The organism is Acinetobacter sp. 1424608, assembly GCF_000588255.1.
Classification (GTDB): Bacteria; Pseudomonadota; Gammaproteobacteria; order Pseudomonadales; family Moraxellaceae; genus Acinetobacter; species Acinetobacter nosocomialis.
This window is the reverse complement of the sequence record NZ_JFXL01000005.1, coordinates 57,672-115,342: the sequence shown is the minus strand read 5'-3', so window position 1 is coordinate 115,342 and position 57,671 is coordinate 57,672. Positions and strand designations below refer to the sequence as shown.

Annotated in this window: 55 protein-coding genes, 6 tRNA genes, 1 other RNA gene, 2 pseudogenes and 1 riboswitch (1 of these 65 only partly in view); of the genes and pseudogenes, 31 read left to right on the top strand and 33 right to left on the bottom strand. The window is 38.7% G+C overall.

What is annotated here, in order from left to right:
• The 7 genes from J678_RS11315 to J678_RS11285 all read right to left on the bottom strand — a co-directional run.
• Nucleotides 1–203 carry the 5' end (the start) of a class II glutamine amidotransferase gene (locus tag J678_RS11315; RefSeq protein ID WP_009505210.1) on the bottom strand. It extends 646 nt beyond the left edge of the window, so 203 of the gene's 849 nt are visible here — the first part of the coding sequence; it begins with the start codon at nt 201–203; its stop codon lies off the left edge, out of view.
• A gap of 108 nt (nt 204–311) precedes the next feature.
• On the bottom strand, nt 312–1,094 hold the full coding sequence (locus J678_RS11310) for a GNAT family N-acetyltransferase (protein WP_004710230.1): 783 nt from the start codon (nt 1,092–1,094) through the stop codon (nt 312–314).
• 118 nt (nt 1,095–1,212) lie between these two features.
• Nucleotides 1,213–2,121 carry an acetylglutamate kinase gene (argB, locus tag J678_RS11305; protein WP_002052003.1) on the bottom strand — a complete coding sequence of 303 codons (909 nt, stop codon included), beginning with the start codon at nt 2,119–2,121 and terminating at the stop codon, nt 1,213–1,215.
• A gap of 14 nt (nt 2,122–2,135) precedes the next feature.
• The gene (locus J678_RS11300; protein WP_017393603.1) at nt 2,136–3,554 is read right to left on the bottom strand and encodes a phosphomannomutase/phosphoglucomutase; all 1,419 of its coding nucleotides are present in this window, start codon (nt 3,552–3,554) and stop codon (nt 2,136–2,138) included.
• Nucleotides 3,555–3,742: 188 nt separating this feature from the next.
• Entirely contained in the window at nt 3,743–4,195 is a 453-nt protein-coding gene (gene dut / locus J678_RS11295) for a dUTP diphosphatase (RefSeq protein WP_002121799.1), read from the bottom strand.
• 24 nt (nt 4,196–4,219) lie between these two features.
• Nucleotides 4,220–6,259: a UvrD-helicase domain-containing protein gene (locus tag J678_RS11290; protein ID WP_031955816.1), complete on the bottom strand. Its 2,040-nt coding sequence runs from the start codon at nt 6,257–6,259 to the stop codon at nt 4,220–4,222.
• A gap of 193 nt (nt 6,260–6,452) precedes the next feature.
• Nucleotides 6,453–7,106, bottom strand: coding sequence for an OmpA family protein (locus tag J678_RS11285; protein WP_002052040.1), 654 nt, complete (start codon nt 7,104–7,106; stop codon nt 6,453–6,455).
• Between the two features lie 245 nt (nt 7,107–7,351).
• Here J678_RS11285 and J678_RS11280 point away from each other — a divergent pair, with 245 nt between their 5' ends.
• The 6 genes from J678_RS11280 (at nt 7,352) to J678_RS11255 (ending at nt 11,712) form a co-directional block, all read left to right on the top strand.
• Nucleotides 7,352–8,278: an acyltransferase gene (locus J678_RS11280; protein WP_002051994.1), complete on the top strand. Its 927-nt coding sequence runs from the start codon at nt 7,352–7,354 to the stop codon at nt 8,276–8,278.
• Between the two features lie 14 nt (nt 8,279–8,292).
• Nucleotides 8,293–9,339 (top strand): hypothetical protein, encoded by a 1,047-nt coding sequence (locus tag J678_RS11275; RefSeq protein WP_004710238.1) that lies wholly within the window; start codon nt 8,293–8,295, stop codon nt 9,337–9,339.
• A 121-nt stretch (nt 9,340–9,460) separates the two neighbouring features.
• Entirely contained in the window at nt 9,461–10,183 is a 723-nt protein-coding gene (gene minC, locus J678_RS11270; RefSeq protein ID WP_002052013.1) for a septum site-determining protein MinC, read from the top strand.
• Nucleotides 10,184–10,253: 70 nt separating this feature from the next.
• Nucleotides 10,254–11,066 carry a septum site-determining protein MinD gene (gene minD, locus J678_RS11265; protein WP_001074362.1) on the top strand — a complete coding sequence of 271 codons (813 nt, stop codon included), beginning with the start codon at nt 10,254–10,256 and terminating at the stop codon, nt 11,064–11,066.
• A 2-nt stretch (nt 11,067–11,068) separates the two neighbouring features.
• Complete coding sequence (gene minE, locus J678_RS11260; RefSeq protein WP_000896934.1) at nt 11,069–11,341, top strand: cell division topological specificity factor MinE; 273 nt, start codon at nt 11,069–11,071, stop codon at nt 11,339–11,341.
• Between the two features lie 83 nt (nt 11,342–11,424).
• Nucleotides 11,425–11,712, top strand: a complete 288-nt coding sequence (locus tag J678_RS11255) for a PA4642 family protein (RefSeq protein ID WP_001218560.1) — start codon at nt 11,425–11,427, stop codon at nt 11,710–11,712.
• Between the two features lie 50 nt (nt 11,713–11,762).
• Here the strand turns inward: J678_RS11255 and rhtC are convergent, their stop codons facing one another.
• Together rhtC and J678_RS11245 are read right to left on the bottom strand one after the other, a co-directional pair.
• Nucleotides 11,763–12,383 carry a threonine export protein RhtC gene (gene rhtC, locus J678_RS11250; RefSeq protein WP_032027310.1) on the bottom strand — a complete coding sequence of 207 codons (621 nt, stop codon included), beginning with the start codon at nt 12,381–12,383 and terminating at the stop codon, nt 11,763–11,765.
• A gap of 149 nt (nt 12,384–12,532) precedes the next feature.
• Entirely contained in the window at nt 12,533–15,565 is a 3,033-nt protein-coding gene (locus J678_RS11245) for a DNA translocase FtsK (RefSeq protein ID WP_004710242.1), read from the bottom strand.
• A gap of 269 nt (nt 15,566–15,834) precedes the next feature.
• On the opposite strand from J678_RS11245, the gene trxB reads away from it, so the two are divergent.
• From trxB to J678_RS11230, 3 genes are all read left to right on the top strand, one after another.
• The gene (trxB, locus tag J678_RS11240) at nt 15,835–16,782 is read left to right on the top strand and encodes a thioredoxin-disulfide reductase (protein WP_002052068.1); all 948 of its coding nucleotides are present in this window, start codon (nt 15,835–15,837) and stop codon (nt 16,780–16,782) included.
• Nucleotides 16,783–16,901: 119 nt separating this feature from the next.
• Nucleotides 16,902–17,633, top strand: coding sequence for a leucyl/phenylalanyl-tRNA--protein transferase (gene aat, locus J678_RS11235; protein WP_017393601.1), 732 nt, complete (start codon nt 16,902–16,904; stop codon nt 17,631–17,633).
• Between the two features lie 18 nt (nt 17,634–17,651).
• Nucleotides 17,652–18,467, top strand: a complete 816-nt coding sequence (locus J678_RS11230; RefSeq protein WP_017393600.1) for an arginyltransferase — start codon at nt 17,652–17,654, stop codon at nt 18,465–18,467.
• A gap of 40 nt (nt 18,468–18,507) precedes the next feature.
• Here the strand turns inward: J678_RS11230 and rimI are convergent, their stop codons facing one another.
• From rimI to J678_RS11190, 8 genes are all read right to left on the bottom strand, one after another.
• Nucleotides 18,508–18,963 carry a ribosomal protein S18-alanine N-acetyltransferase gene (gene rimI / locus J678_RS11225; RefSeq protein WP_002052080.1) on the bottom strand — a complete coding sequence of 152 codons (456 nt, stop codon included), beginning with the start codon at nt 18,961–18,963 and terminating at the stop codon, nt 18,508–18,510.
• Nucleotides 18,964–19,073: 110 nt separating this feature from the next.
• On the bottom strand, nt 19,074–19,949 hold the full coding sequence (locus tag J678_RS11220; RefSeq protein WP_016805376.1) for a metal-dependent hydrolase: 876 nt from the start codon (nt 19,947–19,949) through the stop codon (nt 19,074–19,076).
• A gap of 239 nt (nt 19,950–20,188) precedes the next feature.
• Nucleotides 20,189–21,070: a metal-dependent hydrolase gene (locus J678_RS11215; protein ID WP_004710249.1), complete on the bottom strand. Its 882-nt coding sequence runs from the start codon at nt 21,068–21,070 to the stop codon at nt 20,189–20,191.
• A 203-nt stretch (nt 21,071–21,273) separates the two neighbouring features.
• The gene (gene tuf / locus J678_RS11210) at nt 21,274–22,464 is read right to left on the bottom strand and encodes an elongation factor Tu (RefSeq protein ID WP_002157016.1); all 1,191 of its coding nucleotides are present in this window, start codon (nt 22,462–22,464) and stop codon (nt 21,274–21,276) included.
• A 94-nt stretch (nt 22,465–22,558) separates the two neighbouring features.
• Nucleotides 22,559–24,697 carry an elongation factor G gene (gene fusA, locus J678_RS11205; RefSeq protein WP_002050327.1) on the bottom strand — a complete coding sequence of 713 codons (2,139 nt, stop codon included), beginning with the start codon at nt 24,695–24,697 and terminating at the stop codon, nt 22,559–22,561.
• A gap of 178 nt (nt 24,698–24,875) precedes the next feature.
• The gene (gene rpsG / locus J678_RS11200; RefSeq protein ID WP_001138055.1) at nt 24,876–25,346 is read right to left on the bottom strand and encodes a 30S ribosomal protein S7; all 471 of its coding nucleotides are present in this window, start codon (nt 25,344–25,346) and stop codon (nt 24,876–24,878) included.
• A 159-nt stretch (nt 25,347–25,505) separates the two neighbouring features.
• Nucleotides 25,506–25,880 (bottom strand): 30S ribosomal protein S12, encoded by a 375-nt coding sequence (gene rpsL, locus J678_RS11195; RefSeq protein WP_002050319.1) that lies wholly within the window; start codon nt 25,878–25,880, stop codon nt 25,506–25,508.
• Nucleotides 25,881–26,080: 200 nt separating this feature from the next.
• A complete protein-coding gene (locus J678_RS11190) occupies nt 26,081–27,397 on the bottom strand; it encodes an EcsC family protein (RefSeq protein WP_017393379.1) in 1,317 nt (438 codons plus the stop codon).
• A 296-nt stretch (nt 27,398–27,693) separates the two neighbouring features.
• Between J678_RS11190 and J678_RS11185 the strand changes: the two genes are divergently transcribed.
• The 6 genes from J678_RS11185 to J678_RS11160 all read left to right on the top strand — a co-directional run bounded on the left by J678_RS11185 (nt 27,694) and on the right by J678_RS11160 (nt 34,111).
• A complete protein-coding gene (locus tag J678_RS11185; protein ID WP_002050356.1) occupies nt 27,694–28,923 on the top strand; it encodes a beta-ketoacyl-ACP synthase II in 1,230 nt (409 codons plus the stop codon).
• 18 nt (nt 28,924–28,941) lie between these two features.
• Nucleotides 28,942–29,394, top strand: a complete 453-nt coding sequence (gene hemJ / locus J678_RS11180; protein ID WP_002050435.1) for a protoporphyrinogen oxidase HemJ — start codon at nt 28,942–28,944, stop codon at nt 29,392–29,394.
• A 171-nt stretch (nt 29,395–29,565) separates the two neighbouring features.
• A complete protein-coding gene (locus J678_RS11175) occupies nt 29,566–30,426 on the top strand; it encodes a pirin family protein (RefSeq protein WP_017393378.1) in 861 nt (286 codons plus the stop codon).
• 92 nt (nt 30,427–30,518) lie between these two features.
• Nucleotides 30,519–31,079: a hypothetical protein gene (locus tag J678_RS11170; RefSeq protein ID WP_017393377.1), complete on the top strand. Its 561-nt coding sequence runs from the start codon at nt 30,519–30,521 to the stop codon at nt 31,077–31,079.
• Between the two features lie 385 nt (nt 31,080–31,464).
• Nucleotides 31,465–33,090, top strand: a complete 1,626-nt coding sequence (locus J678_RS11165) for an NAD+ synthase (protein ID WP_017393376.1) — start codon at nt 31,465–31,467, stop codon at nt 33,088–33,090.
• Nucleotides 33,083–34,111: a hypothetical protein gene (locus J678_RS11160; RefSeq protein WP_017393375.1), complete on the top strand. Its 1,029-nt coding sequence runs from the start codon at nt 33,083–33,085 to the stop codon at nt 34,109–34,111. Before J678_RS11165 ends, J678_RS11160 begins: the two co-directional genes overlap by 8 nt.
• A gap of 43 nt (nt 34,112–34,154) precedes the next feature.
• On the opposite strand, the gene J678_RS11155 is transcribed toward J678_RS11160, so the two are convergent.
• The 6 genes and pseudogenes from J678_RS11155 to coaD all read right to left on the bottom strand — a co-directional run bounded on the left by J678_RS11155 (nt 34,155) and on the right by coaD (nt 36,251).
• A tRNA-Met gene (locus J678_RS11155) sits at nt 34,155–34,231 on the bottom strand.
• Between the two features lie 157 nt (nt 34,232–34,388).
• Nucleotides 34,389–34,901 (bottom strand): annotated as a pseudogene (gene cntB, locus J678_RS11150) (carnitine monooxygenase, reductase subunit CntB); the annotation flags it as partial.
• A 70-nt stretch (nt 34,902–34,971) separates the two neighbouring features.
• Nucleotides 34,972–35,048 (bottom strand) — tRNA-Met (locus J678_RS11145).
• Nucleotides 35,049–35,112: 64 nt separating this feature from the next.
• Nucleotides 35,113–35,467, bottom strand: an RNA gene (rnpB, locus tag J678_RS11910) — RNase P RNA component class A.
• A gap of 27 nt (nt 35,468–35,494) precedes the next feature.
• Nucleotides 35,495–35,758 carry a YfhL family 4Fe-4S dicluster ferredoxin gene (locus J678_RS0104125; protein WP_031966937.1) on the bottom strand — a complete coding sequence of 88 codons (264 nt, stop codon included), beginning with the start codon at nt 35,756–35,758 and terminating at the stop codon, nt 35,495–35,497.
• Nucleotide 35,759: 1 nt separating this feature from the next.
• Nucleotides 35,760–36,251: a pantetheine-phosphate adenylyltransferase gene (coaD, locus tag J678_RS11140; protein WP_000047853.1), complete on the bottom strand. Its 492-nt coding sequence runs from the start codon at nt 36,249–36,251 to the stop codon at nt 35,760–35,762.
• A 135-nt stretch (nt 36,252–36,386) separates the two neighbouring features.
• Between coaD and smpB the strand changes: the two genes are divergently transcribed.
• On the top strand, nt 36,387–36,863 hold the full coding sequence (gene smpB / locus J678_RS11135) for an SsrA-binding protein SmpB (protein ID WP_001029798.1): 477 nt from the start codon (nt 36,387–36,389) through the stop codon (nt 36,861–36,863).
• Between the two features lie 51 nt (nt 36,864–36,914).
• Here smpB and J678_RS0104120 read toward each other — a convergent pair.
• The 4 genes and pseudogenes from J678_RS0104120 to rluD form a co-directional block, all read right to left on the bottom strand.
• Nucleotides 36,915–38,185, bottom strand: a pseudogene (locus tag J678_RS0104120) (hypothetical protein).
• Nucleotides 38,186–38,338: 153 nt separating this feature from the next.
• A complete protein-coding gene (locus J678_RS11130) occupies nt 38,339–38,890 on the bottom strand; it encodes a flavodoxin family protein (protein ID WP_016805313.1) in 552 nt (183 codons plus the stop codon).
• 222 nt (nt 38,891–39,112) lie between these two features.
• Nucleotides 39,113–39,850 (bottom strand): peptidoglycan editing factor PgeF, encoded by a 738-nt coding sequence (pgeF, locus tag J678_RS11125; protein ID WP_017394211.1) that lies wholly within the window; start codon nt 39,848–39,850, stop codon nt 39,113–39,115.
• 10 nt (nt 39,851–39,860) lie between these two features.
• The gene (gene rluD, locus J678_RS11120; protein ID WP_002050385.1) at nt 39,861–40,913 is read right to left on the bottom strand and encodes a 23S rRNA pseudouridine(1911/1915/1917) synthase RluD; all 1,053 of its coding nucleotides are present in this window, start codon (nt 40,911–40,913) and stop codon (nt 39,861–39,863) included.
• Between the two features lie 71 nt (nt 40,914–40,984).
• Between rluD and J678_RS11115 the strand changes: the two genes are divergently transcribed.
• Entirely contained in the window at nt 40,985–42,106 is a 1,122-nt protein-coding gene (locus tag J678_RS11115; protein WP_017394210.1) for an outer membrane protein assembly factor BamD, read from the top strand.
• Nucleotides 42,107–42,264: 158 nt separating this feature from the next.
• Nucleotides 42,265–44,130: a DNA primase gene (locus J678_RS11110; RefSeq protein WP_004888490.1), complete on the top strand. Its 1,866-nt coding sequence runs from the start codon at nt 42,265–42,267 to the stop codon at nt 44,128–44,130.
• Here J678_RS11110 and hemA read toward each other — a convergent pair.
• Nucleotides 44,127–45,410: a glutamyl-tRNA reductase gene (hemA, locus tag J678_RS11105; protein WP_002123737.1), complete on the bottom strand. Its 1,284-nt coding sequence runs from the start codon at nt 45,408–45,410 to the stop codon at nt 44,127–44,129. The two genes, J678_RS11110 and hemA, sit on opposite strands and share 4 nt — an antisense overlap.
• 88 nt (nt 45,411–45,498) lie before the next feature.
• On the opposite strand from hemA, the gene J678_RS11100 reads away from it, so the two are divergent.
• The 11 genes from J678_RS11100 (at nt 45,499) to panD (ending at nt 51,574) form a co-directional block, all read left to right on the top strand.
• Entirely contained in the window at nt 45,499–47,208 is a 1,710-nt protein-coding gene (locus J678_RS11100; RefSeq protein WP_017394209.1) for a tetratricopeptide repeat protein, read from the top strand.
• A gap of 4 nt (nt 47,209–47,212) precedes the next feature.
• The gene (gene lolB, locus J678_RS11095) at nt 47,213–47,791 is read left to right on the top strand and encodes a lipoprotein insertase outer membrane protein LolB (protein ID WP_002050400.1); all 579 of its coding nucleotides are present in this window, start codon (nt 47,213–47,215) and stop codon (nt 47,789–47,791) included.
• 18 nt (nt 47,792–47,809) lie between these two features.
• Nucleotides 47,810–48,643, top strand: coding sequence for a 4-(cytidine 5'-diphospho)-2-C-methyl-D-erythritol kinase (ispE, locus tag J678_RS11090; protein WP_025466192.1), 834 nt, complete (start codon nt 47,810–47,812; stop codon nt 48,641–48,643).
• Nucleotides 48,642–48,716, top strand: a tRNA-Gln gene (locus tag J678_RS0104115). Before ispE ends, J678_RS0104115 begins: the two co-directional genes overlap by 2 nt.
• A 26-nt stretch (nt 48,717–48,742) precedes the next feature.
• Nucleotides 48,743–48,817 (top strand) — tRNA-Gln (locus tag J678_RS11085).
• Between the two features lie 20 nt (nt 48,818–48,837).
• A tRNA-Gln gene (locus tag J678_RS11080) sits at nt 48,838–48,912 on the top strand.
• 92 nt (nt 48,913–49,004) lie between these two features.
• Nucleotides 49,005–49,079 (top strand) — tRNA-Gln (locus J678_RS11075).
• 36 nt (nt 49,080–49,115) lie between these two features.
• A complete protein-coding gene (locus J678_RS11070) occupies nt 49,116–50,066 on the top strand; it encodes a ribose-phosphate pyrophosphokinase (RefSeq protein WP_002050293.1) in 951 nt (316 codons plus the stop codon).
• Nucleotides 50,067–50,164: 98 nt separating this feature from the next.
• Nucleotides 50,165–50,461, top strand: coding sequence for a 50S ribosomal protein L25 (gene rplY / locus J678_RS11065; protein WP_002050375.1), 297 nt, complete (start codon nt 50,165–50,167; stop codon nt 50,459–50,461).
• Between the two features lie 20 nt (nt 50,462–50,481).
• The gene (pth, locus tag J678_RS11060) at nt 50,482–51,063 is read left to right on the top strand and encodes an aminoacyl-tRNA hydrolase (protein WP_004888501.1); all 582 of its coding nucleotides are present in this window, start codon (nt 50,482–50,484) and stop codon (nt 51,061–51,063) included.
• 130 nt (nt 51,064–51,193) lie between these two features.
• Complete coding sequence (panD, locus tag J678_RS11055; protein WP_000952664.1) at nt 51,194–51,574, top strand: aspartate 1-decarboxylase; 381 nt, start codon at nt 51,194–51,196, stop codon at nt 51,572–51,574.
• Nucleotides 51,575–51,625: 51 nt separating this feature from the next.
• Here panD and J678_RS11050 read toward each other — a convergent pair whose 3' ends face one another.
• Together J678_RS11050 and J678_RS11045 are read right to left on the bottom strand one after the other, a co-directional pair.
• Nucleotides 51,626–52,186 carry a GDYXXLXY domain-containing protein gene (locus J678_RS11050; RefSeq protein WP_017394208.1) on the bottom strand — a complete coding sequence of 187 codons (561 nt, stop codon included), beginning with the start codon at nt 52,184–52,186 and terminating at the stop codon, nt 51,626–51,628.
• Nucleotides 52,186–53,967 carry a DUF2157 domain-containing protein gene (locus J678_RS11045; RefSeq protein ID WP_017394207.1) on the bottom strand — a complete coding sequence of 594 codons (1,782 nt, stop codon included), beginning with the start codon at nt 53,965–53,967 and terminating at the stop codon, nt 52,186–52,188. Before J678_RS11045 ends, J678_RS11050 begins: the two co-directional genes overlap by 1 nt.
• A 177-nt stretch (nt 53,968–54,144) precedes the next feature.
• Nucleotides 54,145–54,295, top strand: a riboswitch (FMN riboswitch).
• 90 nt (nt 54,296–54,385) lie between these two features.
• Here J678_RS11045 and ribB point away from each other — a divergent pair.
• Nucleotides 54,386–55,045, top strand: a complete 660-nt coding sequence (gene ribB, locus J678_RS11040) for a 3,4-dihydroxy-2-butanone-4-phosphate synthase (RefSeq protein ID WP_017394206.1) — start codon at nt 54,386–54,388, stop codon at nt 55,043–55,045.
• A 63-nt stretch (nt 55,046–55,108) separates the two neighbouring features.
• Here the strand turns inward: ribB and J678_RS11035 are convergent, their stop codons facing one another.
• Nucleotides 55,109–55,783: an HAD-IA family hydrolase gene (locus tag J678_RS11035; protein WP_017394205.1), complete on the bottom strand. Its 675-nt coding sequence runs from the start codon at nt 55,781–55,783 to the stop codon at nt 55,109–55,111.
• A 97-nt stretch (nt 55,784–55,880) separates the two neighbouring features.
• Between J678_RS11035 and J678_RS11030 the strand changes: the two genes are divergently transcribed.
• Nucleotides 55,881–56,648: a hydroxymethylpyrimidine/phosphomethylpyrimidine kinase gene (locus J678_RS11030; RefSeq protein WP_017394204.1), complete on the top strand. Its 768-nt coding sequence runs from the start codon at nt 55,881–55,883 to the stop codon at nt 56,646–56,648.
• 45 nt (nt 56,649–56,693) lie between these two features.
• Here J678_RS11030 and lysM read toward each other — a convergent pair whose 3' ends face one another.
• On the bottom strand, nt 56,694–57,167 hold the full coding sequence (gene lysM / locus J678_RS11025) for a peptidoglycan-binding protein LysM (protein WP_017394203.1): 474 nt from the start codon (nt 57,165–57,167) through the stop codon (nt 56,694–56,696).
• 188 nt (nt 57,168–57,355) lie between these two features.
• Complete coding sequence (gene acpP / locus J678_RS11020) at nt 57,356–57,592, bottom strand: acyl carrier protein (RefSeq protein ID WP_001279871.1); 237 nt, start codon at nt 57,590–57,592, stop codon at nt 57,356–57,358.
• Nucleotides 57,593–57,671: the final 79 nt, after the last annotated feature.

Genomic DNA, 57,671 nt, shown 5'->3' with positions numbered 1-57,671 from the left:
GGATAATTACGTATAAGATCAGCAATTGGTGATTCAACTGCAGACTGGTTGTCTACAAATAATCGGCATGCCTTATCTTCAAAAAAGGCTATACCAAAACCATCACTATGGTCAGAGGTAATTCCTGCGCGCTGTGAAAAACCACGGAAAGAAAAAGTGATATCCGTTGGTGTTGCACAATTCATTCCTAATAGCTGGCACATATTGTTTTAAACTTTTCGCTTCATTACCTCATACATACTATTGTGCATGAGAGTAAAATAGCTTGTAAATCCCAATATGCGCTCGCTATTACAAAATATAAGATATCTTTATCGCTGAGCCATTTTGTTCATTACAAAAGAAGTTGCGATTTTATTCACTTCTAAAAATACAAAGTAATCGAGACAGTTAAATTCAGCATCAAAAAAGGCATCTTTAGATAGTTTAGACTGCATACTCAAATACATTTGAAACAGTTTTGGCATGCGCTCATCTTGAGGAAAGCTAAACTCAGGATATTCAGGTTCATAAATTTTTTTAGAACGAATATCGATGGTTTTACTGTCTGGTAATTGCTGAATCTGACGGTGCGTATAGTACGCTCTGGCCAAGTTATCTTGCAGATGAATACTGACACAGCCCATTAAATATTTAGCGCGCATTGACCACAACACTTTAGGTGCAAGATTCAACCATAATGTTGAAAGGGCCTTTCCATTACGGAAACGCGGATGTACACAGGTACGCCCTATTTCTAATACATTTGGCAAATGTGATAAGTGGGGAACAATATCAAATTCATGAGCACTATAGCTTTGTGCAATTTCATGGCCCTGAAAGAGTTTGAGACGTGTATAAGCTACAATCTCTCCCGTCCATTTCTCACGTAATACTGCATGCTCACAGCTAAAGTCGTAAATATCTTGATCTAAGTTATCTTCAAAATGAATACCGAATTGTTTACTAAATTGTTGTGCACGAAACCGTTGTACATCTTGTAATTCTTTTAAATTATCAACCCATTCAAAGCGAAATTGTGTTTGATTCGTAGCCTTATGGCGATTTAGAGGTAAAGTCCACGTTTGGCGATATTGATTAAATTTTTCCAGCATAATGAACGCTCCTAGTGACACCCCCTACACTAGTCAAAGCTCATGACAAAAAAATGACTAAAATTAAATGGCATAAAAAAAGACCACTTAGCGTGATCTTTTAATGAAAATAATAATATTAGTGGGCTGAATGAGTACGGTTAGAAATAAGCGTACCTACACCATGATCTGTAAAGATTTCAAGCAATGTCGCGTGCGGTACACGGCCATCAACAATATGAGCGCTCACGACACCGCCTTTTACAGCGTCTAGTGCACAACCTACTTTAGGAATCATTCCACCGTAAATCACACCTGTCTCAATTAAACGGTCAACTTCTTGTGTTGTTAATCCGGTTAAGAGATTTTTGTTTTCATCTAATACACCGGTAATATTCGTAAGCAGAATTAATTTTTCTGCACCCAGTGCTTCAGCAACCTTGCCAGCTACTAAGTCAGCATTAATGTTGTAAGTATTACCTTTTTCATCAACGCCTAAAGGAGCAATAACAGGAATAAAGTCACTTTGAGTAAACATCTCCAATACGTCTGTTTTTACCCCAGTCACTTCACCCACCATACCTAAGTCGATATGTTTGATAGAACCGTCTTCTTCGTGCTTTTCCATTAATAATTTACGGGCACGTAAAAGATTGCCGTCTTGACCCGTGAGGCCAATCGCACGTCCACCATGTTTATTAATTAAATTAACAATGGATTTGTTTACGCTACCGCCTAATACCATTTCAACCACTTCCATAGTGGCTTCATCGGTTACACGCATACCGTCAATACGGTCAGACTCACGGCCTAATTGCTTCAAGAAAGAGTCAACTTGTGGGCCACCACCATGTACAACAACCGGGTTTAAGCCCACAGTTTTAAGTAAAACGATATCGCGAGCAAATGAACTTTCCAATTCAGGATCAGTCATCGCATTACCACCGTATTTCACCACCAGCGTCTTACCAGAAAAACGTTGAATATATGGCAAAGCTTCAATCAAGATTTTTGCTTTGTCGACGCCGAGATGCTGATCTTGTGGCATTGCGCCTCTCCTTATTAGGCCTCAGAAAGTTCTTGTGCAATTTGCGGGTAACGCTCTTGCAACATATCAATAAATTTTTGCTGGATTTCCTTTAAACGCAAAGGACTATCAGCGTCAAATCTTACGGTAAAATACTCACCCGTATTTGATGCTCGAATAATGCCAAAACCATCATCAAAATCAAGACGTACGCCATCAATTTTACTAATATGAGCGCCTAAACGATGGCTCAAAATTTCAATGTCTTGCAGTACATGCTTAGGATCTGATTGGTGAGTACTAATATAGGTATCTTCGGTACAGCATCTTTCAGGATAAATAGAAAATAAATCCGAAACTGTTGCCGCACTAGACTCGGTGAAATATTCCATTACACGCAGTGCAGCATATATACCATCGTCATACCCAAAACCACGTCCGTCATTAAACACATAGTGGCCAGCATATTCGCCACCAAAAATGGCTAGGCCTTTGGACTTAGACAAATATGAACGGAGGAAACTGCTACCTGTACGAATCATTTTCGGTTTACCACCGAGTCGCTCTACGGTTCTTTGAACCATAAGCGAACATTTCACATCAAATACAATTTCTTTATCGGGCTGCTGTTCCAGACACATTTGTGCAAATAGCGACAGTAACCGATCAGCTGTAAGTATGTTGGCTTTTTCATCGAGTAATACGACGCGGTCACCATCACCATCAAGCGCAATACCAATATCTGCTCTTTGTTCGACAATTGTTTTACGTAACTCTTTCAAATGTGCAGCATGTGAAGGGTCTGGCGCATGATCAGGGAATTCGCCATTTGGCGTCGTACGTAAGGCAATAACCTCACAGCCCATCTTTTCGAGTACCAGTTTCGCACAGTGCCCTGCCGAACCATGTAAACCATCTAACACTACTTTTAATGGACGTTTGAGTTGAATGTCGTCAAAGATGGCTTGCTGATATTTTTTGCAAAATTCTGATTTAAATTGAGGGGTTGATAATTCTAATAATGAAATCGGATGAGTAGGAACATAAGTTTGCGCAAATTCACCTACTTGCTGAATCATTTCTGGAGATGGAGGTTCGCCTCTTAAAATCCACTTAATACCATTATCTGATTTTGGATTATGGCTAGCTGTCACCATAATTCCATTACCGCCAAACTCACGTGCAATGTAATACATCATCGGAGTTGAGCAACAACCAATGTTTGTAACTGTGAGGCCCTGCTCTACTAATATCTCTTCAATTAAATGCGCATAAGCTGGGCTTGTGAGACGGGCATCATAACCAATGACCAGTTGAGTTTGTTCTGCTTGTTTATATTGTTGTGCCAATCCATAGGCAATTGAACGGACGACATCCGTAGTTAAATAAGAAAGTTTGCCTCTAATATCGTAAGCACGGAAAATATTTTTTGGGAATGAGTGTCTTACATTCATAGCGTATCTTCTATTTAAAGATCAATCTGATCTATCGCAAAAATATAGAGTATTCAAAAAGGTATTTGCTAAAAAAGTTAAAAGAGTATGAGTAAAGCGTGTTGTAATATAATTCATTGTAACATTCAAGGTATAAAAAGAAACACCTGTAAAACAGGCGTTTCTTTTCATTATTTTTTATAAGTTAATTATTGTTTACCAGTGTGACCAAAGCCACCAGCACCGCGTAAAGTTTCTTCAAATTCCTCTACTTGTTCAAACTCAGCCTGAACAACTGGAACTAAAACATATTGTGCTAAACGCTCACCTGGTTCTAAACGGAATGTGGTTTGACCACGGTTCCAAACTGAAACCATCAATTCGCCTTGATAGTCTGAGTCAATTAATCCGACCAAGTTACCCAGAACAATGCCGTGTTTATGACCTAAACCTGAACGTGGCAAAATTAAACCAGCAAAATTCACATCATGAATATAAATTGCCATACCTGTTTTAACTAATACAGTTTGGCCTGGTTCAATATCAATTGCTTCATCTAAACAGGCACGTAAATCTAAACCTGCTGATCCTGCTGTTGCATACGAAGGTAAAGGCCATTCTTTACCTAAACGTGGATCGAGCAATTTAACTTGAACTTTCATGAGATTTCCTAAAAATTAAAAAAATTAACGCTTTAATAAAGCTTTTAAATTTGCCAAATATTGTTGAGCCTGTTCTTTAGGGTCAACATTTGCTGCAATTTTCTTTTTACGCCCTAACCATTCGAGCTCGTCTTGTGGAAGCTCATCAAGGAAACGGCTTGGGGGCATTTGTTTCATTTGACCACCATTTTTACGCTGTTCTGCCAAAGTTAAAGTTAAGCCTTGACGCGCACGGGTAATTCCCACGTACATAAGACGGCGTTCTTCTTCAATGGTTTCAGCTGCAATCGAGTTCTTATGCGGTAAAAGCTCTTCTTCAAGTCCCATAATATACACAAATGGGAACTCCAAACCTTTTGCTGCATGCAAAGTAAGTAGGTTTACTTTGTCAGTGTCCTCTTCTTCTTGCTGTTGTTCTAACAAATCGAGCAAGACCAGTTTTCGAATAACGCTTTCAATATTCTTTTCATCAACATCTTCTGCACGATTAATCAGATTTTGAATACTGGTAAATAAATTCTCGATGTTATCAAGCTTACTTTTCTCTTGAGCAGGTGTTGCAGATTGCTCACGAATATAGTCGATATAACCTGCCTCATTCATCATTTGACGAACTTTAGGTACAGGCTCATCGTCTTCTAACAACTCACGAGTAAACGTTGCGATAAAGTCAGCAAACTCATGTAATTGAGTTTCTGCCTTTTTAGGAAGCACCATACTTAAACGCTGGTCGGAAGAGGCACCAAGTAAAGACAAATTATTTTCTTGCGCAAATAATCCTAGCTTCTCAAGAGTAACTGGGCCAATCGCACGTTTAGGCGTATTAATGATACGTAGGAAAGCACTGTCATCTTCAGGGTTAATAATAAGACGTAAGTAGCTCATTACGTCTTTAATTTCTGCACGAGCGAAGAATGATGTACCGCCAGAGAGCTTATACGGAATCTGCATTTGGCGAAGCTGGGTTTCTAATACACGCGCCTGAAAGTTACCACGGTACAATACAGCGTAATCTTTCCAGTTCTTACCATTCATCAGTTTATGAGTCAGTAAGTCTTTGACTACACGTTCAGCTTCATCGTCATCATTACGACAGGTAATAATTCTAATGACCTCGCCATGGCCTTTATCACTCCACAATTTCTTATCAAAAATATGCGGGTTATTTTGAATCACACAGTTTGCAGCTTTCAAAATACGGCTGGTCGAACGGTAATTTTGCTCAAGCTTAATAATATGTAAATTTGGAAAATCCTGTTTAAGCAAAGCCATGTTTTCAGGCTTCGCCCCTCGCCATGCATAAATCGACTGGTCATCATCACCAACAGCAGTAAACTGCCCCATTACACCAACCAATAGTTTCACTAAAATATATTGTGCAGTGTTGGTATCTTGATATTCATCGACCAATAAATAACGAACACGGTTTTGCCATTTATCACGTACCTCTGCATTTTCTTGCAGTAATCGTGTTGGCATAACGATTAGATCATCAAAGTCGACTGCATTGTAGGCACGTAAATTACGCTCATAAAGTTGGTAAAGATGGGCAAATTGAACATCTTCGGGTGTTTCACACGTCGAATGTGCTTGTTCTGGCAAAATCAGATCATTTTTCCAATCTGAGATTTTCTTCATTGCCTTGGCAATTAACTCTTTACTCTCTGCACCTGATAAATTATCGCGATGCATCAGATCCATCAAAATACGTTTACAGTCATCTGCATCCAAAATCGAAAAATTGGCTTTTAAAGGTAAATTTTTAAGTTCTAAACGTAAAAGATTTAAACCAAAAGTATGGAAAGTCGAGACTGATAAACCTTTTGCTTCTTCGCGTGATAAAAGCTTGGTTACACGCTCTTTCATTTCACGTGCAGCTTTATTGGTAAAGGTCATCGCTGTAATACGATGCGCTGGAATACGGCAATGTTGCACCAAATAGGCAATTTTACGAGTAATTACCGATGTTTTACCTGAACCAGCACCAGCAAGCACCAATAAAGGGCCTTGAGTATATTTCATGGCTTCTTCTTGCTTGTCGTTCAATTGACTGGCAGATGACATCGTGTATTACCTCTTAATTTTTCGAGCATGATTATAGTCATCTCTTTTTTAGAATCCCAATAGTAAATCTACGGATATGTATAAATGATGTCTAATAATGCAATTTATGCGCCGCAGAATGTCGTGATTATTTCTTGTACTGCCCCCATAAAAAAACCACCCGAAGGTGGTTTTTGAAACAATAAATTAAATCTTATTGTTTAGCATAAATGCTGATTTCTACACGACGGTTTTGTTCACGACCAGAAGCAGTTGAGTTGTCTGCGATTGGGTTAGAAGAACCATAACCTTGTGCATCGATACGGCTTGAAGAAACGCCTTTACCAGCTAAATAGATTTTAACTGATTGAGCACGTGCTTGAGATAATGGAATATTGATAGAGTCATTACCTGTGTTATCTGTGTAACCAGTAACTAAAATCGCACTCTTGTTATCTTCAGCCAATGTTTGCGCTACTTTGTCCAAAGTTGCATAGAAGTTTGGCTTGATGTTTGATTTGTTCGTATCAAAAGTGATGCTACCAGGCATGATCAATTGAACAGAACCATCTGGGTTACGGCCTACTTCTACACCAGTACCCGCCATTTGTTCACGTAATTTTTTCTCTTTTTGGTCAAGATATAAACCACCAGCTGCACCAAGAACTGCACCGATTGCCGCAGCACGGTTGTTTTGACGGCTAGAGTTTGCACTTGATTTAGAAATACCATAACCTGCTGCTGCGCCGATTAATGTACCTAATGCGGCTTTATCGTATTCAATTCCACCAAGGTTGTTACCTGTTGTCTGACAACCAGAAAGTACTACTGCTGCCCCTACGACTGTTGAAATAACTAATGCACGCATTGCATGCCTCCTCACTTTGTGTGTTTTGTTGTCTGGATGAATAATGAAACAAAAAGGAAGTATAAAACATTGATATTTTGTTAATAATAAACAGTTTAGTTAGTTTTTTGTAATATTTTGATGCACTTTAAGACGTGCACTCATCACAATTTCTTCATTGTTGTCTAAGATACCGTTGTATTTCATTTCATGATAGTTATAGTTGAACAACTTTCTATGGATTTTGGATATTCGGGGCCATTTATATGTCAACTGCACCCAATAAGCAATCTGCGCTAAAAAAAATTACACGTGGACTCACTGTCGGTACAGTCATTACAGGTAGCACCTTTTTTCATGGACCACCTGTATTGGCTTTGGGATTAACCAAGTTATTTAAAAAATCATCCAAAGTAGATGAAACCAACATTCAAATTACAAATAGCTGGCTCAGTGTCAACAATTGGCTCATTGACCATGTTCTACCTAATTTAAAATGGGACATTACGATCGACGAAGGTCTTGATTTAAGTATGCAAGGCCGTTACTTAATGACTTGTAACCATCAAAGTTGGGTTGATACGACTGTAAACCAGTATTTCGGCTTAACCCGTATGCCACTTACCCGTTTTTTTACCAAGTGGGAACTCATCTTTATTCCATTCGTTGGTCAAGCATTTAAAATTTTAGGCTTCCCAATGATGAAACGTCATACCAAAGAGCAAATCGCGAAAAACCCTGAATTAAAAGACCGCGATATGATGGAAGCACGTAAAGCATGCGAACAGCTCTTAAGCCAACCTTTTACATTATTAAACTATTTGGAAGGTACACGCTTTACTCAGGAAAAACATGATCAACAAAATTCGCCATATAAACACTTACTAAAACCTAAAGCAGGTGGTTTGGCACTGGCTTTAAATATTTTAGGCGACAAAATTGATGCTTTAGTTGATATGACGATTGTTTACCCTGACGGTGTACCAGGTTATGGCGATTTCTGGTTAGGTGATGTTTCACAAATTGCGGTAAATCTTCGTAAAATTGAAATACCAGCTTGGGTACTCGGCGGTAACTACGAAGATGACCCAGTTTACCGTGAGCGTTTTCAACAATGGGTACATGAACTCTGGACTGAAAAAGATCAACTCATCGAACAAATGAAAGCTCGATATACTACTTCAACTCATTAAAAGCATTTATAGCTATGCAAAACAGTTCCAGAAAACAAGCACAATATTACCATATGGACCCAAACAGCATTTCATTTAAGCTGTTTTTGGTTTATGACATCTTTATGGTGTTTATTATTATTTTCAATCTGTTCTGTCTTGCAGCAAATTTCTTTTTAATGAGCAGTATTGGGGCATGGTTTTTCGAACATATTCACTTGCCCCAAGTACTCAGCTTTTATAAAACCTATTTACACCCATGGGTAATTACGACAGAAGCTTGGTTTATTGGCTTTTTAATTACTGAATTTTTTGTCCGTTGGGGCATTTCTATTGTTTATAAACACCATAAACGTTGGTTCTTCTTTCCATTTATTCACTGGTATGAAATTTTAGCCATCATACCGCAATTGCGTTTTTTACGTTTGTTTCGTGCCGGCATTATTGCCTATCGCTTATATGAATTAGGCTATCCGGTTATTCCTGAAAGCTGGAGAAAAAACGGTTTATTTTATTATCGTGTCGTTATGGAAGAGCTATCTGATCGCGTGGTTATTACGGTTATTGATGGCATTCGTAATGAGCTTCAAACAAGCTCAACACATAAGCAAATTATTCATGAGCTGGTTAACCATCATCGTGAACAATTTACGGTTACCCTGACCTCCATATTACAAGAATCCTTAGCTACAGCATTAAAAGAACAAAAGCCTGCAATTACAAAAGGTGTTGGACAAATTGTTGATCAAGCCATAGAAGATACGCCAGAATTAACCCAATTATTACGCTTAATTCCTTTAGTCGGAGGCCGTATTGAACAGCAAATACAAAGTATTGGTCAAAGACTTGGGGAAAATATCAGTGCCGGTTTAATTGAACCTTTAATTGAAGGGTCAAAAGAACAGCCCAATGCAACTTATCAATTAATTTCAGAAAAAATAAGTAACGTGAATATTAATAACCGTGAGCTTGAGCAACTTGTAGAGTCTGTAGTGTTTGAAAGTCTCGAAGCAATTCGCAAACAAGTTAAAGTCAAACAGTGGCAACAAACCCTTGCGGAGCATGATCGAATCAAAGAATAAGCATTTACTTAATTTTTTATGAAACACGCTAGAGAATTGGCACGATTTGTTCTAGCATTTGCTCTATTTACAATAAACTTAACGATATTACAGCTCGTTTTAACGCCTTGAAGGAAGACTTATGGCTGATATCCGGATTACCGGCAGAATGGTTAACTTTAGCAGGATAACCTTCGATACGAATGATCATGATGTGATCCGCCAGCAATTATCAAATATTCTAAATGAAGGTTCCTATCAGGGAACTGTCGTTATTATAGATAGTACTGTTGAGCAAGAGCTCATTGCTTTAATTCAGTTGTTAGTCAGCTTAGGTTTACAGCCTATGGCGGTTATTGACGGTATTTTAGGTGATGAAGCACGTGCCATTCAGTTCCCTGTATTACCGGCAGACCAGCCATTACAACGCATTAAAGCAACTGCGGAGCAAGTTGCAATTGTAGAGAAAGCTGCCCCTGCACAAGCTTCAACAGAAACAAAAAAACCACTAAATAATAATGCAGTTGCCCATATTACCTCTTATCATGATGAAATTTTGCGTACAGGCCAATCTCTTGTACAAGACCAAGGCGATATTATTTTAAAAGCTGGCATGAATAGTGGATCTGAAGTGATTGCTTCAGGAAATATACATATTTATGGCACGGTTCGTGGTAGAGTCATTGCTGGTGCGGGTGGGCACGCTGCTGCACGCATTTTTTGCCAATCTTTAGAGGCTGAACTCGTTTCCATTGCCGGAACATATTGTGTCGCAGATGATATCCCTAAACATGTGGTAAAAAAGCCAGTACATATTTATTTAAATGAAAAGCAAGAGCTTGAATTTGAAGCTCTAGAACTTTAGTTTATTAAGCAAATCACCAAAAAACAGCCCTTTTAAGGGTGTATGTATGACCATAATAGGAGTGGATTCGGTGGCCAAAATTGTTGTCGTAACATCAGGCAAAGGTGGTGTAGGTAAAACTACAACGAGTGCATCTTTTGCAACAGGTTTAGCCCTTCGTGGTCATAAAACTGTTGTGATTGACTTTGATGTAGGCTTACGTAACCTTGATTTAATTATGGGGTGTGAGCGTCGTGTTGTTTATGATTTCGTCAATGTAATTAATAATGAAGCACGTCTGCAACAAGCCCTTATTCGCGATAAAGATATCGAAAACCTTTACATTTTGCCGGCTTCACAAACCCGTGATAAAGATGCTTTGAGCGACGAAGGTGTTGCTCGTGTAATTGATGAGCTTTCTCAAGAATTTGATTACATTATTTGTGACTCACCTGCGGGGATCGAGCGTGGTGCGATTTTAGCAATGTACCATGCAGATGAAGCAATCATTGTGACAAACCCTGAAATTTCTTCAGTACGTGACTCTGACCGCATCATCGGAATGTTAGACAGCAAAACTAAAAAAGTTGAACACAACGAAGGACGTATACGTAAGCATTTATGTATTACACGTTTTAACCCTGAACGTGCTGACCGTCAGGAAATGCTGACGATTGATGATATTTCTAAAGATATTTTACGCGTACCGACATTAGGTGTTATTCCTGAATGTCCAAGTGTATTACAAGCATCAAACGAAGGTAAGCCAGTTATTCTGTACTCAGAAACTAAAGCTGGCCAAGCGTATGATGACTTGGTTGCTCGCTTTCTTGGCGAAGACCGCCCTTATCGACACATCACAGCTCAACCTAAAGGCTGGTTAGCACGACTATTTGGAGCGTAGATATGGCAGGATTCTGGAGTAAATTATTTAGCAGTGAAGAAAAACCATCAAGTGCTCAAACTGCCAAAGATCGTTTAAAAGTTATTGTTGCATCAGAACAAGGTTTAGGCCGTCGTTTAAGCCAAGACAAGATTGACCAAATGAAGAAAGAAATCATGCAGGTGGTCAGTCGTTATGTAAGTGGTGTAGGCGAACAGCATATCCAAATGCAAGTTCGTTCTGAAGCAAATATCGAAATGTTAGAAATGAATATCAATTTACCTGAAGAACGATAATTCTATTTCTGACTATTCAATAAATCAGAATCAAGGCAAAATAACGCAAGTTATTTTGCCTTTTTTAAAATGAGGAGATTGTCATGGCATTATCACAGCCAGCAACTTTCAATGAAGAATGGTCCGATGAGCGTGTTTTTGCCTACCTCAACCAACTTCCTCCAAATGGTGTGAACGCAGACTTTCATGTGCTCTACCATGCTTTCAAACATATGCGTCCAAATGACTATGAACGTCTTTTGACTAAATTCGTTGCAGATGGGCGAGATATCAATGCAACAAATCCTGAAGGCGAACGCATTCATGACGTGATTGCTAAGTTTCCGCGTCAATCAGCGCCGTTTTTAGAAGTTTTAGCAAAATTTGCTTAAGCTTAAGAATAAAAAAAGCCTCTTTAAGAGGCTTTTTTTATTGTCTGGATTTACCGGTTTCCAATCAAGAAAATACCAAACACGGTGAAAATACCACCTGAAATCCCATCAATCCATTTTGAAAAATTACGGTAAGCCACTCTGAAACTCGGTAATGAGAAAATAAAAGTCACAAAGCAGAACCATAAAATCGTTTCAACCGACACAATAATAAAAAGCAACCAATGAACTTGATCAAGATGAGGGTTAGCTAAAAATAAAGAGAATACACTACCAAAATAAATCACGGCTTTAGGATTCGATAAATTGGTGAGTAATCCCTTCATAAAAAATAAGTAAGGTGCTTTAGGCAACTCAACAGCTGTAACCTCTTGCTGCTGATCTTTTGAAAATGCTGAACGCAACATTTGATAGCCTAACCAACATAGGTATAAACCACCTGCGATGAGTAACCCTTGCTTTAACCAAGCCATTTTCTCAAAAATAATATTTAAGCCCATCAATGCAAAAAAGGCCAAAAACATAACCCCTGCTTTTATCCCTGCCACAACCAACATGGCTTCTTTACGAGAGCGGCTCACTGCGGTCTGTGATACCAGAAAAAAATCAGGCCCTGGAGTAATAAGCGCACAAAAATGAATAAAAGCTAACGTAATTAATGCAACTAACATGTTGTCCTCCTGATTTGTTTCATTGTTTTTTATTTAGAAGCACACATTAGCATTTTTTACTATTTGATAAAATCTCAAACTACCACTGAATAATGATTATTTTTAACCATAAAAAAGCCTCCGAAGAGGCTTAATTTTAAATGTAGATATTAAACTAAAATATCTCGCTTACCATTGGCGCCCATAGCACTGACAATACCGTTCTCTTCCATTTGGTCGATAATACGTGCAGCACGGTTATAACCTAAGCTAAACTTACGCTGTAATGATGATGTAGAGGCCTTACGAGTTTCTAGGACAAACGATACACATTGATCATAAAGTGCATCACGGTCTGAAGCACCATCCCCCTCTTCAAAGCCACGCGAAGCTGGCTCTTCATCAAATGGTGTTAAGATCTCATCTACGTAGTCTGGTTCACCACGTTCACGCCATGCATCACAGATTCGGTTAACTTCATCATCACTAATAAATGCACCATGTACACGTTCTGGCTCAATCTTACCTGGCCCTAAGAACAGCATATCACCATGACCTAACAAGTCTTCTGCACCACCTGCATCCAAAATAGTACGTGAGTCGATTTTACTGTTTACACGTAAAGCTACACGCGTTGGAATATTGGCTTTAATAAGACCTGTAATGACATCTACCGATGGACGTTGAGTTGCAAGCAATAGGTGAATACCAGCAGCACGAGATTTTTGCGCCAAACGCGTAATCATTTCTTCTGCTTTCTTGCCTACCTGCATGATCATGTCGGCAAACTCATCTGCCACAATCACAATTGATGGTAATGGCGTTAAACGAGGTGCACGCTCTTGTGTCGCTGAATCACTTGGTTTCCATGTTGGATCAATCAAGTCTTCTCCATTCGCAATTGCTTCTTCAACTTTTCGGTTGTAGTCACTTAACTTACGAATTTTAAGGAACGACATAAGCTTATAACGGCGTTCCATTTCATTTACACACCAGTTTAATGCACTAACTGCATCTTTCATGTCAGTGACTACAGGCGTTAATAAATGCGGAATATCGTTATAGTTAGCCAATTCAAGCTGTTTCGGGTCAATTAAAATTAAACGTAATTGATCTGGCGTATATTTAAGTAACATCGACAAAATCATCGAGTTAACGGCAACAGATTTACCCGAGCCAGTTGTACCCGCAACTAACATATGCGGTGCTTTTGCCAAGTCTGTTAGTACCGGATTACCCGAAATATCTTTACCCATTGCCATACTAATCAGAGCACTTGGGTCACGATATGCTGGTGTTTCCAACAGCTCAATTAAACGTACCATTTCACGGGCACTATTTGGTACTTCAATACCAATATATGGTTTACCCGGAATAACCTCCACAACACGTACTGATGCCATAGACATTGAGCGCGCCAAGTCACGGGAAATATTAGTCACTTTAGATGCTTTCACACCCGGTGCTAAATCTAATTCAAAACGTGTAACAACTGGACCCGGCTGAGCTTCAACAACCTGCGCCTTCACATTAAATTCTTGTAATTTAATCTCAAGCAATTCAGACAAACGCGAAAGCTGCTCTTCGGTAAAGTTAACTTTCTTATTTGGGTCAACCTTATCAAGTAATTCAAAGCCCGGTAATGTTGGTAAATCTAAACGCTTTTTGGCTACCTGCATTGCACGCGACATTGGTCGACCTGATGCATCTGTTAATGGCGCATCAAAATCGAATTCATCCTCAAGATTGTCTTCTGGCTTTCCAGCAGTTTCTTGCCAAGCTTCAATAAATTCTTCTTTTGAAAGCTTCTCTGCACCAATCGTAGTTTGAATAGGAGCTTTTACAAATGCTGAAGATTGCGCATAGCTACTTGCTTTGACCGATTGAGGTGCTGGAGCAATATCTTCATCAATTAATAAATCATCGAAATCATCAAATACTTGTTCATTTGATAAGTTTTTAGGTGACTGATTTAAATTCGATACAGGTACAGATGTTTCAACTGATGTATGAGGTGCTTGCGGTGCTACTGCTGATTCAACATGATGATCTTGAACGAACGGAGTATGTACATCAGTAGCAGTTTTACTATTTGGAACTGCTGCAAGCAATTCATCAAAAATCTCATCATCATTCCAATCTAAGCCTTGATGAATATTCGATGCTTGAGGTTGTGCTTGTTTAGCCTGATAAGCCGTTTCTTGGAATTGCTCATGACTTGGATGTTCATTTGAATCATCCGCAGCTCTTAACAGTGCATCAATTTCTTGCTTATGACTTGCATCATCGCGCTGTAGGGCACGCCAAACCTCACCTGTCGCTACTAAACGCTCACTGTCTTTTTTAAGCTGTTGAGCTTGTTCAAGCGTACGCTCAAAGTTTTCTGGCTGAGGCGCTGGTTTTTCTTCAACAGTTTCAGACTGACTTTGCTCTTTCGCTAACACATCGGCAAATAAACGCTCCGCCATTTCATCGTGTCGTGTAGAGCTAGCTTTGGCTTGAGTTTTTTCTGGCTGAACATTTAGCTCTGCTTCATCATTAACTTCAGCTTTAGGCATCTCGGCAACTTTTACCGTTGCTGTTTTATTTGCAGGCTGTGTAGTTAAATCATAAGCAGATTCATTTGGCGATACATTCTTATAGAATAAATCTTGTAAATAACTCGGCATTGCTTTGAGCGTAACCCATGTTTTGCTCCACTGCACCCCAAATGCCAAAGTGAACAATACCACTCCGAAAACCAATAAAAATAAGGTCGCACCATAAATTGTTAACAGTTGAGATAAACTCTGCCCTAATTCATAACCAATAATCCCCCCTGCCGCATTATCTAAAGTATCTGCAGGTACATTCCAGTGTAAGTAAAGCAAACTAGACACAACAAGAATTAAGAAGAACTGAGCAGCATAACGGAATGGACGGTTTAGAAAACTATGCGGCCACCAGACTTGAATAGCTTCAACAAATAAGAAAATTGGAATAAGTAAACTTGCCCAACCTAAAAAGCCAAACAGCAAATCTGCAATCCATGCACCGGCAATACCACTTGCATTGGATACTTGCTGAGTATCACTTGAAATATGCATCCAGCCCGGATCAAATGGCGTATACGTTACTGTCGCCAGAAACATATAAATACCAAAAGAGACCAAGAATAATGTCATCAATAAGCGCTGTGCATAAACACTTGACACCGCAGTCATATACTGTCCTGTAACCCATTTAATTATTGGTTTAGAGATGTGAAGACCTACATTTCAGATCTTCAACGAATGAACTTTATATTATGCACCTGTTCTTACAAAAAAGGTGCATGATTCTTTACAGTTGTTGTTAACATAAGGCTCTTCTATATTGTTATATAACTTAATTCGATTGTCCTGATCAATATTATCCACATTGATTTCACGCTATTGGTCGGCAATTTCACGTATAATTTTCAAAATTCTCGAAATAAATAAGGATACCCTCAATGAGTGCTCGTCATTCTCGGTTAATTATTCTCGGTTCTGGTCCTGCGGGTTATAGTGCAGCTGTATATGCAGCACGTGCAAATCTTAAACCAACACTTATTGCTGGTTTACAACTTGGCGGCCAACTTACAACGACAACCGAAGTTGACAACTGGCCGGGCGATCCTGAAGGTTTGACTGGTCCTGCTTTAATGGACCGTATGCAAGCACATGCTGAACGCTTCGGTACTGAACTCGTCTATGACCATATTAATGAAGTGGACTTAAATGTACGTCCTTTTGTTCTTAAAGGTGATATGGATGAGTACACTTGTGATGCATTAATTATTGCAACTGGTGCGACAGCTCAATATCTTGGTTTAGAGTCTGAACAAAAGTTTATGGGCCAAGGCGTGAGCGCATGTGCAACATGTGATGGATTCTTCTATAAAAACCAAAAAGTAATGGTTGTAGGTGGTGGTAACACCGCTGTTGAAGAAGCGCTTTATTTATCAAATATTGCTGAACATGTAACACTGGTTCATCGCCGCGATTCTTTACGCTCTGAGAAGATTTTACAAGATCACTTATTTGCTAAAGAAAAAGAAGGCAAGATTAGTATTATTTGGAATCATGAAGTTGAAGAAGTCCTTGGTGACAATACTGGCGTAACAGGTGTTCGCTTAAAATCTACAAAAGATGAAAGCAAACAAGATGTACAAGTTCAAGGCTTATTCGTTGCCATTGGTCATAAGCCAAACACTGGAATGTTTGAAGGCCAGTTAAACTTACGTGATGGCTATATTCAAGTACAAAGCGGTACTTCAGGTAATGCAACAGCAACTTCTGTAGCAGGTGTTTTCGCTGCGGGTGATGTTGCTGACAGTATCTACCGTCAAGCCATTACTTCAGCTGGTTCAGGCTGTATGGCAGCATTAGATGCAGAAAAATATCTAGATAATCTTTAAGTTTAGATATTTCAAACAGCCGTTATAAAACGGCTGTTTTTTTATCATTTATAATAATTGCTGGCTGCCTCAAATTAATTTTTATAGCATAACCCTTAAGCACACATTATTTTAGTTTTATGAATATACTACCTCTATCTCAATATATTTTTCCAGATCCAGAGGAAGCCGATCCAGATGGTCATGGTCTAATTTGTATTGGTGCTGACCTCTCCCCTTCTACCCTCTATGAAGCATATACTCACGGACTTTTTCCTTGGTTTAATGAAGATGAACCTATTTGTTGGTGGAGTCCTGAACCACGCTGTGTAATTTACCCTCAAAACTATAAGCCAAGTAAATCGCTCATTCGGAACATGAAAAAGCACGATTACACCATTACGGTAAACCGTGCTTTTGAACAAGTCATTCGTTCATGTTCACTACCTCGAAGTTATGCTAACGAAACGTGGATTAGCGAAGATATTATTCAAGGTTACTGCGCGTTGTTTAATTCAGGTTATGGCTACAGCATAGAAGTTTGGCAAGACAAACAGCTGGTAGGCGGTTTATATGGAGTTACGATTGGTAAGGGTTGTTTTGGCGAGTCTATGTTTAGTTCTCAAACCGATGTTTCTAAAATGGCTTTTTATACTTTAATGTTAATCGGTCAAGAAAATCAGCTTCCTTGGGTCGACTGCCAACTGGTAAATAGTCACTTAATTAGCTTGGGGGCTTGTACACTTTCTCGGCAGGAATATCTTAAATCGTTACAAGATGTAATTATTCACCCCTCTATCAATTGGAAAAAGTATCAAGAACGTGTATTTTCAAGTAAAAGAATAGCATTAAATGCAAAATTAATGGAATGATAACAGGAGGGACCAATCATGAAATCATATCACCCGAAGTCCCTTTTAAATGATCTGCAGTACTATATTACTCCACCTCACGATTGCAGCTATTTAGAAAATAAGTCAGCACGTATGGTCTTTTTAGACCCGATTCATCGCATTGATGTGGTGACTCTTTCAGAGTTATCGCGATTAGGTTTTCGTCGTAGTGGTGACTTTGTATATCGTCCTGAATGTCATTTATGCAGACAGTGTTTGTCTTGTCGTGTTCCAGTTGCCGACTTCCAAATGAACAGTATGCAAAAAAAAGCATGGAAGCGGAATCAAGACCTTACCATGACTGTTCTGCCAACACGGCAAGCTGCACAAATTCATTATGATTTATATGAACGTTACATTAACGAGCGCCATGCCGATGGTGATATGTTTCCGCCAAGTTTAGATCAATTTGAAAAATTCCTAGTTCATAGTTGTACAGATAGTTTCTTCTTAGAGCTATGGAAAGACAATCGTCTTATTAGCGTTTCTACATGTGATTTAATGGATGATGGATTATCTGCGGTCTATACATTTTTCGACCCAGACGAGCACCGCAGATCTTTAGGTGTTTATTCAATTTTGAATCAGATCGAATATGCAAAATCACTTGGTTTAGAATATCTTTATTTAGGCTATTGGGTACCTCACTCAGCCAAAATGAATTATAAATCTCAATATACTCCACTAGAACTTTTATTAGATGGGCAATGGCGCCGCTTAAATAGATCATTATCGCCAGAGGAGATTAATCAGTTAGGTAACTCTCTCATGACAACGTTACCTTCTGAATGGAATAATTTAATTATTCAATAATGTGATTTTGTCTTGTTGTTAAAACAACAAGACAGCCATTTTAGAATAAAGACGCAAAATCGTCGGTACAGCTTTTTACCATAATAACGGCATTTTCACGCCCACCCTCTTGAGTTGGGTAATAATTGCGACGCACATCAATTTGATGAAAACCTGTTTTTTCGTATAAACCAATGGCTGCTTTATTACTTTCACGAACCTCTAGAAAAATTTGTACAGGTTGATTTTCTAACCGCTCAATCGAGGTTTCCAACAATTGATATCCTAAACCTTTACCTTGCATTTGAGGATCAATTGCCATAAGCAATAAGTTCGCTTCATCTAACACAGGTTGTAAAATACAAAAACCGACGACCTTATTATTTAACTCAATTACCGTACACTGATAAGAGTTCACAGATTCTAGAAATTGCTGCCTAGACCATGGGTGTGTTTGAACAAGCTTCTCAATTTGGGCAACACTATCAATATCGGAGGCTTGCATAGTACGGATCATGAGTTTCAGCACATTTTTAGATTTCAAAGTAAACGTATTATAGAAACTTAAATAGAAAAAACGAGTAAAAAAAAAGAGCAATTAAATTGCTCTTTTTCCGGACAGTTTTTTTAAAGCCCTAACTTTTCACGCCAAGTGGCCAATAAAGCTGTCGTATCTGAATCATTTGGATGAAATTTTGGTCTTAAGAAATCTAATAATTCTGGAATTTGACGGGTCATAAAACCTTTACGGCCATACATGAACTTAAGCATGTATTTGGTATCTTTCCATGTTAATTTTTCATCAGTCTTAAGTAACTTAGCAGTAAAATAAGATTGAGTTGCGAAGATTAAGGCCATCGCAATAATTAAAGCGGTTGAGCGCATAAAATAAGCTTTTGGCCCTTGCCCATACATACTTGTATACACATCAAACGCAACAGCTTTATGTTCATTTTCTTCTACTGCGTGCCACATCCATAAGTGATACATGGTGTCATCTTGGAACATGGCCTGAATTTCAGGATTTTGTAAAAGTTCAGCGGCAATCGTCGATGTAAAATGTTCTAAAGCACAAGTACCTGTCAAATCAATCATTTCTTTAGTATAGCCAAAAGGTTTCATTAACTTGGTTACAACTGCTGTACCCATTTTAATAACTGTACCTGTTTGCTTTTCCATTTTGCGAACATCATATCCATACGCTTGCGCAGAAGCGTTAAATGCTAAATGTTCTTTAGAATGCATAGCTTCTTGACCAATAAAAGCACTTATTTCTTTTTGAAGAGCCGGGTCAGCAAGCTTTGGATCATTTCGTACTGCACGTGTACTATTTACAAAGAACTGCTCGCCTTCAGGAAAAAGAGCCGATAATGCTGTCATAAAGTGAGTTAATCCTGCATCGTAATTTGCCCAATAACGTGGGACTTGAGCAAATTCAAAGTCCATACGACGTACAGGGAAACTTGCTCCAGCACGATTAGAAATATTTACTTTAGCATTCATGTCAGACTCCTTTAAGTGAACCATCAATTCACTTATATCCTTATTTATTTTCTTAATATTTATAATAATACGCCTTTGAAAGCGCTATTTAAGTGCAGATGAGGACAGCAAATTATCAGATGAGGTCATCACTAGCCCCTTTCTGGAGCAAAATGAACATATATCAATTTTAAAAACGAGCAGTGGTTTCAAGACAATAAAAAAGGACTGCTAACAGTCCTTTTCACTTTATTTTTAATTTAAAGTCCAAGTTTGGCTTTCCATGATTTTAATAGGCTAACTGTATCTAAATCATTAGGATGAAAGCCTGGTTTAAAATAAGCCAACATCTCTTTAGCCATACCCGTAATAATGCCTTTCGACGGGCTATAACCATATTTATAAATCACAGACAATTCATCTAAGTTTAATTTTTTATCTTCTCTTAAAAGACGGAGTACAAACGAAGATTGAATTGCGAAAATAAGCGCCATCGCAAATACAAGTGAACTTGTACGTAATGCATAAGCTTTAACACCTTTGCCAAATACGCCTTCGTATACATCAAAAGCAACGGCTTTATGTTCATTTTCTTCTATTGCATGCCAATACCACATAGTTGACATTGTTTTGTCTGTCATAAGCTCTTGAATATGAGTATTAACTAAAAGCTGAGATGCAATCGTTGCAGTAAAATGCTCAAGAGCCGTAGTCGCAGTTAAATCTACCATTTCTTGCGTCATACCAAATGGTTTTACGATCTTTGCAAAAGTTTTACGCGCAGTCTGAATAGCTGTATCAGTAAATTTTTCCAACGACTCTACATCATGACCGAACTTTTGTGCAGATGCATTAAAGTTCACATGTTCTTGAGTATGCATAGCCTCTTGACCAATGAAAGCACTAATTTCTTTTTGTAGCTCTTCATTGTTTTTAATCGCTGGGTGATAACGCACCGCACGTACACTATCAATAAAGAACTTTTCACCAGCAGGAAATAGTGCTGATAATGCTGTCATAAAATGTGTAAGGCCAGCAGAACCATTCATCCAGTATTCTGGTACATCATTAAAGTCAAAGTTCATACGACGTACAGGAAAGCTTGCTCCGGCACGATTCGTAATATTTACTTTAGCGTTCATAGTGAAAGCTCCTTGCTAGTAACCGTAGTTACTTAAACTTTATTGTTCGTTTTCTTGATTCTTATCATACAAAGTTAATAAAAAGGCTTAAGTGCAAATAGGGACATTGAAGTATCAGTTAAGGCCAGCTTTCTATTGAATTGTCGAACAATTAAACATAAAAAAAGCGCCCCAAAAGGAGCGCTTTTTTCACTGAAAAGTGATTATGCAGTTACTTTCGCAACAACACCAGCACCTACAGTACGACCACCTTCACGGATCGCAAAACGTAGACCTGGGTCCATTGCGATTGGGTGGATTAATTCTACTGACATTTCAACGTTGTCACCTGGCATTACCATTTCAACGCCTTCTTTCAACTGGATCGCACCAGTTACGTCAGTTGTACGGAAGTAGAACTGTGGACGGTAACCATTTAAGAATGGAGTGTGACGACCACCTTCTTCTTTAGAAAGTACGTATACTTCTGCGTCGAATTTAGTGTGCGGCTTGATTGTACCTGGTTTAGCAAGTACTTGACCACGTTGTACGTCTTCACGCTTAGTACCACGAAGTAATACACCACAGTTCTCGCCTGCACGGCCTTCGTCAAGAAGTTTACGGAACATTTCTACGCCAGTTACAGTTGTTTTAACTGTATCTTTAATACCAACGATCTCTACTTCTTCACCAACTTTAACGATACCAGATTCTACACGGCCTGTTACTACTGTACCACGACCAGAAATTGAGAATACGTCTTCGATTGGCATTAAGAATGCTTTGTCGATAGCACGTTCTGGTTCTGGGATGTAAGAGTCAAGAGCTGCTACAAGAGCAAGAACTGATTCTTCACCGTAAGGACCTGCTTCACCGTTAAGAGCAGCAAGAGCTGAACCACGGATTACTGGAGTGTCATCACCTGGGAAGTCGTAAGTAGAAAGAAGTTCACGAACTTCCATTTCTACTAATTCAAGTAATTCTTCGTCGTCAACAAGGTCGCATTTGTTTAAGAATACGATGATGTAAGGTACACCAACCTGACGAGAAAGAAGGATGTGTTCACGAGTTTGTGGCATTGGACCGTCAGTCGCAGCACATACAAGGATCGCGCCGTCCATCTGAGCAGCACCAGTGATCATGTTTTTAACGTAATCGGCGTGGCCCGGGCAGTCAACGTGTGCGTAGTGACGAATTGGAGAATCGTATTCTACGTGTGAAGTATTAATTGTAATACCACGTGCTTTTTCTTCAGGTGCTGAGTCGATTTGCGAGTAATCTTTCGCTTCACCGCCGTAAGTTTTTGCACAAATAGTTGCAATCGCAGCAGTTAAAGTTGTTTTACCATGGTCAACGTGACCGATTGTACCCACGTTTACGTGTGGTTTATTACGTTCAAACTTGGCTTTAGCCATGATGATCTTCCTTTATTAACTACTCATGGAGGGTCACCCCATGAGCACTTGGTTTTCAACTAAGAATTAGTTAGGGCTTATAGTAATCGAAAGATTACTCGTCGTCACCTTTTTTACCGCCAGCTTGGAATTTAGCAATGATGCCTTCAGCCACGTTACGTGGAGTTTCAGCATATTTAGCAAATTCCATTGAGTAAGTCGCACGACCTTGAGACATAGAACGCATTTGAGTCGCGTAACCAAACATCTCAGCAAGAGGAACTTCTGCTTTAATTGCTTTTGTTCCACCAGGAAGATCGTCCATACCTTGAACCATACCACGACGACGGTTTAAGTCACCCATGATATCGCCCATGTAGTCTTCTGGAGTTTCTACTTCAACTTTCATGATAGGTTCAAGAAGGATAGGATCCGCTTTCATGAAACCATCACGGAAGGCATAAGAACCAGCCATTTTGAACGATAATTCGTCAGAGTCGACATCGTGGTAAGAACCGTCGAAAAGAACAGCTTTAACGCCTACAACTGGGTAACCAGCCAAGACACCATTCTTCATACGTTCTTGAATACCTTTATCAACTGCACCGAAGAATTCTTTAGGTACTACACCACCAACAACTTCTTCAGCGAATTCGTATTCTTTACCAGCAGTTTCAACGTCAAGCGGTTCTAAACGAACATATACGTGACCGAACTTACCTTTACCACCTGTTTGACGTACGAATTTACCTTCTTGCTCAACAGTTTTCTTAATCGTTTCACGATAAGCAACCATTGGTTTACCGATATTCGCTTCAACACCGAATTCACGCTTCATACGGTCAACGATGATGTCAAGGTGAAGCTCACCCATACCAGCAATAATTGTTTGACCAGATTCTTCATCAGTACGAACACGGAACGATGGATCTTCTTTCGCCAAACGGCCTAAAGCGATAGACATTTTTTCTTGGTCTGCTTTAGTTTTTGGTTCTACAGCCAATGAAATTACTGGCTCTGGGAATTCCATACGCTCAAGAGTAATGATGTTTTTCTCATCACATAATGTATCACCAGTTGTAACGTCTTTAAGACCTACACACGCTGCGATATCACCTGCACGGATTTCATCAAGATCTTGACGCTCGTTCGCGTGCATTTGCACGATACGACCGATACGTTCACGCTTAGCTTTAACTGGGTTATAAACCGGATCACCTTGTTTAAGAACACCAGAGTAAACACGTACGAATGTTAAGTTACCTACGAATTTGTCGTTCATGATTTTGAACGCAAGTGCAGAGAACGGAGCTTCGTCAGATGCTTCACGAGACGCTTTAGTTTCGTCTTTATCGTCAAGGATACCTTCGATCGCTTTAACTTCTGTAGGTGATGGTAAGAATTCAATTACAGCGTCCAACATACGTTGAACACCTTTGTTTTTGAACGCAGAACCACAAAGCATTACTTGAATTTCAGAAGCTAATGTACGAGCACGTAAACCAGCGATGATGTCTTCTTTAGAAAGATCACCTTCTTCTAGGTACTTGTCCATTAATTCTTCAGAAGCTTCAGCAGCTGCTTCAACCATGTTAGTACGCCATTCTTGAGCAGTATCAACTAGGTCAGCAGGAATATCACCGTATTCAAACTTCATACCTTGAGAAGCTTCATCCCAGATGATTGCCTTCATTTCGATAAGGTCAACAACACCTTGGAATGTGTCTTCAGCACCGATTGGCACAACGATTGGCACAGGGTTACCGCCCAAACGTGTTTTCATTTGTTCAACAACACGGAAGAAGTTTGCACCAGTACGGTCCATCTTGTTCACGAATGCTAAACGAGGCACTTTATATTTGTTTGCTTGACGCCATACAGTTTCAGACTGAGGCTGTACACCACCAACTGCACAGTAAACCATGCACGCACCGTCAAGAACACGCATAGAACGTTCAACTTCAATTGTGAAGTCTACGTGTCCCGGTGTATCAATTACGTTGATACGGTGTTGTTGGAATTGGTTAGCCATACCAGACCAGAAACAAGTTGTAGCAGCAGAGGTAATTGTAATACCACGCTCTTGCTCTTGTTCCATCCAGTCCATTGTTGCTGCACCGTCGTGTACTTCACCAATTTTGTGAGATACACCTGTGTAGAACAAAATACGTTCAGTTGTAGTTGTTTTACCTGCGTCAATGTGCGCAGAGATACCGATGTTACGGTAACGAGTAATTGGGGTTTGGCGAGCCATGATGTCTACATTCCTAAATGTTATCTTTAAAACAGGGCGCATCAATTAAATTGATGCGCACGAATACTCAAACGGGGCAACTTAAATACCCGCAAAGCCCCCACTTTGGTAGAGAGCAATGTTGAATCTAGCTACTGTATGCATGAGTATTCTCCTGATTAGGGACTGTTTTATCCGCTTAGAAACGGTAGTGAGAGAAGGCTTTGTTAGCTTCTGCCATACGATGCACGTCTTCACGTTTTTTGATCGCGGCACCTTTGCCTTCAGCTGCATCAAGCAACTCGCCAGCAAGACGTAAAGCCATAGTTTTTTCAGAACGCTTAGCAGCAGCATCTACTAACCAACGCATTGCTAAGGCAGTACGACGGGATGGGCGTACTTCCATAGGTACTTGATAAGTAGCACCACCAACACGGCGTGCTTTTACTTCGACCATAGGACGAACTTTCTCAAGAGTAGTCTCGAAAAATTCAACTGGGTCTACTTTGTTTTTTTCTTGAACGCGTTCTAAAGCACCGTAAACGATACTTTCAGCAATAGATTTTTTACCATCTTGCATTACGTGGTTCATGAATTTAGCGATTGTTTGGCTGCTAAATTTTGGATCTGGAAGGATCTCACGAGCAGCGACTACGCGACGTCTTGGCATTTTAATACACCTAATAATATGACACTTCAGGATAATCCAGCAGTTTGTACAAGTGTCATGTACACGACGCTGGCCTTACTATACGTCGCTTGAATTACAAATCTATGAAGAATTCAAACAAGCGAAACGCTAAAGGGCTTTTGGACTAGTTTCCTAGAATTACTTCTTAGGACGCTTAGTACCGTATTTAGAACGTGATTGATTACGATCTTTAACGCCGGCACAGTCTAAAGAACCACGAACGGTATGGTAACGTACACCTGGTAAGTCTTTAACACGACCACCACGGATAAGAACAACACTGTGCTCTTGTAAATTATGACCTTCACCACCGATGTAGCTAGATACTTCAAAACCTGAAGTTAAGCGAACACGGCAAACCTTACGCATAGCTGAGTTAGGTTTTTTTGGTGTAGTTGTATAAACACGTGTACAAACACCACGACGTTGTGGACAAGCCTTCAACGCAGGAACTTTGGATTTTTCAACCAAAGTCGTACGACCCTTACGGATCAACTGATTCGTTGTTGCCATATGGCAATTCTCCCGTTATTAAAAAACCTTAAAAAGAAAATACCTCTTTTTAAGGGCACATAATTGTAAGCCAAGATGCAAAAATGGTCAACATGGCAATACTTACCAAATGTTGACCATATCAATGTTTGACAGGATGATTTACAAATTTAAATAAGGCTGAAACTTAATTTTCAAACCCTGTCTTTGTAATTGTATTGTTAAGAGTACTTTTGATCCTCTACAACCTCATCATTTTCAATTTCTAATGCTGGTTTTTGTTCACTGTGTTCATGCTCAACCACATGTTTTTCTGCAAGCTGCTCGATACCGTTATGAACATTTTCTTGCACTTTTTCTTCACTTTTTTCAGAAGTATTAGATTTGACCACAACAGATACTTTTGAAATTACATCATGATTTTCAATTTTATGATGTTGTGTTGCATGAACACTGCCATTTTCTCCAACATTTAAAAGACGCGGACTTGCCTTTTGAATAAGAGTTACTGCAGCATAGTAAGCTTGTAATGGTGACAAATGCTCACTTGGGTGTTCATTTAAATAATGTCGTGCTGCACCAAAAATAGCTTGTGCTTTATGGCCTACGTCTTCTTGTAACTTCCAGCTATAAACAGCACTAAGTACTGCACCAGCAACTGGAGTAAACTTGCCAACCGCAGCAAGTTGAGGAACTTTATTTAACCAGCTCCATTTGAACTCACCATTTTCATCGACTAACCAGCTTTTTAAAGTTTCAATATCATTTGAAGACCCAAGTACTTGCTGAAACTGTTGAATATCTTGTGTTTCTAACATATTACGTAAAGCTTTAAGTGCTAAAAGCACTGTCTGCTTCTCTGCAATCAGACTAATATCAACTTCTTTAAAAATAAATTCAACGACATCTTGATCAGTGGCTTCAGTCAAATCAAATCCGTGTGATCGTCCTGTTTGATAAATTGTTCTTAAGACCAATACTAAAGAAACTGGAATATCTACGGCTGCACCGACCATACCCGATACACCTGTAATTGCACCTTGAATACTTGCAATTAGTTTATTTTGTTCAATTAAAGCCTGACTTAAACGTTGTGAACGTGAAGTATCTTTAGTCAGCTCAAATAGGTCTTTTGCTCCCGCCTCTTCTAAGATTTTTTCAGTCAGCGTACTTTTTGAACTAAAGTCATTTAGCCAATCAAATAAATAGCTCGATATTTTTTCATTCCAGTCAGGCGAAATAAATGTCGCAATACCATTGACCTTTCTAAAATGACGACCAAACACCTGACGCGTAACTTTAGGTAAATGTTCACGTAACATTTGTTGTGGACTTTCATACTGTTCCACTTCAAAAGGACTTTTACTTCTAGCATTACCTTCTACTGTTTTACCACTTGCAAGTGGCTCAGCCAACTTACTAACCTCACCTATTTGGCTTTGCTGCAAGATGTTTAAACCAGTAGAACTGAGCTTTTTAGCCACTCCGAAGACCTGAGAAAACAAATTGTCAGATTGATTATTATTAAATTTTGTCATCCAGTACCTCGATTTTTTAATTTATCTAATTAGAGATAAATACTAGGTGGAATGTGGATTTATCTCAACTTGAATGTGTGTATTTTAGTTAACCCTAAATGCAACATACTGTGTATTTGGTTATTTTTTTTAAATGCAAAATTGACATAAAGATTTGCCATAAGAAATAAAAAACCTTTCTGCTATCATGGTAACAACGAAAACATATGTCTAATGTTCTTACAGCTATATTCTCCTATCATTTAATAGCTGCTCATGTTCATAGACTTTAAATATCACCATAAAGGGACCTGTAGATGAAACGTGTTGTAATCACTGGTATGGGTATTAACTCATGTATCGGTAACTCTTTAGAAGCAGTTACTCACTCACTTCAAAATGGAATCTCCGGGACACGTTTTAACCCAACTTATGCTGAACTCAATTTTAAGAGTCATGTCAGCGCTGCTGCAGAACAAGATTTTGACAATATTGATCGTAAATTAAAACGATTCATGGGCGTATGTGCAATGTACGCTTATAACTCTGCTGTTGCCGCTGTTGAACATGCTGGCTTAAAAGCAGAAGATTTAGCAGATAATCCACGTTATGGTATTGCTGGCGGTTCAGGTGGTGGTTCAACTGCTTCTGTTGTAGAAATGACTGAGCTTTTAGAAACTAAAGGTGCTCGTAAAGTTGGTCCTTTCTTCGTTCCACGTAACATGACAAACACAATTACTGCAAACGTGGGTGTTGCATTTAAACTTCAAGGTATTGCTCACTCAATCGCAAGTGCTTGTGCAACTTCTGCAGATGCAATTGGTTATGCATATAATCTTATTCAACTTGGTAAACAAGACCTTATGCTTGCTGGTGGTGGTGAAGAAGATCACTGGTCTCAAAGCTTATTGTTTGATGCTATGGGTGCTTTATGTTCTAAATACAACGACACACCTGAAACAGCATCTCGTCCATATTCAAAAGACCGTGACGGTTTCGTTATTGCTGGTGGTGGCGGTTTCGTTGTTCTTGAATCTCTTGAACATGCTCAAGCACGTGGTGCAAAAATTCTTGCTGAAGTTGTTGCTTATGCTGCGAACAGTGACGGTGCAGACATGGTTGCTCCAAGCGGTGAAGGTGCGACTCGTTGTATCTTGATGGCTCTTGAAGAAGCAAAACAACACGGCGTAGAAAAAATTGACTATGTAAATACCCATGGTACTTCTACACCAGCTGGTGATGTTACTGAACTTAAAGCAATGGAACGTGCTTTTGGTGAAGGTAAAGTTCCACCTTTAAGCTCAACTAAATCTATGACTGGTCATAGCTTGGGTGCTGCTGGTGTTCATGAAGCAATTTACTCTGTATTAATGCTTCAAAATGACTTTATTGCTCCAAACATTAACGTGACTGAGCTTGATGATGGCACTGAAGGTTTTGATATTGTGCTTGAAAAACGTGATGCAAAATTGAATACTGTAATGAGTAACAGTTTTGGCTTTGGCGGTGTAAACGCTTGCCTAATTTTCAAGAAGTGGGATGCATAATCCCACCTAGGATTAACGATGGATGCACCTTCTGATGCTTTTTTGTGGGTAAAAGCATTACATATTATTGCTGTGGTTTGTTGGTTCGCTGCTTTGTTCTACTTACCACGTCTTTATGTTTACCATGCAATGAGTGAGGATGCGGCAAGTCATCAACGCTTTGAAGTGATGGAACGTAAGTTGTATCGAGGTATTATGTGGCCATCTATGATTGCCACATTAATTACCGCCCATTTTCTCGTAGACTGGGGCGATGCAACTCGACATTACCATGAAGCCACATGGTTCTATTTAAAAGTTGGATTAGTGGCTTTATTAGTAATTTATCATTTAGTTTGTGGTTACTATCGCAAAAAGCTTATTGGAAATGCTCACTATAAATCACATAAGTTCTGGCGTTTTTTCAATGAAATGCCAACCTTAATTTTATTTGCTGTTGTGATTTTAGTTGTCGTAAAACCTCAGTTTTAACTGGGGTTTTTTATTATCTAAGATTTTTAACTGAATTCTTTTATTCATTTCACTGGCTTAACCTATTCATAATTTATTTTTCCGAGCAAAAGACTTTTACAGCAATCTTGATACATTCTTATAAAAACACCTCATCTTTTTTATAAATTCAATAAACAGTAAGGATAAAGCATGAAAAGTCTGGCTTTTATTCATCGTAACGATACTCGTTTTGCAGTCGGCGATTTTTATCCAGTTCTTTCTGTTTTTTCCTACCATGAGTTAGGTAATACACTCTCCCCCTTTTTACTACTCGACCATTTAGGCCCCGGAAAAATTGCACCGTCTATAAAACGTAGAGGAGTCAATGATCACCCCCATCGTGGGTTCGAAACGGTAACACTTGTTTATGCAGGTGAATTGGAACACAAAGATTCATCTGGCGGAGGTGGGTCTATAAGTGCTGGCGATGTGCAATGGATGACAGCAGGCGCTGGTGTAATTCATCGGGAATTGTTTAGTGAAGAATTTTCTAAATCTGGCGGTGCTTTTGAAATGATCCAGCTTTGGGTCAATTTACCAGCAGCAGATAAAATGAATTCTCCACGCTATCAAAGTTTAAAGAAAGCTGAAATACCAGTGGTAAAACTGGAAAATGAGGCTGGATTTGTACGTATTATTGCCGGGCGGTTTAATCATGTTATAGGACCCGCGCTTACTCACACACCTATTACCTTATTAGATGTAGAGCTCCGCGCAGGTCAGCAAGCCATTTTCCCTGCTCAATCTGGCGAAACAACATTAGTTTATTTACGTTCAGGCCGAGTACAATTTCAAAAAGATGAAGAAGTCCTAGAGGAACAAGGTTTAGCAGTGATGTCAAACCAAGGAGAGCATTTCTCTATTACGGCTTTACAAAGTTGTAAGTTACTTATTTTGACAGGACAACCCATCATAGAACCGATTAATGGTCATGGTCCATTTGTAATGAATACTTATGATGAGATTTTACAAGCCTATGATGATATTAAAAATGGAAGATTTGCCAAGTAAAACAGCCTAACTACCGCATGCGAAACAAATCACAGTTATTTGCGCGTCTGTCTTTCAACATAGTTGATGTATGTTATGCTACAAATTAACAGATGAACTTATTTACTAGCAAAACTATGTTCACTCTCAACGCTTTTAAACTTCTCATATATCGGCAATTTATTATTTTCACCCTTTTTATTTTTCGTCACTTAAAAAGCTATCCAATTCGATTTCTTACGCCTGAAGAAAAGGTTTTGGCGCAAAGGGTGTTTGGGGATTTGCTAGATTGCGAACGACCTAAAATTATTGCTACTCGTTACTTACCTTGGCAATCTCATGGAATTTTGATGGCGCCAAATGGAAATATTTATGTCAATCTTTCTGACTACAGTAGTAATTACGCGCTAGAGTCTAAATTCATACAAGGCATTTTTATTCATGAGTTGGCTCATGTCATGCAATACCAACGAGGTATTCATGTACTACTAAAAGGTGCCTTACTGCAAACGGCCTACTATCTGAGTTTTAAATATTACAACCCATATAAATACACTTACCATCCTCAGAAAGCTTTTAGCTCTTACAATATTGAGCAGCAAGGAGAAATTGCTAGAGATATCTGCTCAGGTAAACTGCCAAATATTATTTGTTCACCTCACTTTGATTTGTAACTAAATAATCAAGATCGTCTTCTACGTAATTTTTTTGCTAACTTACTGGTAGAAAATTTATAAACAAAAAAATATGAAAATAAAGTTGAGATCTGAGTTTATTAATGTCAAATTATTGAAAATAAGTATAAAAACTTATTCCAAAATTTGGAGTGTTAAGGCAGTATACAAACAATAAAAATAATGAAGCTTGTTTCTATTGTATACAGAAAATCTCGTTATTTTTACGCAGAAAATATGTGATTGGTATATATTATTGATCTTGACATTTTTGTTTACTATTTTACTTGTTTATTATCGTGCTATACACATCGTTGAAAAATTATATTCATAAAAATCAACACTATGTGTATTTATATTCGTTATGATCTAGGATTAGGTTTGAATGAAAAGTTTTAAAGTTGCCCTTGCTCAGTTTTCTCCGCATATTGGCAATATTGACTCAAACACCCAAAAGATGATTGAGCAAGCAAATCAGGCGAAAAAACAAGATGCTGACCTGATTATTTTTCCTGAGCTTTCTGTGATTGGTTATCCAGCTGAAGACTTATTGTTACGTCCAAATTTAAATAAACGTATGCAAAAGGCTTTTGCTCAACTTAGCGAAGTTAAAGATATTGTGATGGTTTTCGGCTTCGTAAACCAGACAGAAGATGGTCAACGTTATAATTCAGCTGCTGTCATGAAAGATGGCCAAGTTTTAGGTGTCTTCAATAAACATAACTTGCCAAACTATGGCGTTTTTGATGAAAAACGTTATTTCCAAAAAGGCCATCAGCACTTGGTATTTGAGTACTTAGGTCATAAGTTTGGTGTACTCATTTGTGAAGATATCTGGTCAATCAATACAGTAAAACAATTAAGCCAATTAAATGTTGATACTGTACTTGTGCTTAATTCATCCCCATATGAAGTGGGTAAACCACAGCATCGTAAGCAAACATTAAGTGAACTTGCAAAACAACTTCATTTAAACATTGTTTATGTCAACCAAGTCGGTGGACAAGATGATTTAATTTTTGATGGTACAAGTTTTGTCAGCAACCAAAATGGTGAAATTGCTTTACAAGCGCCAAGCTTTAAAGAAGACCTGTATATAGCTGAATTTGACCGCGATACAAAATTATATAAGGTCACCGAGTCTGCTCCTGCATTGGAAACTTTTGCAGAGATCTATCAAGGCTTAGTCATGGCAACACGTGACTATGTAGAGCGCTCAGGTTTTCCTGGAGTAATTTTAGGTCTTTCTGGCGGTATTGACTCTGCCCTTACGCTCGCTATTGCAGTTGATGCAATCGGTGCTGAAAGAGTTCAAGCCGTGATGATGCCTTATACTTACACCTCTCAAATTAGTGTAGAAGATGCAGCTGAACAAGCTCGCCGTATGGGCGTGACTTTCGGTATTGCCGAAATCCACTCAATCGTAAATAGCTTCATGCAAACTTTATATCCGTTCTTTGGTAATTCACCAGCCGATGCGACTGAAGAAAATTTACAAGCGCGCGCTCGTGGCACATTACTTATGGGCTTATCTAACAAGTTTGGTAATTTAGTCCTTTCTACAGGTAATAAATCTGAACTTTCTGTTGGCTATTGCACACTTTACGGTGACATGGTGGGTGGCTTTGCTGTTCTCAAAGATGTTTATAAAACAATCGTGTTTGAATTAGCAAAATACCGTAATAGCTTAAGTGAAACTCCAGTTATTCCTGAGCGTGTGATTACTCGCCCACCTTCAGCAGAACTCCGTCCAGATCAAAAAGACCAAGACTCTTTACCAGCGTATGAGGTATTGGATGCTATCCTTTATGCATACATTGAAGAAGATTTAGGTCAGGCAGACATTATTGCCAAAGGTTTTGATAAAGAAGTTGTTGAAAAAGTCATCCGTTTAGTTGATCGTAATGAATACAAACGTCGTCAAGGTGCGATTGGCCCGAGAATTACTTCTCGTGCATTTAGTCGCGAACGACGTTATCCGATTGTCAACGGTTGGACAGCGAATGACTGAGCAGAAAAACTCATCAAAAACCACAGCACTTGCTCAAGCACTTTTGCTTGAGCAGGTGGAATTTTTCAAAAAACAATTATCGATAGAAAACTCACCTATTTATTTCCAGCAGTTCATTCAACTGTTTATGCAACATGCTGACGAAATTAAACTTTATGAAGTTGTAGATTTAGAACAATTACAAGCCGTTGTGAAACGCTATGCTTTTGAAATGCAGCTGGGTGCAGGCTTACTTGAGTTTATTGGGGAAATTGCACAGCGTATTTATTTATCTGCCATGAAATCTCCAATTCAGCTACAAGACTTGGTATCCGATCACCAGTTTGAAATGTGGCTTTCCAAGTTTTTGGAAATGGAGCATATTCCTCAATATCTGAATGAGTTTTTAAGAACCAGCCCTTCTGTTCAACAACTTTGCCAATATATTGCTACTTCAACCTTAGAACAAAAATTACCAAAACTTTTAACTGCCACTAAAGTGAATGACTACCATTTTGAATGGCAACATAAACTTAAAAAATTCTCGTTTTTACAGCAACAACGTCTCGAGCATAAACTTGAAACTTGGATTGCTAGTTTTATTCATGAACAACTTACAGAATTAAGTCTTTTGTCGGCGGAAGATTTAGAAAGCTTGGTGCGTCATATCTGGGAAGATATTAGACATAAAAAAATGTATGAGTTTATGAAACAGCTCACTCCTCTCGATGTGGAAGAGTTCTTTGTCTTAATTTATGAATACTGGAAAGAATTACGTCAATCGCAATTTATGCAAGATCTTATTTTGTATGGCGTCGAAGTTTTTTATGATTTTTATAAAGACCAAAGTCTATTTGAAGTGTTAAGTGAGATTGGTTTAACCGAAACCGATTTACAAACTGAAGCTTTACGTTTTTATCCAAAGGTTATGGATGCCTTTAATGAGCACGGTATTTTGGAACCGTTGCTTCAAGCGCTCCTAGCTCCTTTTTATCAAAGCTCAAAAACACTCGATATGATTGAAAAACATTTTAGTGAGTAAAAAATAGATAAAAAGAAACCACGCAGGAGCGTGGTTTTTAAAATGGTGGCTATGACGAGACTTGAACTTGTGACCCCCGCATTATGAGTGCGGTGCTCTAACCAACTGAGCTACATAGCCGTAAACTGTGTGCGCATTATCTATAGTTCTGTATAGCAGGTCAATACTTCAAAACTCTTAATGCCCACCAAATGAACAAATATGATTCAGATTATCATTATTTGTTCATTTTTTAGCAAATTCATACTTTAAGCAATTGATCGGCCACAGAAATATATTAAAGATCTAATACTAGTTTTTTACCTTTTGCTCTTGATACACAAATCATCATGCTCTTTTGTGAAGCCTTTTCGGCATCACTTAAGTATTGATCGAAATGCTCTGCTTCACCTTCTAAGATAGCGGTTTCACATGTACCACAAACCCCTTCTCGGCATAGACATTCCACATCAATATTTAATGTCTCAATAGCTTGTAAAATAGTCTGGTTACTTTGTATTTCAATTTCCTGATTAGATTTGGCAAGTACCACCGTAAATGCTTCACCATCTTCTGGAACTGTTGAGGCAAATTGTTCCCAGTGAATGTATTCATCGCGGTAACGGTGCTTGTTACAACAATCAATCACCGCATCAATCATAGGTTTAGGTCCACATACATATACATGTGTGCCTTTTGGTTGCGATGAAATTAATTCGTCTAAGTTAAGCATGCTGCCTTCTGAATCAACATAACTAAATACGTGCTCTGGATGTTTTTGCTTTAATTCATCAAGTAAAGCCGCGTGTTCGTCTTTACAAACTGTGTTTAATCAAAAAATAAGCATAAAAAAAGACCACGCAGGAGCGTGGTCTGTAAAATGGTGGCTATGACGAGACTTGAACTTGTGACCCCCGCATTATGAGTGCGGTGCTCTAACCAACTGAGCTACATAGCCGTAAACTGTGCGCGCATTATCTTAGCTTCTTTACCGCACGTCAAGAAAAATTTTAAATAAAATGAGGTGAAGTGAGCCTATAAGCCGGGTTCTGTCGAGGATGGTCATTCCTCTAGGCGTACAATCACTCATACGCTCAAGCGACCTACCCGAATCCAGTACGGGCCGCACCTAGGATTCCTATTTGGTCTTGCTTCTGGTGGGGTTTGCCATGCCGTGAACTGTTACCAGACACGCGGTGCGCTCTTACCGCACCCTTTCACCCTTACCTCACGAATGAGGCGGTCTACTCTCTGCTGCACTTTCCGTCGGCTTTCACCGCCCAGGCGTTACCTGGCACCCTGCCCTATGAAGCCCGGACTTTCCTCTCCTGCTTCAGTCACGGAGACCTCCACAGCAGCGACCATCCGGCTCACTTCGAGGGCGCATATTAACAAATTTATTCACTAATTGCTTGTGCTTTTTTGAGCAATTAATCTTTTATATTTGTCTAATAGCTGTTCTTCCGTTTCCTCATGCTGCGGATCTTTAGGAATACAGTCGACTGGACAAAATAATTGACATTGTGGCTGGTCATGGGGACCAACACACTCTGTACATAAATCTGGATTAATTTCATAAATCACTTCACCCATAAAAATAGCTTCATTTGGGCAAACTGGTTCACAAACATCACAGTTTATGCACTCATCGGTGATATATAACGACACTTTACCAACCTTGTTGATGTTTACGCTCAAAAGCTTCAACCACAGCTTGCGGAACAAACTTGGTTACATCACCTTTTAAGCGTGCAATTTCTCGAATCAACGTCGAAGAAATAAAAGAATACTGTTCGGAAGGTGTTAAAAACACGGCTTCAAAATGTGGGTCCAACTGGCGATTCATATTAGCCAATTGAAACTCATATTCAAAATCAGATACTGCTCTTAAACCGCGAAGTACTGCTGTAGCCTTTTGTTCTTTGAAAAAATTAACCAATAAACCATCAAAACCTACAAATTCAACATTTGATAGATGGCCTAATGATGACTGTGCCAGTGCAACTCTCTCTTCTAGACTGAACAAAGGATTTTTATGATGTCCAATTGCAATCGCTACTACGACCTCATCAAACATTCTTGATGCTCTAGTAACTAAATCAACGTGCCCATTTGTGATAGGGTCAAATGTTCCAGGATAAATTACACGCGTTTTAGACATCCGCTAGTACTCTAATTGTATTGTGCACCTATTTTAGCAAAAGTTATACATGAGGCGAAATATTGATATGTGGGAAAAAACTTCACCTTGGCATCAGTTTACGGCACAATAGGGGCAATTGTGGAAGTTTGAATTATGGCGAAAGCAACAGTAGTAAAGAAACATAATGGCGGAACCATCGCACAAAATAAACGTGCCCGTCATGATTATTTTATCGAAGAAAAATTTGAAGCTGGCATGTCTTTACTCGGCTGGGAAGTAAAGTCTTTACGTGCTGGTCGTATGAGTTTGACAGAAAGTTATGTCATTTTTAAAAACGGTGAAGCATTTTTATTTGGTGCACAAATTCAACCGCTCCTTTCTGCATCTACACATATCGTGCCGGAAGCTACACGTACACGTAAATTATTATTATCTCGTCGTGAACTTGAAAAGCTTATGGGTGCAGTGAACCAAAAAGGTTATTCGTGCGTTCCATTAGCGTGTTACTGGAAAGGTCATCTAGTCAAGCTTGAAATTGCACTCGTGAAAGGTAAACAACTCCACGATAAACGTGCAACTGAAAAAGAACGTGACTGGCAACGTGATAAAGCTCGTATATTTCATAAATAATAAAAAAACCTTTAAAGCGAGCTTTAAAGGTTTTTTTATTTCATCTTAAATTTAGCAGAATTTCAAACTACCATGACAGTTTGGTGCAAAAGCCTGGTTTTTAAGTTGTAAGTCTTTTAATGGAAAATTTACGATAGTATTGGGTAATTTCACTTCTCCCACTGCTAAATCTTCGCCAAATAAACAGTTAAGTACATTACACCTTACTGGATTTGCTGTTAAATAATTACTAATTGGGTCAACTACCTGCTTTAAAACATCATTGGTAATTTCAATTTGTTTACTTGGCGTAACGTTTCCAATATCAATTTCATCATCAAAAGCCATCCACCTCCCCTCTCAGCTGCAGCATCTGCACCTGGCCAGAATATTTTTTGTGCTTGTAAAGAAAGAGAGAATGGATTATTTAACTCAATTTTATGAATAAATCCTAAATTTTGATCAACCGTAAGAGCTGCTCTTAACCCTGTAATACTACCCGTTACATTTTTTTGTAAATTTAGTAGCCCTAATGCCGCATTGATCGATGCTTTCAAATCTCCAGAAAAGTTAAGTTGATCAATATTTGCAATACCATTGAGCATGACATTATTCATTCTTGAACCAGATATGACTTGTCCATTGATTACTATAAGCGCAGTAGTCTGTTGTAATTGTAAATTATAATCAGATGAGTTAAATCCTAGAGGCAAGCATACTAAAAGACATGCATTAACAGTACCATCTATTGTCTTACCTGTATCTTGATAAGACATATTTCTAGCTGCAGTATATGCTAAGCCAGTTGTATCTTTAATTTTTAAATAACCACTTAAACTATTAATTCCATTTGGTGTTTCCGAGTTTTCAAGCCCAAGGGTCAATAATCCCATCACTTTTTCTGCACTTAAACGAAAACCTTTAATTTCTCTTAATGCTGCACTGTCTGGATTTTTAATCGCAAATTCAATAAATGGATTACTGAAAACAGCAGAAGAAGAAGCTCGGCCATCATTCGTATCACTTAAACCACTTAAACTTAAATTATCAATATCAATATCACATCCAGCTAAACCATTTACCCCACCGCAACCCAACTGCAACTTATTAATATTGGCGTTTAATTCAAGATTAGCTTCTAAACCTAATTTATAAAAACCAATATTTTGTTGGGCCATAGAAGCATCTGTTTGTTTTGGATCGGTATAGGTAAATGAAAATAAAGCCTGCGCTTCGACTTTAGAAAGTTCTGTATCATTTAATGGAATAAGATTCGCAGATTCTAAATTAGCATAGCTCAAAGTACTCCATGTTATACAAAGAACTGTTAACAAGTTTTTCATGATTATTCCGTTTTTTTATTTATTAGTATTTAGACATCATTGTCCAAATAGACCATTTGGTAAAAAAATAATCAAAAAAGAACAAAAAAGACACAACTTTTTTGTAATTAAAATAAAATATAAAATTTATTTATTTTTAATCAAAAACTTATTTCAACCCAATCGGTGAAGCAATCCAGCAATATATTCACCAAACCATTTAGCAGTATCTAAATCACCTTGTGGCGGTGTAATTTCAACTGGTGCATTATCTGATTGAGTCATTAAACCTAAACAGCTCGATAAACGGTTTAAATCAGTTTCGGTATGACCTGTTGTCATTAAAGGCAAACCAGACCAGAGCATGCCATGCTGCATCGCAAAAATATTAAGTTGTTGCAAAACCGCTAGCTTATCACCACTCAGGCCACCTGAGTTTGCAAAACCCGCTGCTAATTTGCCTTGCCATAAACGATTTTTCCAGCGTTTGGAGGTACTATCCATAAACTTTTTAAAGTCGGCAGTTACACTCCCCATATATGTTGGAGAACCAAAAATAATACCCTGTGAGGCATCTAAAACATCCCAGTCAATGTGCTCAATATTCATCACATGTACTTTAACACCCATCACTTGTGCACCAGCAGCAATAGCAGATGCTACCTTTGCGGTATGACCATATGGACTATGATAGACGATAGAGAGATGTTTTTCAGGCAAAGACATAAGCTTAATATTTTAGCGATTTTTTGTATTTTATCATTTTATTAAAAGTTGCTAAACCGTGATCTAAGAATATCAAAAATTAGCTTTTAAGCAGTTTATTTAAGTAAATACTGAAAATACAAAAAATAAAAAAACTCCCTTATATTATTTTTAAATTTAAATAACATAAGGGAGTAATATCACAACAATCGTACTTCTAAAATTAAATACGATTTTTATAAATTACATAAAAACAAAAGTTGCCATACGGCCAGTTTTAGCATCACGGCGGTAAGAGAAATACTCTTCTTGCTGTTGATATGAACATTGATCGCCGCCTAAAACTTGCTTAACACCAAGGCTTTGCAAAATAAAACGAGCAATCGCGTATAAATCTGCATGAAATTTATCTGGAGCTGCTCCATCAATAAATGCAGTTTCCAATTCAGGATATTTACTACAAAAAGCAGTTTTTACTTCGGCTCCAATTTCAAAACAAGGTTGACTAATCGCAGCTCCTAACCACGCCCAAGTTGGAGGGCTTTGCATTGCAGCAACTGTATTTTCAATAATCCCGCCCGCCAATCCTCGCCACCCTGCATGTAAGTTGGCAACTTCAGTGCCCTCTGCGTTACCAAGTACTACAGGCAAACAATCGGCTGTCATCATCATTAACGCATGACCTTTGGTTTGAGTAACCAATCCATCGCCAATTAATGCTGTAAAGGGAATTTGTTCATTTACCGTATGACAAATCGTACTATGCGTTTGGGTCATCCATGTCATTTTCTTAACACCAAACTGAGCAAATTCGTCTAAAAGCATCATTCGATGCTGCTGAACGCGTGCAGCTTCGTCTTTAACGTGTAAAGCAAGATTAAACCCAGTTAATTCGGTTTGGTCCGTTGGCAAAGCCAAAGGATGTTGAACACGTGTCTGCCCTACAAATACGCCTTGCGGTAAACCTTGAACAAATTCCATATGCATGTCCTTAATATGCAGCGTTTTCTGAACGTAGCACATTAACCAACTGAGTAAAATCTTCAGGCCAAGGTGCTTCAAATAACATTTCTTCACCAGTACGCGGATGTTTTAAACCCAACTTAGCTGCATGCAATGCTTGACGTTTGAAACCACGTAAAGTTTCAATGAGTAATTCAGATGCACCAGCAGGTACACGTACACGGTTCATATAAACCTGATCACCAATCAAACCGTAACCAATATAACTAAAATGCACACGAATCTGATGAGTTCGGCCTGTTTCAAGACGAGCTTGCACACGAGTAAAATCTTTAAAACGCTCTTTTACGTTGTAATGCGTCACTGCATCACGCCCACCCGGTAAAATCGCCATTTTCACACGGTCAACTGGGTGACGTTTAATTGGCTCATCAATCGTACCACCAGCAATAATATTTCCATAAACAACTAAGTCATATACACGATAAACCGACTTATTTGCCAATTGTTTACTTAAAGAAAATTGCGCTTCTAGTGTTTTAGCAACAACTAATAGTCCACTGGTGTCTTTATCAATACGATGTACTAAACCAGCACGAGAAAGTTCTGCCAATTTTGGAAAATGATAAAGCAAGGCATTCACTAAAGTTCCAGAGGTATTACCTGCTCCTGGATGTACAACCATCCCTACTGGTTTATTAATGACTAAAATATCATCATCTTCATAAACAATATTAAGTGGAATGTTTTCAGGTTGACTCGTCGTCTGAGCTTCAAGCTCAACTTCGAGCGTAAGTAGCTCTGTCCCTTCACAACGATGCTTAGGTTTAACAATGTTACCATTCACCAACAGATGGCCATCCTTCAACCATTGCTTGAGCTTTTCACGCGAAAACTCACTCCACACCATGGCTGCAACTTGGTCGATACGTTGCCCTAAGTAGCTTTCATCTAACTGAACTTGCAACGATAAACGTGTTGCAGTTGTATCAGAAGTATGGTTATCTGCATCCTCAGAATCTTCAAGTAAATTGAAGTCGGTTTCAGAGAAGTTTGTGTTTGAAGATTGTGCTGAAGTCATTTGATCATTGAGATAAAAGTGGTTTAATAGCGCAATTGTAGCTCATTGCCCAACATAACAGAGGAGTTTTTATGTCGCTACCACGTTATAAAATTACGATGCTTGCCTTATCTCTAGGTGTAGCGTCTGCATTTGTGGGCTGTAGCAGCAATCCAAGTAAAAAAGAAGTGGTCGATACTGGCCCGCAATCTAGTGAACAAGCATATTTTGAAAAGGCCCAAAAATCTCTTGATCGTGGTCAATATCTTGAAGCTACTAAATCTTTAGAAGCGATTGACACCTATTATCCAACTGGACAATACGCGCAACAAGCACAACTCGAACTTCTCTATTCAAAATTTAAACAAAAAGATTATGAAGGGGCGATTGCTCTAGCTGAACGCTTTATTCGTTTAAATCCTCAGCATCCAAATGTAGATTATGCCTACTATGTACGTGGCGTATCTAACATGGAGCTGAACTATGACAGTTTATTGCGCTACACATCTTTGCAACAATCACACCGTGACATCAGTTATTTAAAAGTTGCTTATCAAAACTTTGTTGATCTGATTCGCCGCTTCCCAAGCAGCCAATATTCTGTCGATGCAGCACAGCGTATGAAATTTATTGGTCAAGAGCTTGCTGAAAGCGAAATGAATGCTGCACGCTTTAACGTTAAACGTAAAGCATGGGTTGCAGCAGCTGAGCGTTCACAATGGGTTATTGAACACTATCCACAAACACCTCAAATACCAGAAGCATTAGCAACTTTGGCATATAGCTATGACCAGTTGGGTGACAAAGCAACTTCACAACAATACATTGAAGTTTTAAAGCTTAATTATCCTAGCCTTGTTAATAAAAATGGCACAGTAAACATGCGTGCTGCCCGTAAAGAAGGCAACTGGATTAACCGTGCTACCTTGGGTATTCTTGGCCGTGAATCTAAGTCTACAACACCTGATACTACGACTACTGAAACAGAACCTAAACGTAGTCTACTGAACCGTGTAAGCTTTGGTTTAATAGGTAATTCTGGCAAAGAAGAAGCTCAAGAAACAACAAAAGCACCGGTTGAGACTCCAAAAACTGAAGGTAGCTGGACTAACCGTTTAAGCTTCGGTTTACTTGATAAGCCTGAAAAAGCAGCAGAAGGTGCAACCACTGCACCTGCAGCATCTTCAACTGAACCGGACGACGCTGCTCAATAAGTCATAACAGCTTAAAAATAACCAACAAACAGGCAAGTGATATGACTTGCCTGTTTGTTTTTATAAAATAGTAAAATATTTATCGGGCATATCTCGTTTCATCATGTCAGAATAATCTGACCTATCGCATCATTAGTTTAAACACGGTTATCTGAATTATGGCAATTCCACAGCATACGATTGATCAGATTCTAGATCGGACAGATATTGTCGATCTGATTGGTCAACGTGTGAAATTGAAAAAGACCGGACGAACATATTCTGGTTGTTGCCCTTTTCATCAAGAGAAAACCCCTTCTTTCCATGTTTATCGCGATAAACAGTACTATCATTGCTTCGGTTGCCAAGCAAACGGCAATGCCATCCGTTTCCTAATGGATATTGATAACCGAAACTTTATCGATGTAATGAAAGAGTTATCGAGCAATGCAGGTGTCGAATTACCCAAAGATAATACCGATAATAAAAAACTGTCTTATACACGCCAGGTTACCAAACCACCAGTTCCAGCAAAAACAGTTGTTGAACCCAGTACTCAAGCACCTATAGATGATCAGTACAATACACTTGAACCAGTGTATTTTGATGATCCTTTTGCCCAGTTCGAACAACCATTTAATTTTGAGGAACCTGTACAAGAAGGTAATTTATACGACCTTCTAGAAAATATTGCCCAGTTTTATGAGCATCAATTACCGACTAGTCAAAAAGCTAAAAATTACTTTAAGCAACGTGGTTTAAGTGACCAGACTATTCAGTTCTGGCGTTTAGGTTATGCACCAGAAGACTGGCAGCATCTAGAAAAAGCTTTTCCTTATGATATTGAGGGCTTAAAGCAACTTGGCCTCATCCGTTCAAGCGACAGTGGTCGTGACTTTGATCTTTTACGTGATCGTGTCATTTTTCCAATTCGAGACCCGAAGGGTCGTGTAGTTGGTTTTGGTGGTCGTGCACTCAATGACGAAATTAAACCTAAATACATCAACTCGCCAGACTCAGAAGTTTTCCATAAAAACCAATTACTTTATGGTTTATATGAAGGTAGAAAATTAAAGTCTAACGACTGGTTAATGGTTGAAGGATATATGGATGTTATTGCTTTACAGCAATATGGTATTACAGGCGCTGTCGCGACTTTAGGAACGGCAAGTAATACAGAACACCTTAATATTTTATTTAAACAAAATAATCGAATTACAATCGCCTTTGACGGCGATATAGCAGGTCAAAAAGCAGCACGTCGAACTTTAGAAATTGCGTTACCACTTCTAAATGATGGACGTGAGCTTAAGTTCTTTGTATTGCCAAATGATCACGATCCAGACTCATTAATTCGACGTGAAGGCCTCGAAAACTTCCAAAGACTTTTACAGCAAGCGCCCCTGCTCTCTGACTTTGTTTTTGCACATCTTACTGGCCAACATGACATTAGTACGCCTGAGGGCAAAAGTCTTGTCATGGGCGAACTAAGAGAACTCACCGAGTTATTACCCAAACAGGGATCTTTCCGTTATCTATTAACCCAATCTTTCCGTGAAAAGTTAGGGTTAGGTAAGCGCTTTACCCCGCAAATTAGTCACGATGCATCGTTATCTTTTAATATTCAGACAAAAGATGAAGACTTTGCTGTCGCAATTTTGATGCACCATCCGTTTCTTTATATTCATTTTGAAGGATTACGGGCTTATATTCCACAAGATGAGTTATTGGCTAAAATATTAGCAATTCTAAATCGTATATTTGATGAATTGCCTGATGACCAAGAGTTAGCGACATATTATGTGTTAGGTGCATGTAGCAGTTATTGCCATGAAATTGCAGATATTATGCAAAGAACTAATATTCAGGCATTAACTCAAGCACCAGAAGTAGCAGATAAACTCGCTAAAGAATATGCCTTAGGCTTACAAGAAAGATATTTACGTCAAAAGCTAAAATCTAAAATTTCTTTAGTTGAGTCAAGAAACCTAAGACAACAACTCAATGAGCTCACCAAACAAATTAGCTTAAGATTATTGTCTTAACGTTTTGGTTTGCGCTCATGATCAAATACATCCTGTAAATGCTGCTGTAACCATTCAAAATAGTCCGGGCTCTCTGCTTTTGCAGCTTCACGCAATAACATAGAGGTCGGATGTATTAATTTTTGCGTCAAACGATGGGCAAATTGCTGCAACACTTGCTCAGGATTCCCACCATGATGCAGAGCCTCTAATGCATGTGTAAGCTCTCGCTGACTAATTTCTTCACTATGTTGGCGATAAGCATGAATTGTACTACCCGCCTCTTTGACTTTTTGATGCGTAATCAGCTGGGTGGCTAGCTGATTAACCATCACCTCAGCTTCAACAGCCGCTTGACGACGTTGAGCCAGGTTTTCATCAATCACACTTTGTAAATCATCTACGCCGTATAAATACACCCCATCAAGCGACTCTACTTTAGGGTCGATATCACGCGGTACAGCTAAATCGACCATTAACATTTGCTGATAACGGCGTTTTTTTAATGCAGTTTTGACATCTGCATAAGCAATAACCTGATGCAAACTCCCCGTACAACTTGAAACAACATCGGCACGATATAGATTCTCAGCCAAATCTGAAAAATCAATAATCTCAACTTCAACTTGATGTGCAATTTCTTGGGCCAATTGATCGGCGCGTTCACGGCTACGATTACAAATAATTATCTTGGCAACACCCATTTCAGCTAAATGCTTGGCAACAAGGCTGTTCATTTCGCCTGCAGCAACCACCATAACCGTTAGCTTTTCAGGTTTACTAAAAACCTGTAAAGCGAGCTGGGCAACTGCATAACCCATTGAAACTGCATGACTACCTACAGCTGTTTCAGAGCGCACACGTTTAGCAGCGTAAAAAGCGTACTCAAATACACTATTTAATTCTGGAGAAACTGTTTGCGCTTCTTTAGACAATGCTAGAGCACTTTTCACCTGCCCTAAAATTTGCGGTTCGCCCAACATGAGTGAATCCAAACCACTTGCTACACGCATTAAATGTGTGATGGCTTGAGCATTTTCGTAACGATAAACATGATGAATTAACTGCTTTACATCAATATTATTGGCATCGGCTAACCATTTCAGAAGGCTTTCGGCATCTTCCGCCATGGCGTAGACTTCTGTACGGTTACACGTTGAGACAACCACTAAGTCTTTTAAAGACTCGTGATGACGTTGTTCGGCAAGCAAATTACTTAATCGCTCTGCATTGAAAGCAATTTGCTCGCGGAGTTCTACAGAAGCTGTTTGATGGTTGACACCCAATGCAAAGAAAGACATATCAGATCATCATTTCGCTAAATTTATGCTATTGTGCAACATCGGTGTCATAAAAAGCATTACTTTGGATCAATAAAAATTGCGTCAAATGAATAGCCGTATTAATTTTAACGGTGCTTCGATAAGACAGTATTCTACCACATTCTTATTGTTAGGTAGCATGTCCTCATATGTCTATGCACGTCCAGTGCAAGAGACCTATGCCGTGCATTCATTTGATCAGGCTTTACAGCAGAGTATGGTCGCTGAATTTGCCTTAGCTTATGACGATATTCCCACAGCACTGCACAATTACACAGTGCTTGCGATAAAAAGCAACTCAACAACAATTAAACAGCGTGCATTAGACGTTGCACTTGAATATAACGACTTACAAGCTGCATTAAATATTGCAACACATTGGGTTGTTCAAGAGCCTAAAGATGTCCCTGCTCTATTTTATTTATCGCATATTGCGCTAAAAACACACGAATATCAGCTTGCTGCCGAGACTTTAGATAAAATTTTAAAAATAGATCCAACTGCCGATCTTGAACAAATTTTGGCAAGCATTGCACCTGAAAATGCACAGGATCGAGAAGTTTTATTAACCGCTTTACGTTCTAGTGCAGAGAAAGACAACCCATCCATCTTAGCGCTTATTGCCAACCTAGAAGCACAAAATGGTCAGTTAGAACCAGCCTTAAGTACCATTAATCGCGCACTACGCCGTCGCCCTAAAGTGACCAGCTTTATCTTAATGAAAGCCAATTTACTAATCGCACTCAGTGATCAGGAAGGTGCTTTAAAATGGTATGCAAAATCAAGCCGTAAATATAAGAAAAACCTAGATATTCGCCTAGCCGAAGTACGTTATCTCATCCAGATTAATCAACCCTGGCTTGCTCTTGAAAAATTAGAGAAAATTATTGAAAGCAATCCTCATGCTGAAGAGGCTTTGTTTATTGCTGGTTTAACCAGTATTGACCTTAAGCAATATGACAAAGCAGAACAATATCTGGTTGATTTACGCAACTCTGCAAAGTATCAAAATGAAGCGTATTACTACTTAGCAATCAATGCTGAACGAAAACAGCACTATGAGACTGCTAAAGCCTATTACCGTTTAGTAGATGGTAGCCTTTACATTGTTTCCAGACGTAATCTTATTGCGATTTATGATAAGCAAGAAAATTTACATGATGCATTACGTTTTTTAACTCAAGAGCGAGTCAATTATCCGCAGCATGCAAGCTTTCTCTATCAAGCTCAAGCTGAAATTTTAAAGAAGATGGGTAATAAAAAAGCTGCATTAAATTTATTAGATGAAGCGATCAAAAACTTACCAGATGATCCAGAACTCATCTATGCAGAAGTTTTATTATTAGACCCTTATACCGACCGCGACAAACTTGATAAAACACTTAAGCAATTATTACAGTTAGAACCGAATAGCCCGACTTATCTAAATGCTTATGCGTATACGTTGGCTTTACAAAACCGTAGATTAAAAGAAGCACGACAGTATGCTGAACAAGCATTGGAATATGCCCCTGAACAAGCCTCAATTCTTGATACGCTAGGCTATATTGCATTTTTACAAAATGATTATGAAGCAGCAGCGGAAGCTTTAGGCAAAGCATATGAACTCAGCCATAACATAAATATTGGCATTCGTTACGCTAAAGCATTGTATATGCAAGGATCGTTAACTCAATTTAGTACCGTGTTACAACAACTGAAACAAAAGCACGCGAATGATCCACAATTGCATCAGCTTGATGCGTTAATTTTACCTACATCTGTAAAAAAGAGTTAAATTTATGAGCAAACTTGCCCAACTGTGCACAGCGATCTGTGGATCAAGTGTATTATTCTTAACCGGTTGTCAGCATTTTACTCAGCCTAAACCCGCAGTTACCCACCAAGTACAAGATGAAAAACACTTCAATTTGCAAGGTAAAATTGGAGTGCGTACTCCCCAACAAAGTGGTAGTGCTTTTTTCACATGGGTTCAACAGCAAGATAATTTTGATATCGAGTTAAGTGGAATTTTAGGTGTTGGAAAAACACAAATTCAAGGAAAACCGGGTGAGGTCACTCTAAACAGCGCTAAAACTGGCGTTATTACAGCAGCATCTCCTGAAGAGCTTTTAGAGCGTGCAACTGGTTGGCAAGCCCCCATTACTCATTTAACCAGCTGGATTTTAGCGAAACCTGCAACTTTAAATGCCCAAATTAGCAAAGATAATGCAAACCGTGTGAGCCAACTCATTGAAGATGGTTGGACGGTTAATTTTAGTTATGATGGTGAACAAACTTTACCAAATAAACTGGTTTTAAAGCAGGCGCTTGCTGAAGATAAAGAAAACCGTATTACAATGGTTATCCAAAACCGTTAAGTCTAACTATATAAATCTATGATTCGAGTTCCTTCTCCAGCCAAGCTCAACCTGTTTTTACATATAACGGGACGTCGTGAAAATGGTTACCATGAATTACAAACCATTTTTCAACTCATTGATTTATATGACTGGATGACTTTTTCCCCTATTGAGAAAGATGAAATCCAGATTGAAGGTTTAGGTGAGGTTCAACTTGAGCAGAATCTGATTTATCGGGCTGCTCAAATATTAAAACCGCATGCAAAAAAATTGTGTGGCCTACACATTAACATTGAAAAAAATATTCCAATGGGTGCAGGTCTAGGCGGAGGTTCTTCGAATGCCGCCACAACGCTCATTGTTTTAAATCAGTTATGGCAATGTGGCCTAACTCAGACAGAGCTTGCTGACTATGGTGTAAAACTTGGTGCTGATGTTCCTATTTTTATTTATGGTAAAAATGCATGGGCTGAAGGTATTGGTGAACATTTAACATTCATAGACTTAGATCAAAAACAGTTCATTATTTTAAAACCTGATTGTTTTATCAGCACTCAATTGCTTTTTTCACAAAAAACATTGACAAGAGACACTAAGACCACTAAATTTTGCGCCTATCAGTTAGAACCTTCTAATTTTGGAAATAACTTTGAGCCTTTGGCTAGAAAGTTATACCCTGAAGTTGAAGAAGCAATGCAATATCTTGATCAATTTGGTCATGCAAAGCTTACAGGTACAGGTGCTTGTGTTTTTACTGAAGTAACCGATGAAATGAATGTTGATGACATTCTTAAACGTGCACCATGTAAAGCTTACTTGGTACATAGTTTAAAAGAATCTCCTTTACATCATTTTAAAGTTGCAAGTTAGGGGCGTCGCCAAGTGGTAAGGCAGCGGGTTTTGATCTCGCCATCCGTTGGTTCGAATCCAGCCGCCCCTGCCAATTTCACCTGTAATGATGATTATATTAGGGGCGTCGCCAAGTGGTAAGGCAGCGGGTTTTGATCTCGCCATCCGTTGGTTCGAATCCAGCCGCCCCTGCCATCATATATATCATCGAATTTAGGGGCGTCGCCAAGTGGTAAGGCAGCGGGTTTTGATCTCGCCATCCGTTGGTTCGAATCCAGCCGCCCCTGCCATTCTTCTTATTTTAAAGACAGACTTAATTGCCTTGCTTTTTGTTGATTATTCTTGACATTGCATTGCAAAAATATTAAAGTTCTGCCGCATTAGGGGCGTCGCCAAGTGGTAAGGCAGCGGGTTTTGATCTCGCCATCCGTTGGTTCGAATCCAGCCGCCCCTGCCATCTATTTCATTACATACCAACCGCCAAGGGTGCTTCATGCCCAATCTTGTCGTTTTTAGTGGAAATGCTCATCCACAGTTCGCTCAAAAAGTCGTAAGTCACTTACATATCCCTCTAGGTGCTGCATCAGTCGGTCACTTTTCTGATGGAGAAATTTCAGTAGAAATTACTGAAAATGTTCGTGGTAAAGACGTATTTATCGTTCAGCCTACTTGTGCGCCTACCAATGATAACCTTATGGAAATCTTGGTTATGGCAGATGCTTTGCGTCGTGCAAGTGCTGGTCGTATTACCGCTGTTATTCCTTATTTTGGTTATGCTCGCCAAGACCGTCGTCCACGTTCTGCACGTGTGCCGATTACAGCTAAAGTTGTTGCAGACATGCTTACCACTGTTGGTATTGATCGTGTCGTAATGATTGACTTACATGCTGACCAAATCCAAGGTTTCTTCGATATTCCAGTCGACAACATCTACGGTACTCCTGCTTTGCTTGCTGACTTACGTCAACAACAACATGATAACCTTATGGTGGTTTCTCCTGACGTTGGTGGTGTAGTACGTGCTCGTGCTGTTGCCAAACAGATGGGTGACATCGATTTAGCAATTATCGACAAACGTCGTCAAAAAGCCAACGAATCGCAAGTTATGCATTTGATTGGTGATGTAAAAGATCGTGATTGCGTTATTGTAGATGACATGGTTGATACTGCTGGTACATTGTGTAAAGCAGCTGATGCACTTAAGCAATTCGGTGCACGTCGTGTTGTTGCATATGCAACTCACCCTGTACTTTCAGGTAAAGCAATTGAGAACTTACGTAACTCAGTAATTGATGAGTTAGTCGTAACTGACACAATTCCTCTTTCTGAAGAAGCATTGAACTTGGGCAAAATCCGTCAAGTTTCTGTTGCTAGCATGGTTGCTGAAACGATTCGTCGTATTAATAACGAAGAGTCTATCAGCGCGATGTTCGATAGTTTATAATATTGCAGCTTTTTCTTAACCCTGGCCTTGGCTGGGGTTTTCTATCACTAAACTGGTCGCAAGTTTAGTTTATTTAATCTTTAATGAGGATTTATCTCATGGCAAACTTCGTATTCAACGCTCAAGCGCGTGCTGAAGACAAACAAGGGAAAGGTGCGAGCCGCCGCCTTCGTCGCGAATCTTTAGTTCCAGCTATCATCTACGGTGGTAACGCTGAACCTGTAAGTGTTACTTTAGAACTTCGTGAGCTTGTAAAAGCTTTAGAAAGCAATGCTTTCTTTGAAGAAGTTGTAGAAATCAAAGTGGGCGATAAAGTTGAAAACGTTAAAATCCAAGCGTTACAACGTCACCCATCTAAAAACACTCCTATGCACGCTGACTTCAAACGCGCATAAGTGTTTAAAGGCGTAAATTAGTGTCAAATATTTCGCTAATTGTTGGTTTGGGCAATCCTGGTTCAGAATATGCCCAAACCCGCCATAATGCAGGTTTTTGGTTCGTTGAACAGCTTGCAGATAAATATGGCATTACATTAAAAAATGATCCAAAATTTCACGGAATTAGTGGTCGTGGTAATATAGAAGGGCACGATGTTCGTTTACTTCTCCCAACGACTTATATGAATCGTTCCGGACAAAGTGTTGTTCCTTTCTCAAAGTTCTATCAAATTGCTCCTGAAGCAATTTTGATTGCTCATGATGAACTTGATATGAACCCTGGTGTAATTCGTCTTAAAACAGGCGGTGGGCACGGCGGTCATAACGGTTTACGTGATATTGTCCCACATATTGGTCCAAATTTTCATCGTTTACGAATTGGTATTGGACATCCAGGTTCAAAAGAAAGAGTTTCTGGGCATGTACTCGGAAAAGCGCCAAGTAGTGAACAAAGCCTGATGGATGGAGCAATTGATCACGCTCTTTCTAAAATGAAGTTACTTGTTCAAGGACAAGTATCACAGGCCATGAACCAAATTAATGCGTATAAACCAGCTTAAATTGTTGAACAATCAAGCTTGCTATCTTGCTTTTTTAGGAGCAAAATGCGCATCAGCCACATTGCCAGAACGGCAAAGGCAAAAGATTTCACTATAAGATCTTCTTAGGTCTACTCAGGAGACGCTAGCCATGCTATCTCGTTTATTAAAATGCAAAATTCACCGTGCAGTTGTAACCCATGCTGAACTTCACTATGAAGGTTCTTGTGCAATTGATGGCGTATTAATGGATTTAGCTGGTATTCGTGAATACGAAGAAATCCACGTTTGGAACGTAACTAATGGCAAGCGCTTCACAACTTACGCGATTCGTGGTGAAGATAACTCTGGCATTATTTCAGTAAATGGTGGTGCTGCTCACCAAGCAGATGTTGGCGATCTTGTAATTATTGCTACTTTTGGTGATTTCACCGAAGCTGAAGCAAATGCTCACAAACCACGTTTGGTATATGCAAACCCAGACAATACAGTCAACCACACAGCGAACTGCATTCCTGTGCAAGTTGCCTAATTAAAGATTTAAAAGTAAAAAGCCCGTAAATACGGGCTTTTTTATACGCCTTTATAAACTTCTAGCAGTCCCCCTCCACCAACTGTGCTGTTGCTTACAGTTTAAAGGCTGTAGCTCTTCTCCACGTAAATCAAATAAAATCGCCTCTCCTTTTGTATTTACCTTAAATTCAGCATACTTTGCTTTCTCATAGCATTGAGCTAGACCTTCGGCAAATAAGAAGCTTCGAGAAGCTGGATATAAAGCCTGTAAACGATTTTCAGGATTTTTTAAAATTAAACGCTGCCCAGCAAATGAATTGTGAGTATCTAAAATGGTACGAACTACTCGATTTTGTGAATCTAAAATAACTTTTGCTGGAACAGAAGCATGATTAAAAATCACTTGATCTAAAGCCTCACTTTCACTTCCCGAAAGCGCTTTGAGAGATTGTAAATTTAATTCATATGCCAGCGCCATATAGTCCCCCTGTAAAATAGAGCGAGGATCAACCGGCTTAAGCTTAATAAAAATACTTTTACTTTGATGCAGGTGCCATTCATTTTTCGCAACCAAACCTGCAAAAAATAATACAGTGGCTACTGCAAGCATAAGGGAGAAATACTTTTTCATTACTTTTCCCCCTCAATAAAATTGCTTTTAGCTTCCTTCAGAAGCAATCCATATAAAGCCAACAATATAATTCCTGACACCAAGATTGATGCACTTTTAGCTAAAAAACTTAATTGTAAACTGTAATAAAGTTGCCAAAGCACAAAGGTAAATACTATGAGCGTAACACCATGAACAATGCGATCTTGATTTTTTAAAGCCCAAGTCAAAATAACAAATAGAATGAATATATCAAAATAGCCGAGAGCAATAAGTAATATCCCAAAAATTAAAAAAGCAACGAAAGTTATAGCTTGAAGCTGCCTATATAAATAGAAAAGGCTAAAGCACAATAACCATAGACTTGGAAAAATATAGATAAACCATAATGGCTGATCAGCAGAATCAATCAACGCAAGCCCCATAAAATTGTCAAAGAATGAGCTCACAAAAATGACACTAAGCACACATAAAAAAATACTCCGCTCATACGATATAACCGCTTTACTCCCTATCAGTAGCATCAAGTTAAAAATCAAATAGTTAAGTAAAGTTAAATTGAAATAAGTTTGAGTAGGATGTACTGACCATAATGAATGGTCTAGTTGCAGTATGTAGATAAATGCTATGCCATAAGTTGCGAGCATTTGAATTAAAACAAAGAACCAATGAGGCTTAAGAAAATAACTGACGCATAGAATAAAAATCTGGGCAATCAATACCCATAAAATTTGATTTGTTTCAGAACCAAGATGAAATAAAAAAGCAGTCTGTCCACTCACAAATAAACAATATGCAAATTGCCGAATGAAATAGCTTTGCGATTTTGTTAGTAAAGTTATAGCTACAGCAACAAAGATGATTCCAATAACTAAGGAAATAGTTTCCCAAAACACTAAAGTAAATACTGCAAGTGCTAAGCCAGCAAGCCAAGCACCAATTGCTAAAGGAATGATATAAAAACGGCTTTGGCGAAAAATTCTTATTAAGAAATAACTAATGAGTGCAAACCAAATAAAAATAATGCCCGCAATCAATAAGAAAATGAATTCATTAGAATCTTTAAATAGATGATTAATACCATCAACAAGCCATATTGTAGCTATCACGCCAAGAATAGCAGCCATTAAACTAGCACATAGCTGATCATTCTTTTTGAAGAAATAATAAAAAGCAATAATTCCTAGTAAGAACGCCGAGATCAGATAGGGTAAATTTTCACTTGATAAGAATTGAATCATCCCTGTTATTGAAATAACAGCAAACCAAGCAATAAAAACAAAACGTAAGGCTGTATATTTCTTTTGACAGAGCCAGAACTGTACAAGACTTAATAAATTTAGAGCCAAAAGATAAAGATAAGGAAACTTTTCTGCCCAGAAAGTCTGTCTAAAAAATAAAAATAGGGCGAGCTGGCTTGTAATACAAATTAAAGCAAAGATTCCAATATTTGGTCGATATAGCCACGGCAATAAAAGCAAAGTCCAAATCAAGAAAAGTAAATAACTGTCTGCACCAGTTTGATAAACTTGCCCAATTACAGCCAAACTCAAACCGATCATTAAGCCGCAAGTACCATGTAAAGTCTGCCGTATTCCCTCGCTTAAGGTATCGTTTATGCTCACCCAAGCTGTGATAAGCAATATAACAGGTGGAATAATGAGTTGAATGCTATCAGGAAGCATCAACCAATTAGCAGCAATTAAATAAAGAATACTGAGCGCCATAAATACATAACTGAAAATATGGAGATGCTGAATAAATAAAGTATTCCTAAATGGATAATAGTCTCTTATCTGCATGAAACACCTGTTTTATTTATAATTTTCTATAAAAAAACATAGCATTCCCTTTTAAAGCCAACAAGTAAGCGCTTGTTAAAAAACCTATTTCGTTTTATGAAAATGCTTATTCATAATGAGACTTAGCATTCTACAAAAGCATCTAGCCAATTTTGCCAAGCGCGCTATAATAAAACCCATCGCTTCAGGGCGGGGTGTAATTCCCCACCGGTGGTAAAGTTAATTTTCATATATAAATTAACAAGCCCACGAGCTTAAATTATTTAATTTGAGCAGATTTGGTGAAACTCCAAAGCCGACGGTATAGTCCGGATGAAAGAAGACGACGAACTGGGATAAATCCGTTTTATTTCAGTGCCAGCCTGTTTTTACATCAGTCCTGAAATGTTCAACCGTATTTTTACGAGAGCGTTTCATTATGTCTAGCTTAATTCAACCAGAACTTTTTTTCTCAGCCCTCTCTCCTGCAGAACAGCGTATTCATCAAGCATTAGAAGATATCCGTCAAGGTAAACCTGTATTGGTGATGGATGACTTTGATCGTGAAAATGAAGCAGATTTAATTGTTGCAGCCGAAACCCTAACTGTTGAGACCATGGCACGTATGATTCGTGATGGCTCAGGTATTGTATGTTTATGCCTGACAGAAGAATTAGCAGATCATTTAGATCTTCCACCAATGGTTTCTCAAAACTCAAGTCAGTTTCACACTGCATTTACAGTGACCATTGAAGCTGCTCAAGGTGTTACTACTGGTGTTTCTGCAAAAGACCGTGTAACAACGATTAAAACTGCTATTAAAGATGGTGCTGTTGCAAGTGACTTAAATCGTCCTGGTCACGTTTTCCCATTACGTGCACGTAATGGCGGCGTGCTTACTCGACGTGGTCATACTGAGGGAACAATTGATTTAGCAAGATTAGCGGGTTTAAAACCTGCTGGTGTGTTATGTGAATTAACTAATCCGGATGGCACTATGGCATCCGGCATTCAAGTTTTGGCTTATGCACAAACTCATCACTTAACAGTGATTACAATTGAAGAACTTGTTCAATACCGTCAACAACACGGTATTTAAATAAAAAAGGTTTGGCTTTAGATCAGATCAGAGCCAAACCTATAAATTAAAACTTACTTATATTTAAGAAACTTTCTTTTGTGCTGCCAGTTCTTCAACATAGTCCAAAAGTTCAGAGAATTGATTAATCATCGCTTTTGGCTGTGCTTGAGCAAGTTCCTCTGCTGTTCCATAACCATAAGTCACAGCTACCGCCTCAATACCATTGTGGCGAGCGCCTAAAATATCATATTGACGATCACCCACCATTAAACACTCTTCTGGATCTAATTGCTCACATTCAAGAATATAATGGATAAGCTCAGCTTTATTGGTGCGTTCACCCGTTAATTCACTGCCATAAATATGTACAAAATACTGGCTTAATTCAAAATGGTCTAAAATTCGTTTTGCATAAATCGTTGGTTTAGCAGTAGCAACGAACAAACGATATCCTTCTGCTTTTAAAGCTTTAAGGGTTTCTGCAACAGATGGATATACTTCATTTTCAAATAAGCCAATCACTGAAAAACGCTCACGGTAAGCAAGTAAAGCTTGCTCAGCTAGAGCATCATCTTGGGTAGCTAATAATTTTGCTAATGATGCTTTTAATGGCGGTCCAATTGTCCAATCAATATTTAAATCGGCAGCTAAAGGATAACCAAGCTTCTCCATTGCATAACGAATTGATGTATGGATGCCAACTTTAGGGTCTGTTAAGGTTCCATCTAAATCAATCAAAATATGTTTTATAGCCATTCAATCACTAACCCAGTAAAGTATTTAATTCAATTGGTCGAGAGTTTAATTAAACTCTCTTATACTAACGTAAATTTAAATTGAAAAGGAAATAACCGTGCGTCCAACCGTACTTTGTTTCTCGGGTTTAGACCCTTCAGGTGGTGCAGGTTTACAAGCCGATATTGAAGCGATTGGACAAAGTGGTGCCCATGCAGCAATTGCGTGTACAGCTCTTACCATTCAAAACTCACAACAAGTATTTGGCTTTGAAGCAACCTCAAAAGAACTATTATTAGCCCAAGCAAATGCTGTTGTAGGCGATTTACCGATTAAATGTGTTAAGTCCGGCATGCTTGGCACAACAGATAATATTGCGGCTCTAGCCGAATTTTTACGTGCCCATCCTGACTATCAGTATGTATTAGACCCAGTATTAGTTGCTAATAGCGGTGGTTCTTTAGGAGATCAGGCAACTTTAGTTAAAGCATTTGTTGAGCTGATTCCCCTAGCGACGCTTATTACGCCAAATACAGTTGAATTACGGGCATTAACAGGTATTGATGACTTAGAAGAAGCGACTCACAAGCTCTTTCAAATGGGTGCTAAAGCTGTATTAGTAAAGGGGGGACATGAAGATACCCCTAACTTCATTAAAAATAGTTTATATATTGATGGTGAACTTGCAGCGAGTAGTACTTGCCCTCGCCTTGAAGGTGAATATCATGGCTCAGGGTGTTCATTAGCAAGTTTTATTGCAGGTCGCTTAGCTTTAGGTGATTCTCTAAAAATTGCAGTACAACATGCAGAAACATGGTTATTTGGTATTTTAAAAAATGCCGAAGCACCTGTACCTAATGGACAAAAGATTCCAAAACGATTTTAACTATCAAATAAAAAGGCGCTTTAAGCGCCTTTTTATTTATTCCAATTACTGTGGAATACGTAAAACTTGCCCAGGGAAAATCTCATCCGGATCTTTGAGCATTGGTTTATTTGCTTCAAAGATTTTTTGATATTGATTGGCATCACCATAAAATTCTTTGGCAATTTTTGAAAGATTATCACCAGATTTTACCGTATAAAATTTGCTTTCCGGTTCAGGCGTAGCAACGGTCATCTGGTCATCTACATGTGCAACATGATCGACGTTACCAACAATAAGAATAATCTTTTCTTTATCCGCTTGGCTTTGTACTTGACCATTAATAGTCGCAGTATCAGTTGAACCATTATATGTTACAGATAAGCCTTCCACCCCGAGGCCTAAACTTTTAATTAATCCTAATAATTTATTCGCTACTTCTTGTGCAGAAGGTTCTGCTGGCGTTGCTGGAGCTGGTTGTGGTTCTGCTGGTGCGGTATTTTTCTTACCAATACCTTTTACAAAATCAAAAAGACCCATTTTTAGTCCTCATCTTATTGTTTATAGTAAAGTCATTAAACTGACCCTTATTGTTATACTTGAAAAAAGAGACACCTCTGCTATCAATTGAGGTTGATCTTGTAAAAATATGTATCTCTCTCAATTATTTTACTCAAATAAAAAAAGCCACCTTACGGTGGCCTTCTTTTTAATCAGCAATATGCGAATTAACCAAGTTTTTTAGTTACATAGTCAATTGCAGATTGAACTGTAGTGATTTCGTTTGAATCTTCATCAGGGATAGTGATGTCGAAGTCATTTTCGAAAGACATAACAAGTTCAACTAAATCTAAAGAGTCAGCACCCAAGTCATCCATGAAAGATGCTTCGTTTTTAATCTCTTCAGCTTTAAGACCAAGTTGTTCTGCAACCGCTTGTTTAACGCGTTGTTCGATATCGCTCACAGGAATTCTCCTCATTGCTTGTGGCGTTTGATTTGCCACTAGTTTAATTGAATATAAAAATTTTTAAAAGTTTATACAT

What these genes read in the sequence shown, in the direction of transcription:
- J678_RS11290 (WP_031955816.1), bottom strand. Translation starts at nt 6,259, where the DNA reads ATGTCATCTGCCAGTCAATTGAACGACAAGCAAGAAGAAGCCATGAAA.
- smpB (WP_001029798.1), top strand. Translation starts at nt 36,387, where the DNA reads ATGGCGAAAGCAACAGTAGTAAAGAAACATAATGGCGGAACCATCGCA.
- hemJ (WP_002050435.1), top strand. Translation starts at nt 28,942, where the DNA reads ATGGATGCACCTTCTGATGCTTTTTTGTGGGTAAAAGCATTACATATT.
- J678_RS11070 (WP_002050293.1), top strand. Translation starts at nt 49,116, where the DNA reads ATGCCCAATCTTGTCGTTTTTAGTGGAAATGCTCATCCACAGTTCGCT.
- J678_RS11230 (WP_017393600.1), top strand. Translation starts at nt 17,652, where the DNA reads ATGAAATCATATCACCCGAAGTCCCTTTTAAATGATCTGCAGTACTAT.
- ribB (WP_017394206.1), top strand. Translation starts at nt 54,386, where the DNA reads ATGTCTAGCTTAATTCAACCAGAACTTTTTTTCTCAGCCCTCTCTCCT.
- J678_RS11035 (WP_017394205.1), bottom strand. Translation starts at nt 55,783, where the DNA reads ATGGCTATAAAACATATTTTGATTGATTTAGATGGAACCTTAACAGAC.
- J678_RS11110 (WP_004888490.1), top strand. Translation starts at nt 42,265, where the DNA reads ATGGCAATTCCACAGCATACGATTGATCAGATTCTAGATCGGACAGAT.
- J678_RS11220 (WP_016805376.1), bottom strand. Translation starts at nt 19,949, where the DNA reads ATGAATGCTAAAGTAAATATTTCTAATCGTGCTGGAGCAAGTTTCCCT.
- J678_RS11185 (WP_002050356.1), top strand. Translation starts at nt 27,694, where the DNA reads ATGAAACGTGTTGTAATCACTGGTATGGGTATTAACTCATGTATCGGT.
- rhtC (WP_032027310.1), bottom strand. Translation starts at nt 12,383, where the DNA reads ATGTTAGTTGCATTAATTACGTTAGCTTTTATTCATTTTTGTGCGCTT.
- J678_RS11285 (WP_002052040.1), bottom strand. Translation starts at nt 7,106, where the DNA reads ATGCGTGCATTAGTTATTTCAACAGTCGTAGGGGCAGCAGTAGTACTT.
- lolB (WP_002050400.1), top strand. Translation starts at nt 47,213, where the DNA reads ATGAGCAAACTTGCCCAACTGTGCACAGCGATCTGTGGATCAAGTGTA.
- J678_RS11100 (WP_017394209.1), top strand. Translation starts at nt 45,499, where the DNA reads ATGAATAGCCGTATTAATTTTAACGGTGCTTCGATAAGACAGTATTCT.
- J678_RS11215 (WP_004710249.1), bottom strand. Translation starts at nt 21,070, where the DNA reads ATGAACGCTAAAGTAAATATTACGAATCGTGCCGGAGCAAGCTTTCCT.
- J678_RS11245 (WP_004710242.1), bottom strand. Translation starts at nt 15,565, where the DNA reads ATGACTGCGGTGTCAAGTGTTTATGCACAGCGCTTATTGATGACATTA.
- fusA (WP_002050327.1), bottom strand. Translation starts at nt 24,697, where the DNA reads ATGGCTCGCCAAACCCCAATTACTCGTTACCGTAACATCGGTATCTCT.
- coaD (WP_000047853.1), bottom strand. Translation starts at nt 36,251, where the DNA reads ATGTCTAAAACGCGTGTAATTTATCCTGGAACATTTGACCCTATCACA.
- J678_RS11280 (WP_002051994.1), top strand. Translation starts at nt 7,352, where the DNA reads ATGTCAACTGCACCCAATAAGCAATCTGCGCTAAAAAAAATTACACGT.
- J678_RS11300 (WP_017393603.1), bottom strand. Translation starts at nt 3,554, where the DNA reads ATGAATGTAAGACACTCATTCCCAAAAAATATTTTCCGTGCTTACGAT.
- aat (WP_017393601.1), top strand. Translation starts at nt 16,902, where the DNA reads ATGAATATACTACCTCTATCTCAATATATTTTTCCAGATCCAGAGGAA.
- hemA (WP_002123737.1), bottom strand. Translation starts at nt 45,410, where the DNA reads ATGTCTTTCTTTGCATTGGGTGTCAACCATCAAACAGCTTCTGTAGAA.
- J678_RS11275 (WP_004710238.1), top strand. Translation starts at nt 8,293, where the DNA reads ATGCAAAACAGTTCCAGAAAACAAGCACAATATTACCATATGGACCCA.
- J678_RS11130 (WP_016805313.1), bottom strand. Translation starts at nt 38,890, where the DNA reads ATGTCTTTGCCTGAAAAACATCTCTCTATCGTCTATCATAGTCCATAT.
- rpsG (WP_001138055.1), bottom strand. Translation starts at nt 25,346, where the DNA reads ATGCCAAGACGTCGCGTAGTCGCTGCTCGTGAGATCCTTCCAGATCCA.
- rpsL (WP_002050319.1), bottom strand. Translation starts at nt 25,880, where the DNA reads ATGGCAACAACGAATCAGTTGATCCGTAAGGGTCGTACGACTTTGGTT.
- J678_RS11170 (WP_017393377.1), top strand. Translation starts at nt 30,519, where the DNA reads ATGAACTTATTTACTAGCAAAACTATGTTCACTCTCAACGCTTTTAAA.
- J678_RS11115 (WP_017394210.1), top strand. Translation starts at nt 40,985, where the DNA reads ATGTCGCTACCACGTTATAAAATTACGATGCTTGCCTTATCTCTAGGT.
- J678_RS11255 (WP_001218560.1), top strand. Translation starts at nt 11,425, where the DNA reads ATGGCATTATCACAGCCAGCAACTTTCAATGAAGAATGGTCCGATGAG.
- rplY (WP_002050375.1), top strand. Translation starts at nt 50,165, where the DNA reads ATGGCAAACTTCGTATTCAACGCTCAAGCGCGTGCTGAAGACAAACAA.
- J678_RS11190 (WP_017393379.1), bottom strand. Translation starts at nt 27,397, where the DNA reads ATGACAAAATTTAATAATAATCAATCTGACAATTTGTTTTCTCAGGTC.
- ispE (WP_025466192.1), top strand. Translation starts at nt 47,810, where the DNA reads ATGATTCGAGTTCCTTCTCCAGCCAAGCTCAACCTGTTTTTACATATA.
- lysM (WP_017394203.1), bottom strand. Translation starts at nt 57,167, where the DNA reads ATGGGTCTTTTTGATTTTGTAAAAGGTATTGGTAAGAAAAATACCGCA.
- J678_RS11165 (WP_017393376.1), top strand. Translation starts at nt 31,465, where the DNA reads ATGAAAAGTTTTAAAGTTGCCCTTGCTCAGTTTTCTCCGCATATTGGC.
- minE (WP_000896934.1), top strand. Translation starts at nt 11,069, where the DNA reads ATGGCAGGATTCTGGAGTAAATTATTTAGCAGTGAAGAAAAACCATCA.
- J678_RS11310 (WP_004710230.1), bottom strand. Translation starts at nt 1,094, where the DNA reads ATGCTGGAAAAATTTAATCAATATCGCCAAACGTGGACTTTACCTCTA.
- J678_RS11160 (WP_017393375.1), top strand. Translation starts at nt 33,083, where the DNA reads ATGACTGAGCAGAAAAACTCATCAAAAACCACAGCACTTGCTCAAGCA.
- trxB (WP_002052068.1), top strand. Translation starts at nt 15,835, where the DNA reads ATGAGTGCTCGTCATTCTCGGTTAATTATTCTCGGTTCTGGTCCTGCG.
- J678_RS11175 (WP_017393378.1), top strand. Translation starts at nt 29,566, where the DNA reads ATGAAAAGTCTGGCTTTTATTCATCGTAACGATACTCGTTTTGCAGTC.
- panD (WP_000952664.1), top strand. Translation starts at nt 51,194, where the DNA reads ATGCTATCTCGTTTATTAAAATGCAAAATTCACCGTGCAGTTGTAACC.
- rimI (WP_002052080.1), bottom strand. Translation starts at nt 18,963, where the DNA reads ATGATCCGTACTATGCAAGCCTCCGATATTGATAGTGTTGCCCAAATT.
- tuf (WP_002157016.1), bottom strand. Translation starts at nt 22,464, where the DNA reads ATGGCTAAAGCCAAGTTTGAACGTAATAAACCACACGTAAACGTGGGT.
- J678_RS11050 (WP_017394208.1), bottom strand. Translation starts at nt 52,186, where the DNA reads ATGAAAAAGTATTTCTCCCTTATGCTTGCAGTAGCCACTGTATTATTT.
- J678_RS11045 (WP_017394207.1), bottom strand. Translation starts at nt 53,967, where the DNA reads ATGCAGATAAGAGACTATTATCCATTTAGGAATACTTTATTTATTCAG.
- pgeF (WP_017394211.1), bottom strand. Translation starts at nt 39,850, where the DNA reads ATGGAATTTGTTCAAGGTTTACCGCAAGGCGTATTTGTAGGGCAGACA.
- dut (WP_002121799.1), bottom strand. Translation starts at nt 4,195, where the DNA reads ATGAAAGTTCAAGTTAAATTGCTCGATCCACGTTTAGGTAAAGAATGG.
- rluD (WP_002050385.1), bottom strand. Translation starts at nt 40,913, where the DNA reads ATGACTTCAGCACAATCTTCAAACACAAACTTCTCTGAAACCGACTTC.
- argB (WP_002052003.1), bottom strand. Translation starts at nt 2,121, where the DNA reads ATGCCACAAGATCAGCATCTCGGCGTCGACAAAGCAAAAATCTTGATT.
- minC (WP_002052013.1), top strand. Translation starts at nt 9,461, where the DNA reads ATGGCTGATATCCGGATTACCGGCAGAATGGTTAACTTTAGCAGGATA.